Source organism: Mycolicibacterium peregrinum (genome assembly GCF_001665625.1).
GTDB classification, from domain to species: Bacteria; Actinomycetota; Actinomycetes; order Mycobacteriales; family Mycobacteriaceae; genus Mycobacterium; species Mycobacterium peregrinum_B.
Genome location: NZ_LZSY01000081.1, coordinates 1 through 48,010 on the forward strand (window position 1 = coordinate 1; position 48,010 = coordinate 48,010).

Genomic DNA, 48,010 nt, shown 5'->3' on the forward strand with positions numbered 1-48,010 from the left:
TGACAATGCGTGTGCGTCGGCCGAGTTGGCCGCCAACATTGTCACGCCAGCGTGGCCGTCGAACCCGACAGCCACTCTGGCGTGACAATGGCAGGCCAGGCGGCCCGGGCGGGCGTGCGAGACCGGGCCGGAGCTGGCCGGAGCTAACTGCCCGCCGTCACGGGCGGACGACGGTCGGCGGCCGTCTTGGGCGGCGTCTGGGCGTCGTTGTCCGTGAATTCCTTGGTCCAGCAAGCGAATTCCAGGGTGATGCCGTCCGGGTCGAGGAAGTAGAACGACCGGACGTAGACACCGGGGTGCACCGTGGCCGAAGCCTGCATGGGACTGTCGTCGTGGTTGAGCACCGGGCCGACGCGAACACCCTTGGCCTTGAGCTTCTGCCGGTACTCGTCGAACTTCTCGGCGGGCACATGCAGGGCGATGTGGTTCAGCGAGCCGGTGGCGCTGACGAATTCGCCGATGCCGGGAATGGCGGCCGGCGCCGAGATCCCCGGCACGCCGTCGGGGGCGTCCCGGAACCAGAAGAACGCGATGCAGTCACCGTTGCCGGCGTCGAAGAAGAAGTGCTGCCCCATGTCGCCGGGCAGGTCGAGCGACTTGATCAGCGGCATGCCGAGCACGTTGGTGTAGAAGTCCACCGTGCGCGCCATGTCCGCGCACACCAGGGCCACGTGGTTGATTCCGCCGAACTCGAACTCCGAGTTGGGATTGTTGGGCTTGATCACGTCGACATACCTCCGGGGCGAACGCGCCAAGGACTGGCGCTGCGGCGAATCTGAATCTAACATCAGATTCAGATGTGATCAATGATCGTGCAAGATTTCCCGGCCCGCCGGGAGACGACATTTCCCGGTGCCGCCGGGAGTGAGGAAATCCGTGACCGTCAGTCCCCGCACCCCGTTGCCGACCGCGCGCGGCCGCCAGACCCAGTCGGCGATCGACAATGCGGCCCGTGCGGTGATCGCCCGCAAGGGCATCCTGGCCACGACGATCTCCGACATCGCCTCGGAGGCAGGCCGGTCGGCCGCCTCGTTCTACAACTATTACGCCTCGAAAGAGGCCATGGTTCGCGAATGGGCTCTGCGATTCCGCAACGAGGCCCGCGAACGGGCCCTGCCCGCGACCGCGCCGAATCTGACCAACCGGGAACGCTGCCACCAGGCGGCTTCCGCACACTGGATGACCTACCGGCACCGCCTCGCCGAGATCATCAGCGTCTCCCAGATGGCCATGATCGACGACGACTTCGCCGAATACTGGGACGAGATCTGCCAGCTGCCGATCGCCATGATCACCGAGATGGTCAAACATGCTCAGCAGCAAGGGTTCTGCCCCGATGACGACGCCCACCTGACGGCCGTCGCGCTGGTATCGATGCTCAACCAGTTCTGCTACACACAACTGTCCGGCGGCCGCGACGCCGCCGCCGACGACACCGCCTGCATCACCACCCTGGCCAACGTGTTCTACCGGACCATCTACCACGAGGAGACCCCGCGTTCATGACTACAGCGTCACCGGAAGTGGTCCGCGAGTTCATCGGGCTGGAATCCCCGACCGCCCAGCGCGCCGGCGCCGGCGGATACCCATGCCAGGGCCTCTACTACCGCGGCGCGGGACACAAACCCAAGGTGGCCGTGATCGCCACGCACTATCAGATCGACTTCTCCGAGCACTACATCGCGGACCACCTGGCGCGCAGGGGCATCGGCTTCCTCGGCTGGAACACTCGTTTCCGCGGCTTCGAGAGCAGCTTCCTCTTGGACCACGCACTGGTCGACATCGGGGTGGGCGTGCGCTGGCTCCGTGAACAACAGAACATCGAAACCGTTGTCCTGCTCGGCAACTCAGGCGGCGGATCGCTGATGGCCGCCTACCAGTCCCAGGCCGTCGACCCGAACGTGCTGCCGCTGGAGGGCATGCGGCCGGCAACCGGCCTGACGGACCTCCTACCCGCGGACGGCTATGTGGCCAGTGCGGCCCACCCGGGGCGCCCAGATGTGCTGACTGCGTGGATGGATGCCTCCGTCGTCGACGAGAACGACGCCGTCGCCAGCGACCCCGAGCTGGACCTGTTCGACGAGCGCAACCCGGCGCCCTTCTCGGCCGAGTTCGTGGCGCGCTACCGCGCGGCCCAGGTGGCCCGCAACGAGAAGATCACCGACTGGGCCGAGGCGGAGCTCAAACAGATTCAGGCAGAAGGCTATTCGGACCGTCCGTTCACGGTGATGCGTACCTGGGCCGACCCTAGGATGGTCGATCCGGCCATCGAGCCGACCAACCGGCAAGCCAATCTCTGCTACGCGGGGACACCGATCAAGGCCAACCGGTCGGCTCGCGGCATCGCCGCGGCCACCACAGTGCGGAACTGGATCGGCATGTGGAGCCTTCGGCACGCCCAGACCCGAGCAGAGCCGCACCTGGCCCGGATCACCTGCCCGGCCGTGGTGATCAACGCCGACCAGGACACCGGGGTGTACCCGTCGGACGCCAAACGCATCTTCGACGCGCTGGCGAGCACGGACAAATCTCAGTTCTCGATCGACACAGATCATTACTTCACCACTGCCGGCGCACGCGACGAGCAGGCCGATACCATCGCCGGATGGATCGCGAAGCGGTGGCGGTGAACCCCGGCCGGATCAAGGTCCTGGCCCACTTCACTCCCGGTGACAAGGTGCTGGATTTCCTTGCACCTCATCAGGACTGGCTCGACGTGACGTTCTGCGCCGAGGACGACGACACCACGTTCTACCGGGAGCTGCCGTCCGCCGAGGTGCTCTGGCACGTGCTACGCCCGGTGTCCGGCGACGATCTCCAGCGTGGTCTGCGGCTGCGGCTGGTGCACAAGCTCGGCGCCGGGGTGAACACCATCGACGTCGACACCGCCAGTCGACTGGGCATCCTGGTGGCCAACATGCCCGGGGCCAATGCCCCTTCGGTGGCCGAGGGCACCGTGCTGCTGATGCTGGCCGCATTGCGTCGGTTGCCCGAGCTCGATCGCGCCACTCGGGATGGCAAGGGCTGGCCGTCGGATCACAGCCTGGGCGAGACCGTCCGCGACATCAGCGGGTGCACGGTGGGCCTGATCGGCTACGGCAACGTCGCGAAGCGGGTCGAGAAGATCGTCATCGCCATGGGTGCCGAGCCGGCACAGGTGCTGCACACCAGCACGCGCGATACCGGTCACCCGCGGTGGCGCAGTCTGCCAGACCTGTTGGCCGCCAGCGATATCGTCTCGCTGCATCTCCCGTTGACGGAGGCCACCCGGGGCCTGCTCGACAAGGCGGCCCTGGCGTCGATGAAACCCGGTGCCGTCGTCATCAACACCGCACGTGGGCCGATCATCAACGAGCCCGCCCTGGTGGAGGCGCTGGGTACCGGACAGCTGGCCGCAGCCGGCCTCGATGTGTTCGCCGAGGAGCCGGTACCGCTCGGCAACCCCCTGCTGGAGCTGCCGAATGTGGTGCTGACACCGCATGTCACCTGGTACACGGCGGACACCATGCGGCGGTATCTGACCATGGCGGTGGACAACTGCCGGCGCATTCATGACGGCGAGCCGTTGGCCCACGTAGTTAACGGGGTGAGATAGGCCGCCGGAGTGGCGCCGGTCACGCCGGGGTACCCTCGGCCCAACCGACCGGTTAATAGATGTACGCCCCGGATGGAGGAACCGCATGCCTATTGCGATCACGTCTGAGCACAGCGACCTGGCCGATTCGGTCCGGTCCCTGGTGGCGAGAGTGGCGCCCTCGGAGGTGCTTCACGAAGCGCTCGAGACCCCGATCCCCAATCCCCCGCCGTACTGGAAAGCCACGGCTGAGCAGGGGCTGTTGGGCGTTCACCTCTCGGAATCCGTTGGCGGACAAGGTTTCGGCATCCTCGAACTGGCCATCACACTGGCCGAGTTCGGCTACGGCGCGGTCCCCGGGCCCTTCGTGCCGTCGGCGATCGCCAGTGCACTGATCTCGGCCGGCGACCCCGAGGCGAAGGTCCTGAGCGGCCTGGCCTCGGGCGAGACCATCGCGGCCTACGCCATCGACTCCGGTCTGACCGCGACCCGCCACGGTGACGGCCTGGTGATCCGCGGCGAGGCCCGGGCGGTGCCCTCCGCAGCGCAGGCTTCGATCCTGGTGCTGCCCGTCGCGATCGAGTCCGGTGTCCAGTGGGTGGTGCTGGACGCCGCCCAGCTCGAGATCGAGCCGGTGCGCTGCGTCGACCCGTTGCGTCCGTTGGCCCACGTCCGGGCCAACGCCGTCGAGGTCGAGGCCGACCAGGCGTTGACCAGCCTGAGCACCGCCCACGCCCGCGCACTGATCACCACACTGCTGTCGGCCGAGGCGATCGGTGTCGCGCGCTGGGCCACCGACACCGCCACCGCATACGCGAAGATCCGCGAGCAGTTCGGCAGGCCGATCGGGCAGTTCCAGGCGATCAAGCACAAGTGCGCCGGGATGATCGCCGACACCGAGCGGGCCACCGCCGCCGTCTGGGATGCGGCCCGGGCGCTCGACGACGCGCAGGAAGACCCTTCTGCGGAAACTCATTACGAGTTCGCCGCCGCAGTGGCCGCCACGCTGGCGCCCGCTGCCGCACAGCACACCGCCCAGGACTGCATCCAGGTGCACGGCGGGATCGGATTCACCTGGGAACACGACACCAACGTCTACTACCGGCGTGCTCTCGTGCTGGCTGCCTGCTTCGGCCGGGCCTCGGACTACCCGCAACTGGTGGTCGACACGGCGACGGCGACCGGGATGCGGCCGGTCGACATCGACCTCGATCCGGACACCGAGAAGCTGCGTGACGAGATCCGCGCGGAAGTCGCTGGGCTGAAAGCTATTCCGAGTGGCGCCGAGCGAAATACCGCGATCGCCGAGGGCGGTTGGGTGCAGCCGCACCTACCCAAGCCGTGGGGCCGCGCGTCGGAGCCGATCGAGCAGATCATCATCGCCCAGGAATTCAGTACCGGCCGCGTGCGGCGGCCGAACATGGGCATCGCGTCCTGGATCATTCCGTCGATCGTGGCGTTCGGCACCGATGAGCAGCAGCAGCGGTTCCTGCCACCGACGTTCCGCGGCGAGATGATCTGGTGCCAGCTGTTTTCCGAGCCGGGTGCCGGTTCTGACCTGGCCAGCCTGACCACCAAGGCCACCAAGGTCGACGGCGGCTGGCGGATCACCGGACAGAAGATCTGGACGACGGGTGCGCAGTTCTCGGAGTGGGGCGCCCTGCTGGCGAGAACCGAACCAAGCGCGCCAAAACACAATGGCATCACGTACTTCCTGCTGGACATGAAGTCACCGGGCGTCGAGGTGAAACCGCTGCGCGAGCTGACCGGCAACGCGATGTTCAACACCGTGTTCATCGACGACGTGTTCGTACCCGACGACATGGTGCTCGGCGAGGTCAACCGTGGCTGGGAGGTCAGCCGCAACACGCTGACCAACGAGAGGGTGTCGATCGGCAGCAGCGAGCCGCCGTTCTTGGCCAACCTCGACCAGTTCGTGGCCTTCTTACGGGACGGGCAGTTCGACCAGATCGAGCAGAACCGCGCGGGCCAGCTGATCGCCGAAGGCCATGCCGCCAAGGTGCTGAACCTGCGATCCACGTTGCTGACACTGGCCGGCGGGGACCCCATGCCGGCGGCCGCGATCTCCAAATTGCTGTCGATGAAGACCGGCCAGGGCTACGCCGAGTTCGCGGTGGCCTCCTTCGGCACCGACGGCGCCGTCGGGGACCCTGAGCAGGAATTCGGCCGCTGGGCCGAGTATCTGTTGGCCAGCCGCGCCACCACGATCTACGGCGGCACCACCGAAGTTCAGCTCAACATCATCGCCGAACGCCTGCTGGGCCTGCCCCGCGATCCGTAACCCTGTTTGCGCGACCAGACGTAGAACTGCCTCTTTTCGCTGGAAAAGGGGCAGTTTTGCGTGTGCTCGGCCGGTGACTCGAGTGCTACCGTCGAAATAGACGGCTACCAGAAACGGTTGGCACTCAACGATGAGAACGTCAGTACAGCGCATCCTGCGCCCCGTGGCAGTGGGCGCAGCGGCAGTCGCGGTCGTCATCGCGCCGACGGCCGTATCGGGGCAGGTCTCCGCGGAACCTGCCGAGATTCAAGCTGAGCCATGTGTAAACGGGGTCATCCCGTGGAACCCGTACGTCGTGAACTGCAATCTGCAACCCCGACCGCCGCGGGTGCGCGGGTCGGCTCCCGATGCCGGCGCCATCATCGCGTGCCGCGGCCGGCCGGGTTGCCTGGCCTGGTACATCAACGGGCCGCCGTGACGAATGTGAGCCGAAGATATGGGCAGCGATGAAGACGATGTCGAAAAGCGTTGGCACAACCCGGAAATGTTCCGATCCGCGGTGGGCTACGTGGTCGCCGTCGTTGTCGTGGCAGGCTTGGCGCTGACGTTCTACGCCTTTGACCACTCCGTGCTCTCGGCCGCGCTGGTGCCCACGATCACCTTCGTCGGCGGGCTCGGGGCGTTTATCCGGACCTACCAGGTGTGGAAAGCCGAGGGCACCTGGCCGATCTGGCAGGGCGCAGGGTGGTTCCTGCTGGCGTTGTCGTTGGTATGCCTGGCCGTGCCCGGCACCGCGATGCTCTCCTAATGCCCCTTGTTGAGCTCTGCTTGCACCGCACGGCTTCGTTCGAGCGCCGTTTTCGCGAGGCGCAACGACAGCCGCGGTGACAGCCGCTCCAGATACCAGAACAACTTCCACCACGCGGGCACGATGATCATCGCGTCGCCCCGCATCACTGCCCGCACCACACGCTCGGCGAAAACGTCAGGATCCATGGGCCGCAACGGCTCCCACACCTTCTTGACGAAGTCTTCGTCGGTGACGCCGGGGCCCTTGAGCCGGCCGTACTTGCCACCGCTGAGAATCGGTGTCCGGACGACTCCGGGGCACAGCGCCGAAACCAGCACGTTGTGACGCTCGGCCTCGACGCGCAAGGTCCGCGAGATGGCCACGACGGCATGCTTGGTGGCGGAGTAGCTCGCCTGACCCGCACCGGTCATGAGCCCAGCCATGGATGCGGTGTTCACGATGTGGCCGCTGTGCTGCCGGATCATGATGGGATAGACCGCCTGGATGCCGTGCACGACACCACGCAGGTTCACGTCGAAGACTTCGTTCCAGTCGTCCAGCGTGTACGAGTCGATCTCGCCGCCGACCCCGATTCCCGCGTTGTTGAACAGGTAGTCGATGCGGCCCGACCGCTCCGCGATCGTGGCGATCGCGCGCTCGAACGAGGCAAAGTCGCGCACGTCGAGTTCGATGGCGTGCGCTGTTCCGCCACTGACACCAAGCTTGTCGGCGAGGTCCTGCGCCACATCCTTCTGCCGATCGGCTATCCACACCTCAGCGCCTTGGCCGGCCAGCCTGGCCGCGAGCGCCGCGCCGATACCCGATGCACCACCGGTGATCACGGCGACTTTTCCCGATACGCTCTGCGCCCCCATGGCCGCAGAATACGTTCGATCTCGCGGCCCCGCCGGAGGTTGAGTTTCTAGGGCAGGATCGAGTCGACGTATCCGCCGTCGACGCGTAGCGCTCCGCCGGTGGTCGCCGAGGCCAGGGGCGACGCGAGATAGGTCACCATGTTGGCGATCTCGTCCGGCTCGATCAGGCGCTGGATCAGCGACTGCGGCCGATGCTTGATCATGAACTCCCGCTGCGCCTCGTCCCACGGCAGCGACTTGTCGACGAGCTGGTAGACGAAATCCTCGACGCCCGCGGTATGGGTCGGCCCGGCGATCACCGAGTTCACGGTCACGCCGGTACCCGCAGCTTCCTTGGCGAAACCACGCGACACCGCGAGCAGCGCCGTCTTGGATACGCCGTAATGGATCATCTCCGCCGGGGTGACAATTGCGGAGTCACTGGCGATCTGGATCGCCCGGCCCCAGCCGCGCTCGGTCATGCCCGGTAGGTAGCTACGGATAAGCCGCACGGCTGCAAGCACATTCACGTCGAAGTAGGTGCGCCACTGCTCGTCGGTGATCTCCATCGGCGGAACCGCCCCGAAGATGCCGAGATTGTTCACCAGGATGTCGACGTCGGGCAACTGACGCAGCAGATCGGCAGTTCCCTCCTCTGTCGAGACGTCGGCGGCAACACCCAGGACGTCGAACTCGCCCAGTTTGGCGACGGCCTCATCGACGCGGGCCGACGTACGACCGTTGACGGCGACGCGGGCACCGCTACGTGCCAGTTGCTCGGCGATGGCCAGCCCGATGCCTTGCGTCGAGCCCGTGACGAGTGCGGTCTTTCCGGTCAGTTCGATGTTCACAAGGAGCTATTACCTCCGGTCGGACCGAACTATTCCTCGTTCGGCAAAGACAACACCGGCGAGCAGACGCTCCGGTGCCCGGAAACAGGCATTTCGGGGTACCGACACGTCTGCTCGCCAGGATTCATTCGAGGTCGCGGAGTTCCCGCTTGAGGATCTTGCCGGTCGGGTTGCGCGGCAACTCGTCGAGGAACACCACCTCACGCGGCACTTTGTAGCGCGCCAGATGCTCTTTGACGTAGGCCTTGACCGTGTCCTCGTCGAGGCTGGCTCCCTCGGCCTTGACCACGAAGGCCTTGAGCCGGGCACCCCATTCCTTGTCCTCGACACCCAGCGCGGTGGCCTCGATGACGTCGGGATGTCCGCTGATCAGATCCTCGACCTCGGCCGGGAACACGTTCTCGCCACCGGAGACGATCATCTCGTCGTCGCGACCGCTGACGTAGAGCAGGCCGTGCTCGTCGAAGTATCCGACGTCGCCCGACGACAGCATGCCGTCGATGATCTCCTTGCCCCCGCCACCGGTATATCCCTTGAACGGGAAGGTGTTTCGCACGAAGATGCGCCCCACCTGCCCCGTCGGCACCTCCTTGCCGTTGTCATCGATGATCTTGACGGTGATGCCCTTGACCACCGGTCCGACCGTCGACGGATTGATCGACAGATCCTTGGGGCGCGCGATGCTGGCGAAGGCGATCTCGGTCGATCCGTACAGGTTGTAGATGACCGGCCCGAGCTCTTTGAGGGCGCGGGATGCCAGTTCCGCGCCGAGTTGGGAGCCGGAGACGAACACGATCCGCAACGACGACAGATTGGGTTTGGGCTGCATCTGATCGAGATGGTCGAGCATGCGCGAGAGCATCACCGGCACCACCACCAAGCCGGTGACTCCGTGCTTCTCGACGTCTTCGAACACGGTGGCCGGCTTGAACCGGCGACGGAGTACCAGCGTGGAGCCCAGCATCATCGCGATGGTGGCGTGCAGGAACCCGAGCGCATGGAACATCGGCGCGGGCAGTGCGGTCACCTCACCGGCCTTGAACGGGACGTGGGACAGCACTCCCCCGATCGGCGCCAGTGACGGCGGAGCGGCCCGGTTGGCGCCCTTGGGAGTGCCGGTGGTGCCGCTGGTCAGGATGATGATCGCGGGATGTTTGGTGGCCTTGGGTGCGGGACGGCCGTTGCTGCGTGCGATGACGTCGGCCAGCGTTTCATCGGTGCTGCCTGACGGCATTTCCGAATCGGGGTTGACGCCCAGCGCCCGCAGTTTGCCCAGTGCCGGTTCGGCGTGTGCCACGGCAGCGGTGTACTCGTCGTCGTAGATGATCACCTTCGCGCCCTCGCGCGCGGAGACCTCTTTGATCTGCGGCCCCGAGAACTCGGAGTTCAGCATGATGATCCGGGCTCCGACCCTGGCTGCACCGTATTGGGAGATCAGGAACCAACGGTGATTGCGGGCCAGGATGGCCACTCCGTCCCCACCGCGCACGCCCATCGTCAGCAGCTCGTTGGCGACCGCGTGCGCGGCGGCATCGAGCTCTCCGAACGTCAACTCGCCCTCGTCGTCGATGACCGCGACACGGTTGGGGTGCCGACGCGCATTGAGGGCGGGGATCATGCCGATCTCGCCCCAGGTCCGGATGTCGTTGAGCATGGCCGCGATGTTCTGCGGGGGCTCCAGCCGCAGCGCCCCCGCCTCGAACATCTTGCGCGCGTAGTGCAATTCGGCCGCGCCACGCTCCGCGTACTGCTTGGCTTTCGCGGTCAGGTTCGCCGGCAGATCAGACAGACTTGGCATGTCGCCACAATAAGTGACGTCTGTCGCACCGCGGGCGGTAACTACCATGTGGTCATGGCCGGTGCAGAGTCGCTGGAGATCGACGGCCTCGAGGTGGCCGTCAGCAACCCCGACAAGGTGGTTTTCCCTGATGCGCATGTCACCAAGCTGGACCTGATCAACTACTACCGATCAGTCGCCGACGGTGCACTGCGTGGTGTCTACGAACGCCCGATGATCCTCAAACGGTTCGTCAAGGGAATCTCCACCGAAGCCATCTTCCAGAAGCGGGCGCCGGAGAAACGGCCGGACTATGTGGACGTCGCCGAGCTCAAGTACCGGTCCGGCACCTCGGCCAAGGAAGCGGTGCTGCGAAACACCGCGGGACTGGCCTGGGCGGTGAACCTCGGATGCGTCGATTTCAACCCCCACCCCGTGCGCGCCGACGATCTCGACCACCCCGACGAATTACGGGTCGACCTCGACCCGATGCCCGGGGTCGGCTGGTCGCAGATCGTCGATGTCGCGCAGGTGGCCCGCGAGGTGCTGGAGGAACACGGCCTGACCGCGTGGCCCAAGACGTCGGGCTCGCGCGGCTTCCACATTTATGCGCGCATCCACCCGCGGTGGCCGTTCACCAAGGTGCGGCTGGCTGCCGAGACGGTGGCTCGTGAGGTCGAGCGACGCGTCCCGGACATTGCGACGGCGCGCTGGTGGAAGGAAGAGCGGGGCTCCCGGGTCTTCGTCGACTTCAACCAGAACGCCAAAGACCGCACGGTGGCCTCCGCCTATTCCGTGCGGGCCACCCCCGATGCCCGGGTGTCCACCCCGCTGCGCTGGGACGAGGTCGACGGCTGCCGCCCCGAAGCCTTCACGGTCACCACCGTGCCGTCCCGGTTCGCCGAGATCGGCGACCCGTGGGAAGGCATGGATCTAGCGGTCGGCGAGCTGGACGCGCTGCTCGCGCTCGCCAAGGAACTCGGCCCGGCGGAGAAAGCCCCGAAGGGCACGTCTCACGATGGACGACGACAGTCGAGCATGCCGCTGATCGAGATCGCCAAGACCAAAACCAAAGACGAAGCCATGGCGGCACTGGACGTATGGCGCGAGCGCTATCCGGCGGTGGCGGCGCGGCTCGAACCCGTCGACGTCCTGCTCGACGGCATGCGCGGGCCGAGCTCGATCTGGTACCGGGTGCGGATCAACCTGCAGCACGTGCCCGAGGCCGAGCGCCCACCGCAGGAAGAGCTGCTTGCGGATTACAACCCGTGGGAGCACTACCGCGGTGCTCAGTGGCCGCCGGATCGACACCGCGACTGATCGGAAACCACCTGAATCAGCAATTCAGCAGTGCCTTCTGGTGATTCGACGTGGAAGTGGTGGCTGCCCAGATCCACGGGCACGATGTCGATCCGGTCGCGGTAGCGTTCGATTGCTTCCTGCCTGATGAGTGAGCGCACCGCAAACAGCGTCACCGGCTCTCGAACGTCACCGAGCGCGGCGTCCATGTCCCAGTCCACCAGGCCCTCGATAGCGCGCAGACCGGCCGGCTGGCGTACAGCCGCCATCTTCGTGAAATAGGCGTTCGTACGCGCCGGGTCGGTGCCCTCGGGCGATCCTCCCTCGACCATGCCCCGCGTCGCCGCATCGAAGTCGTTGTAGAAGGGCTGCAGCACCGCCCGTGCCTGCCGTTCGTCCTGGGCCGGATACAGCGACAGGTAGTGCAGGCCGTCCAGCGCAACGACGTGCGAAACCGCGGCGGGCAGCAACCGTGCGGATTCGACCGCTACCGCACCGCCGAGGGAATGTCCGACCACGACGACGCTGTGCGCAGCCTCGGCGGTCAGGACTGCCACCACGTCACGGCCGAACTCCTCGATCGTCCAGACCTCGCGCGCCGAGCGAGATTCGCCGTGCTCGGCGAGATCGATCGCGATGACGCGGTACCGGTCCGACAGGAAGCCGGTGACGGCGTCGTAATCGGTTCTGTCACAACCCCACCCGTGAATGAAGGCGAACGTCGGCCCGTCGGACTGGCCGGTGACCGTGTATCGGATCGTGGTGTCGTGTGGACGCTGAACCTCGCGGACCGCAGGTGCAGCCTCGCCCGTTGCCGACATGCTGGCCTTTCACTCTCCGACCGCGTTCCGCGGCCACGCCGAACAACAGCCGCCCGCGGTTACGGATTCCCGGCATATTGTGGATACGTCACGGTTTAGGAGTGTGCATGCGAATCGCCCTGTTCGCGACCTGCCTGGCGGATGCGATGTTCCCACCTGCGGCGATCGCCACGGTGCAGTTGCTCGAGCGCCTGGGTCACCAGGTGGTCTTCCCTGCCAGCCAAACCTGTTGCGGCCAAATGCATGTCAACACCGGCTATTTGCAGGAGGCCACCGCGCTGGTGCGCAATCACGTCGAGTCCTTCGAATCCGCGAATTGCGATGCCATCGTCGCGCCGTCGGGATCGTGTGTGGGGTCCGTCCGTCACCAACATGCGATGGTGGCCCGCCGCGCCGGCGACGAGAGCCTGGCCACCCGTGCCGACCGCCTGGCCGAAAAGACCTATGAGTTGTCCGAACTGCTGATCGACCTGCTCGGGGTCGACGACGTCGGCGCCTACTACCCGCACCGCGTCACCTATCACCCGACCTGTCACTCACTGCGCATGCTCGGGGTGGGCGACAAGCCTCTGCGCCTGCTACGCAACGTGCAGGGACTCACTCTTGTGGAGCTGCCGGAAGCCGAATCCTGTTGTGGATTCGGCGGAACATTCGCCATCAAGAACTCGGACACGTCCACGGCGATGCTGGCCGACAAGATGGCCCACATCCTGGCGACCGAGGCCGAGGTGTGCAGTGCCGGAGACTCCTCATGCCTGATGCACATCGGTGGCGGCCTCAGCCGGCTGCGCTCCGGGGTACGCACCGTGCACCTGGCCGAGATCTTGGCGGCCGAAGCATGACCACATTCCTGGGCACCCCCGGCGTCGGCAACCTCCGCGGCGACGAGTCCTTTCCGAAAGCCGCGCGCACCGCGCTGGCCGACTCCCAACTGCGTCGCAACATCGGCCACGCCACCCACACCATCCGGACCAAACGGTTGGCCGCCGTGGCCGAATGCGACGACTGGGAACAGTTGCGCGCCGCGGGCAGCGCCCTCAAGCAGGACGTGATGGCGCGGTTGCCCGAGTTGCTCGAGCAGCTCGAGTCCAACGTCACCCGCCGGGGCGGCGTGGTGCACTGGGCCCGCGACGGCGAGGAGGCCAACCGCATCGTCGCCGACCTCGTCCGCGCCGCCGGATCCGACGAGGTGGTCAAGGTCAAGTCCATGGCCACCCAGGAGATCGGCCTCAACGAGTACCTGGAAGCTCACGGCATCGCCGCTTTCGAAACCGACCTGGCCGAGCTGATCGTGCAGCTCGGCCACGACAAGCCCAGCCACATCCTGGTGCCGGCCATCCACCGCAACCGGGCCGAAATCCGCGAGATCTTCGACCGGGAGATGCCCGACGCGGGTGAGCTGACCGATGACCCGCGGGTGCTGGCCATGGCGGCCCGGGCCCATCTACGGCGCAAGTTCCTCACTGCGAAGGTCGCGGTCAGCGGGGCGAACTTCGGTATCGCCGAGACCGGCACGCTGGCCGTCGTGGAGTCCGAGGGCAACGGCCGGATGTGCCTGACGTTGCCGCAGACGCTGATCACGGTGATGGGCATCGAGAAGGTGGTGCCGTCGTTCACCGATCTCGAGGTCTTCATGCAGTTGCTGCCGCGCTCCTCGACCGCGGAACGCATGAACCCGTACACCTCGATGTGGACCGGCGTGCATCCCGGCGACGGCCCCCAGGAATTCCATCTGGTGCTGTTGGACAACGGCCGTACCCGGGTGCTGGCCGACGAGGTGGGGCGTCCCGCCTTGCACTGCATCCGGTGCAGCGCGTGCCTCAACGTCTGCCCGGTCTACGAACGAACGGGCGGGCACGCCTATGGCTCGGTGTATCCCGGACCGATCGGGGCGATCCTAAGCCCTCAGCTCACCGGCACCACCGGTCACAATGACCCCAACGCCAGCCTGCCGTTCGCCTCGTCGTTGTGCGGAGCGTGCTTCGAAGCCTGCCCGGTGCGCATCGACATCCCGACGATCCTGGTACACCTGCGCGCGCGCAGGTGGATCAGGAAAGAGGGGGCATTCCGTCCGGACAGGATCTGGCGATGAAGGCCGCAGGCTGGGCGATGGCCGGCGCGGGCCGGTTCGCATTGGCGGAGAAGGCGCTGGGCGCCGGACGGCTGATCGCCGGACGTGATCACCGCATCTCCGCGCTGCCTTGGCCCGCCTCGAAGTGGACGGCCAGCCGTGACATTCCCGAGCCGCCCGCCGAGACGTTCCGGCAGTGGTGGAACCGGACCCACGAGGGAGGCCGAGGGTGACGGGTCTGACGTCCGAGTCGGCCCGGGCGGCGGTGCTCGGTCGGATCCGCGGTGCCCTGGCCGCGGCACCGCCACCGTCGGTCGCGGTGCCGCGGGACTACCACCGTGAGCCCCTGACCGGCGCCGGTGACGTCGAGCGCTTCGCCGAGGCGGTCGCCGAGTACCGCGCGCGGGTCCATCGGATCGGGGTCGACGCGATCGCATCGACGGTCCTCGAGCTCGTAGGGCCCGACGCAACTGTGGTCATCCCGGCGGATCTGCCGCTCGAGTGGGCGACCGGGCTGACGACGGTCCCCGACGCGCCGACGCTGAGTGTGGAGCAACTCGATCGGGCCGATGCCGTACTGACCGGATGCACGCTGGGAATCGCCGCGACTGGCACGATCGTGCTAGATGCCGGTCCTGGGCAGGGGCGGCGGGCGCTGACCCTGGTGCCAGACCATCACCTCTGTGTGGTGCGGATTGATCAAATCGTCGACACCGTGCCGCAGGCATTCGCCGAGCTGACGGCGGCCCGGCCACTGACCTTCATCTCCGGCCCCAGCGCCACCAGCGACATTGAACTGCAGCGGGTAGAAGGCGTCCACGGGCCCCGAACTCTGGACGTACTGATCGTCGCCGACCTTACCGACGGGTAGGTCCCAAATGTTCTTAGCAAAGCATTAACGCTGGCTCCCAGCAGCCTTATTTTGCCCACTTAGCGTTATGAACAGGTTGACGCGACGGAGCTCAGCCAGAGCTCAGGAAAGACGGCGGGAGGCTGATCATGACATTCACGAACAACACCCCGGCATTGGATCGACACTTTCGGTACGGGAACTCGGCAGTCATCTGCGAGGGCGCATCGATGCGTGCGCAATGCCGCCAGCTGGCGACAGTAGTCACCGTAAAGGGAGACATCGACACCAACAACATCGATCAGATCGCGTCGTATGTGAATCGATTCATCCTTGCGGAGAAGCCATTGGCACTCGATCTGAGTGGCGTGAACAGCTTTTCTCCGCAGGCGATCTCACTGTTCTACGACATCGATGACCGGTGCGGCGCACTCGGTGTGGACTGGGCGGTAGTCGCCAGCCAGCCGGTCGCCGCCGAGATCCACCACCAGGAGGTGGGCGTCCCGCTCAGCTCGTCGGTGCCCGAAGCCCTGCATCACTTCGCCGAAGGCAATACGGCACGCCGCCGGTTGCTGCCCCTGCTTACCAAGAGCGCCTGAGAGAAAGGCCAACACTATGTTGATCGATGTCCGCTGGTTGACCCGCCTGCTTCGTCATCGCCACCGGGCGGTGCGCGTGTAGCTCATCGCTACACCCGATAAAACGAGATGGCTGCCAGACCTGGTCTGGCAGCCATCTCGTTTTTGTTGGCAGTTGCCTGGCAAATCCCTTGTCAGGGAGCCTTCTTCACCGCCGGTGGCTTCCACGAACCGTCGATGATCGACGGCGGGGTCTCCTTCGGCCAGTACAGGCGCAGCATCAGGTTGAACTTGCCGGCCGGTGCGGGCAGCCAGTTGGCTTCCTTTTGCGGACCCGGGTTGTCGCGCTGCAGATAGAGATCGACCGACCCATCCGGGTTGGTGACGAAGGGGTTCCGCTGGCTCAGGGTGTAGCGGTTGAGCGGATTGTCGACGAAGAAGAAACCCTCGTCGTACATCGTCAGTGACCAGAATCCGTTGACGGGCGGAAACTGGCCCTTGTCGAAGTGCAGCGTGTACTTGTTGGCGCCGTCGTAGGTCTGGCCGTCGGTATCGGCTTCCGAAGTCGGGTAGACCGCATCCTGGGGGCGGTTGGCACCGAGGCCGATGGCGGTGATCACCGCACGCTGCAGATAGTCGGTTCCGTACTGACCGGTCTTGGTGGTGAACCGCCAACCGTTGATGTCATCCCAGTTCTTGGCAGCGGCCATGATCTTGTCGACCCCGTCCTTGGGAACCGACTGCAGGGCGGCGGCGACATCGGAGCCGAGCTTGTTGATGTCGAACTTCTCTCCGGGGGCGATGCCGAGCTTGGCCATCTTGTCCACGATCGGCTTGTCGGCCTCGACGGGCGGGTTGTCCTTCATCAAGGTGGCCATCAGATTGAAGTAGTCCTCGGTGCTCAGGTTGTTCACCTGATCGCGAACCGGGGTCTTCATGTCGATGGCCGGATCGACCTTGCCGGCCGGCGGGGTATAGGGCTTGCCGTACGAGCTGAGCGGCACCAACGAGATCTCGTCCTGCAGCTTGTGTACGGCGGCGTAGTCCTCGGGCGTGCCATCGCAGTAGATGCGGCCCAACAGCCATACCGTCGAGGTGGGCGACTTGTACTCCTTGACGCCGGCGGGCAGCGTGCCCTTCCAACCGGGACCGGTGATGGCGTAGGTCTGTGGACCGGTGCCCGTGGTGCGCTTCCCGGGAACCTCGAATACGTTGGTGTAGCCGTCGAGCATCGGGAACAGGTAGTAGCGGTCGCTTGCCTCCGGGAGGCTCAGCACCCACGGCTGATCTTTCACGTCGACAAATCCGTTGACGTACAGCGTGTCCGCGTTGGGCGCCGTGACGTCGCGGAACTGGGCGTTCGGGTACTCACGCATCCGCATCAGCTGGCCCATCGGGGCGCGCGGGGATTCGATCTTCTCGACATTGGTCATGACGCGTCGTGTCATCTCGACGGTGACCAGGGAGTAGCCGTAGACATACGCATCCTGGGCGATGGCCTTGGCCTCATCGGGCGTGAGCTGCCCGGTTTCGGATTGACCGGAATGTTCCGGCGACGACGGCGAGCATGCCATCGTGGCCATCATCAACATCGCGGTGCCGAGCGCAACCAGCCATTTGGCCGCGCGCCAGTCTTTCTTCACGAAATGCCGTTCCTTTCTTGAGGTTTTCTGCCGGTCAGGTGTACGCGACGTGCACGCGGTGAATACGCCCCTCGAACGGGAACGGCGCACGCTCGCGGTAGTCGAGCGACACCGGTGAGCCGAGACAGGTGCCGATGTCGAGGCAGTCGTTGGCGGTGAACAGCAACGGTGCGCTGATCGGGACCTGGCCATCGGCGAGCGTCTCACCGTTGCGCGCAACGGTGATGTCGAGCGGGCCGGCCGGGCGCGGATCGGCGTACTGGGTGGTCACGGTGAGAGTGGCCCGCCCCGGCGGCACCTTGTTCTCCGAGCGGATCTTGGTGCGCGACAAGATGAACAGGTTGTACTCGTAGCAGAGGTAGCCGTCGTCCAGATAGAGCGTCAGCCCGCCGGCCGCCGCACCGAGGGCGTACAGCACCCCGTTCGCGTTGGCCGGGATGTCGACGTCGATGGTGACGACGTTGTTCTTGTTGCCGAGCGCCGGGGCACAGAACTCCGGCATCCGGATGGTGTCGCCCGAGAATTCCCACTCCTTGTATGGCGGGGCGATGCGCAGCTCCGGGTGATAGACCGGCACCCACAACCCACCGCCGATCGGCAACACTTCATTGCGCGCCGCTTCGACCATGAACATCTCTCGCATCTGGGCAAGCTTCTCGGGCTGTTCGGCGGCGAGATCGTGGGCCTGCGACCAGTCTTCGTCGAGGTGGTACAGCTCCCAGGTGTCATTGTCGGGGGTCCAGGTGGCGATCCCGGGCGGCTGGCCCGGTACCCACGGCAGCCGCGGTCCGCGCGCCGAGGCCATCCAGCCATCGTGGTAGATGCCGCGGCTGCCCATGATCTCGAAATATTGGGTCTTCTTGCCGCCGGGCGCATTTCGGTCTCCCAGCGTGCGGGCGAAACTCGCTCCCGCCAGCGGCATCTGAGGTTCACCGTTGACCGTGTGCGGCGGCACGATACCGACGATGTCGTAGATGGTCGGCACGATGTCGTTGCAGTGCAGGAACACGTCCCGCGGGGCGCTCTCGGCGGTGATCTTGGCGGGCCAGCGCACCGCCATCGGGTTGCGCGTGCCACCCAGATGCGACGCGAGCAGCTTCATCCCCTTGTACGGAGTGCTGCCGGCCCACGCCCATGCGGCGTGATACTGGTTGTCGACCAGCGGGGAGCCCAGAACGTCGAGGCCGCCCAGTTCGTCGAGAGCGTCGATGTGCTGACGCACGGTGGTGGGAATCCCGTTCTGCGCCAACAGTTCGGCGATGGTGCCGTTCTGTCCCTCGCCCGACGAGCCGTTGTCACCCCAGATGTAGAGGAACAGGGTGTTGTCGGCATAGCCCAGCGATTCGAGCTCGTCGGTGATGCGGCCGACCTGGACGTCCGCATGCTCGGCGTAGCCGGCGGCAACCTCCATCAGGCGGCGCTGGAACGGCTTCTCGTCCTCGGGGATGTCGTCCCAGGACGCCATCGCCTCGTCGCGTTCGGTGAGGGCACAGTCCTGCGGGATCCAGCCCTTGTCCTTGGCGCGTTCGAAAACCCGCTGCCGGTAGGCATCCCAGCCGTCGTCGAACTTGCCCGCGTACCGGTCAGCCCACTCTTTCATGATGTGGTGCGGGCCGTGCAGACAACCGCTGGCCCAGTACATGAAGAAGGGCTTGTCGGCGTTGAAAGCCTTGTGCCGGCGCAGCCACGAGATGGCGTCGTCGGCCAGATCCTCCGACAGGTGGTAGCCCTCCTCCGGAGTCCGGGGCGGCGGGACGATGGTGGTGTTGCGCACCAGGTTCGGTTCGTACTGAGAGGCTTCACCGGCGAGGAAGCCGTAGAAGTACTCGAAACCCAGACCGGTGGGCCAGTTCTCGAACGGCCCGGCCGCGGTGGTCTCCTCGGCGGGGGTGTTGTGCCACTTCCCGAAGGCCGATGTCGCGTAGCCGTACTGCTTGAGCACCTCGGCCACAGTGGCACTGGACCGCGGGATCTTGCCGGCGTACCCGTCCCAGTCGTTGGCCAGCTCGGCGATCTGGCCGTTGCCGATCTCGTGGTGGTTGCGGCCCGTGAGCAGCGATGCGCGGGTCGGCGAGCACATCGCCGTGGTGTGAAAACGGTTGTACGACACCCCTTCAGCACAGATTTTGTCGAGGGTCGCCGTCGTCACCTCACCACCGAACGTCGAGGGCAGGCCGGGCCCGGCGTCGTCGATGAGCACGATGACGATGTTCGGCGAGTCATCGTGTAGTCGCTTGGGAACTTCCCGCGGGTTGTACGTCGACTCCTGCAACGTGCGGCCCGCGATACTGCCCGATGGGATCGGCGGGAACGGCAAAACACCGCCGTCCGGTAGAGCTGCCGCAACCAACTGGTCACCCTGCACGTCAGACACCGCGCCCCTCTTCTCCATAAGAACTGGGCTGTGCAGCCGACCACTGGTGGGGCAAGCCGCGAAGCCGTTTCACCCCGACCCGGGCATCTACTGTGCAGCAAACTGACAGCTTCTGTCTTGACATTCCGGGACAAATCTTTGACATTGTGGGACATGGCCGTGATCCGGGGCACGGCCCTCACGAATTTTCACCAGCTGGTCACCGAACTCGGTGGGGATAGTCACGCTCTGGTCGATGCCGCCAACATTCCCTACGACGATGTCGGCCGCCATGACCGCTTCATCTCCCTGCCCAACGGGGCACAGATGCTCGAAGACACTGCCGCCACACTCGAAACCCCGGACTTCGGGCGGCGTTTGGCGCTCCGCCAAGGCATCGACATCCTCGGCCCGGTCGGGCTGGCGGGTCGTAACGCCGCCACCGTTGCCGAAGCCTTCCTGATCTTCGACAAGTTCATGGCGGCCTACAGCCCGTCGATCACCGCGCGGGTGACCACACATCTCGACCCGGATCTGCGCCGTTTCGAATTCGAGTACGCCCTGAACCCGGTACCACCGCAAGCCCAGGCCATCGAGCTGTCGCTGGGAGTCACGTTGCAGGTACTGCGGCTGTTCCTCGGCGCCGACTACCGGCCTGTCGCCGTGCACCTACCCCATTCCGCGCTGACGCCCAGCGACGACTATCAGAGCTACTTCGGCTGTCCGCCCAGCTTTTTCGAACCGGTCGCCGGCTTCACCCTGCGCACCACCGACCTGCAGCAGCCACTGCCCACCGATCGACTTGCCCACCAGACCGCGGTCGACTATCTGGCCCAGGTGATGGGTGAATCCAACCCGACCACCAGCCAGCTGGTCCGTAGCCTGGTGCGCCAACTCCTGCCCACCGGGGTGGTCGGCCTGACCGACATCGCCCGTCACATCGGTCTTCACCCGAAGGCCCTGCAACGGCGTCTGCTCGCCGAGAACGCCACGTTCGCCGACCTCGTCGACCAGACGCGGCGCGAGTCCGCTCAACGTCTGCTGCTCGACACCGACCTCAGCCTCGACCAACTCTGCCACCAACTCGGCTATGCCGAGCAAAGTGTCCTCACCCGCTCCTGTAAGCGCTGGTTCGGCACCACCCCGACGGCGTATCGCAATGGCCGCACCGTAGTACCGCCGCGGCCCTAAGGCCGACGCACCAAGACATGCCACGTTCTTGCCGAGCGAAAGATTCGTCGCACACACCCACTCCCACCTGCTAAAGTTCGGCCCGCCGGGCGATGCAATCGGCACCTGCCCACCTCGGGAAGGAGTCCCGCTGTGTCCCGCACACCGATCACCGTGCGCTACGGAATGGTGCCGGCGTTCGCCGCCGGTGCCGTCGGGGTTGTCGTCGGCCTGTCGAGTCCCGTGACAGCAGCCGCCGAGCCGCCACCGCCCAATTGCACGGCCGCCGATCTCGCCGGCATCGCCTCCGGAGTCGCCGCGGCAACCTCCACGTATTTGTGGACCCATCCGGACGTGAACGATTTCTACACAAATCTGCACGGCCGCCCACAGGAAGAAGTGCCGGGTGCCACCAAAGACTTCTTCGACGCCAACCCGCAGGCCCACGCCGACCTGGTCGGGATTCGTCAGCCGCTGACCGACTTCCGCGCCCGTTGCGGGATCAAGCCACCTGATCAGCCTCTAGGACAACGATGAACACCCCAACGTCTCGATCATCATGGCTCCGCGCGGCCACGGTCGCGCTCGCCTTCACCGCGCTGCCTGGCGCCATCGTCCTGGCCGCCCCGGCCGGGACCGCCAACGCCGACGTGTGTGCCAGCGCCGGGCGCCGGATTTCGGTCGGCGGCTGCGTCAACATCGCCGACGCCGTCGCCCCTTATGTTCCGCCGCCGGCCTACTACGCGCCGCTCCCGGAGGACGTGCCTCCGCCACCGCCCCCACCGGGTTCCAACGTCAGCGGCTGCATCGGCTACAACGGCCGGTGGGTCCACGCGGGCGGCTGCAACTAGCCTCAGGCGATCGCGCCCGAGTCTTTGAGCTCTTCGATTCGGTCCCAGTCGAGGCCGAGTTCCATCAGCACGATCTCGGTGTGCTCGGAAGCCTGAGGTGCCCGGGTGGTCTCGAGCGGTTCGTGGTTGAACTGCACGGGCCCGCGCACCACCTTGAACGGCTTGCCGCCGTCACTGGCGTCCACCTCGACGATCATGTCGTTGGCGACAGCCTGGTCGTCCGTGGCCAGGTCGACCAGGCTCTGGAACGGCGCCCACTGACCCTTCATGGTCTTGAGGTGCTGACGCCAGTACTCGAACGGCTTGCTGCCGATCGCCTTCGCGATGAGTTCGACACCTTCCGAGGCGTTCTCGATCAGCGGCAGCACATCGGAGAACCGCGGATCGTCGGCAAGCTCGGGTAGACCGAGATGTTCGAAGGCATCGCGGATGTAGCCGGTCGGGCTGACGATGCACAGGTTGATGGTGCCGCCGTCGGACGTCCGGTAGTTGGCCATGAACGGGTTCACCGAAGTGGCGTCGTCGGGCATCAGCGAGCGCATCGTCTCACCGGTCTCCATGCCCTGCGTGACGCTGGCGCCGGCCGCCCACCACGCCGTGCTCAGCAGTGAGACGTCGATCTCGGCCGTTTCCCCGGTCCGCTCGCGGTGGAACAACGCCGCCGAGATGCCGCCCGCGATGTTCATCCCGCCGATCGAATCACCGAACGCCGGAATGCCTTGGGAAAGTGCACCGTTGATCGCCTCCGGGGTGAGCGCGTGCCCGACACCGCTGCGGGTCCAGAAGGCGGTGCCGTCGAAGCCGCCGGTATCGCGCTCGGAACCTTTGTCGCCGTAGGCGCTGCCGCGGGCGTAGATGATGTCCGGGTTCACCGCCCTGATGTGCTCGACATCGAACTTGTTCTTCTGCCGCTGGGCGGGAAGGTAATTGGTCAGGAAGACATCTGCCGTCTTCGCGATCTCATACAGCACCTCCTGCCCGCCGGGGGTCGAGACGTCGATGCCCACGCTGCGCTTACCGCGGTTGGGGTGCTCGATGAGCGGATGCCGGTTCGGGTCGAGCTGGAACCCGCCCATGTTGATGAACCCACGCTGGGTGTCGCCGCGCACCGGGTGCTCGACCTTGATGACGTCGGCGCCCCAGTCGGCGAGGATGGCTCCCGCCGCCGGCACGAAGGTGAATTGCGCGACCTCGAGCACTCGCACGCCCTGCATGACCTTGATCAACGCGGCTCCTAACCGTCGGACTTACGGTAAGTGTACCGAGACCCGTGTCACAGCTGAATCTGCCCGCCGTCGACCGCGAGCTCCGCGCCGGTCATGAAGCTGCTCTGATCCGAGGCCAGGAACAGCACCGCAGAAGCGATCTCCTCCGGACGGCCGAGCCGCTTCATCGGCACCTGCGAGGCCATACCGTCGAGCAGATCCTGCTTCTGGCCCACCGGTGCCAGCCCAGTCAGCCCGGGAGTTTCGATCGGTCCGGGCACGACAGTGTTGACGCGGATCTTGCGGTCGGCCAGTTCGGCAGCCCACGTGCGGCCGAGCGAGCGAATGGCGGCCTTCGACGCCGCGTACAGGCCGAACGCGGCCACGCCCTCCGAGGCGGCAGTAGAACCGGCGAGGACGACCGAGGCGCCCTCGTTCAGCAATGGCAGCATCTTCTGCACGGTGAACACCGTGCCGGCCACGTTGCGATCGAAGTTGTCCCGGTAGTGCTCTGGGGTGACGTCGGCGAGGGTGGCGAAGTCCCCGCCGCCCGCGTTCGCAAAAACGACGTCGAGCCCCTTGCCGTGCCCACCGATCTCCTCGGCGAGGGCGTCGAGATCCTCGATCTTGCTGATGTCGCTCTGGATGCCGTGGGCGCCGATAGAGGCGGCCGCCGCGTCCAGGCGGTCGCGGTCGCGGCCGGTGATGAAAACGTAGGCGCCTTCGTCGGCGAGCCGCCGGGCGGTGGCCAGCCCGATCCCCGAGGTTCCCCCGGTGACGAGTGCCGTCTTGCCGTCGAGCTGTCCCATGATCGAACTCCGTTCGTATGCGGTTCGTGCGTTCCGTCCGCTACAATATAGGTGATACGTCACCTATTCCGGCGAGTTCAGCACCGTCCACATCCGGACGATTCGCTCGCCCGATATCTCCGCCACGTCAAAGCCCGACGCCACGGTGTCATCGTCCGCGGTGCGCACCTCCCAGGCCAGAAATCCCAGACCGCGCGTTTGCCGGACCGGGCCGACCTTCGCGAAATGCAATCCGGAAAGCTTTTCCTGCAGTTCAGCCGCCTTGGCATCAAGTTGGGCGTGACCGGTGGCAACCCCTTCGTCATCGATCCACTGCACATCATCCGCGTAGGTGGTCGCGATGGCCGCGGCCCGGAGTTGGGGGTCGCGCTGGTCGAACACAGCCAGAAGATTGGCCTCCATCAGACGGGTGATCACTTCACTCATTTCGACTCCTGACGTTTAAGTGATATTTCACCTAAATGCTAACTCGGCGCAGGAGGCAGCGAGCTGTTGTGGTCGAGGTTGACGTGGATGTGCTCCAGCGCCGCAGTGAACGGTGCGAGCAGGTTTTCGGGCAGGGGATCGAAGAACAGTCTGCGCACCAGATCGACATGACCAGGCGCGGCCTCCCCGATCGCCTGCCGACCATTCTCGGTGAGGATGACGTTGGTGGTGCGACCGTCCTCGACGCTGCCACGGCGTTCGGTCAGGCCACGTTCCTCCATACGACGCAACTGATGTGACAGCCGACTGCGTTCCCAGCCGATCTGCGCGGCGAGATCGCTGACGCGCATGCCGTCGTCACCCACGTTGCTCAACGCCACCAGCACGTCATAGTCGGCGAGCGACAACCCCGAATCGGCCTGCAGCTGGCGGTTCATTTCGTAGTTCATCCGCAATTGCACGCGCATGTAGGCGACCCAGGCACGCTGCTGCTTCGGTGTCAGCCAACCCTGTTTCGGTGATATGCCCCGCACTTTTCTCGGCGCCACTTCGTCAGTATGACGGTCCACACCGCAGTCGAACCCAGCCGCGCCCGGAGGTCCGGCGAAACCGGTGCGGGTCCCTATGCTGGCCGGGTGAGGCTCCTCGGCGCTGTGGCCGGCAGTCCGTATGTCTATCGGCTGATGCTCAAGTGGCACCGGCTGGTCCCTCCGGTCGAGCGCCTGGCGCGCCGGCTCAGCCGCGGTCGGTACGGCGTACTCGAACTCGCCGGGCTGCCGTCGCTGCAATTGACGGTCGCCGGACGCAGATCCAGCATCTTGCGGACGGTGACGGTTCAATACGTCTGCGACGGCGGTTCACTGTTGTTGGTGGGCTCCAATTGGGGCCTGCCGACCCATCCCGACTGGACCCACAATCTGCGGGCCACCGACCGCGCGCGGATCACTCGCGACGGCACCACCGAGAACGTCGCCGTCGAGCTGCTCACGGGTGCGGAACGTCAGCGCGCGTGGCGCACGATTCTCGACTTCTGGCCCAACTACGCGTTGGCCCAGGAGCGCGCCGGCAGCCGCTCTTTTCAGATATTCGCGTTACGGCCGACCAGCGACGGAGCGTGAGCAGGGCCGTTTGCGGGTATGCCACCAGCGAACGGACGTATGGAGGCCGGCGATGACCGCTACCGGAGAAGTCAACGAACGACAAGCCAGGCAGGTCGCCGAGGAGGCGCGGGAAGCGCGGTGGGACCAGCCCAGTTTCGGCAAAGAACTGTTTCTCGGCAGGCTGCGGTTGGACCTGGTCCACCCGCACCCGCGTGGTTCGGCCGAGACCACGGAGCGGGGCGAGGCGTTCCTGGCCGAACTTCGGGAGTTCTGCGAGACGCAGATTGACGCCGCGGTGATCGAACGCGATGCACAGATCCCGGACAAGGTCATCCAGGGTTTGAAGGGGCTCGGCGCGTTCGGCATGAAGATCGGCGTCGACTACGAAGGGCTCGGCCTGTCGCAGGTGTACTACAACAAGGCCCTCGCCCTGGTCGGCTCGGTTCACCCCGCTCTGGGCGCGTTGTTGTCCGCGCATCAGTCGATCGGCGTGCCGCAGCCGGTCTCGATGTTCGGGACCGCCGAGCAGAAGCAGACCTGGCTGCCGCGGTGCACGCGGGAGATCAGTGCCTTCCTGCTCACCGAACCCGACGTCGGCAGTGACCCGGCCAGGTTGCACGCCACCGCGACCCCCGACGGCGACGACTACCTGCTCAACGGCGTCAAACTGTGGACCACCAACGGGGTCATCGCCGATCTGCTGGTGGTGATGGCCCAGGTGCCGCCGGGCGAGGGACACAGAGGCGGCATCACCGCCTTCGTCGTCGAAGCGGACACCCCCGGCATCGTCGTCACCAACCGCAACGCATTCATGGGGCTACGCGGAATCGAGAACGGTCTGACCAAGCTGACCGACGTGCGGGTGCCCGCGGCGAACCGTATCGGCCGTGAGGGTGAAGGCCTCAAGATCGCGCTGACCACGCTCAACGTCGGACGGCTGTCGCTGCCGGCGGTGTGCACCGGAACGGCGAAGTGGTGCGTGAAGATCGCCAGGGAGTGGTCGAAGGAACGCGTGCAGTGGGGCCGACCGGTCGGTGAGCACGACGCGGTGGCCGGCAAGGTGGCATTCATCGCGGCCACTGCTTACGGAATCGAGTCGATGGTCGAGCTTGCCGGCGAGCTCGCCGACGCGGGCCGCACCGACATCCGGATCGAGGCCGCACTGGCCAAGCTCTACGGCTCGGAGATGACCTGGCTGATCGCCGACGAGCTGGTGCAGATCCGTGGCGGCCGCGGCTTCGAGACCGCCGAATCGCTGGCGGCCCGCGGCGAGCGCGGGGTGCCCGTCGAGCAGGTACTGCGCGACATGCGGATCAACCGCATCTTCGAGGGTTCCACCGAGATCATGCATCTGATGCTGGCCCGCGAGGCTGTCGACGCCCACCTTTCAGTGGCGGGCGACATCATCGACCCCGACGCCGACCTCAAACACAAGGCGAAGGCAGCCGCACAGGCCGGCAAGTTCTATGCGCGCTGGCTACCCACCCTGGTCACCGGGAAGGGCCAACTACCAACATCATTCACCGAGTTCGGACCACTCGGCGAACACCTGCGGTATGTCGAACGGGCCAGCCGCAAGCTCGCCCGCAGCACGTTCTATGCGATGTCCCGGTGGCAGGGCAAGTTGGAATACCGGCAGCGCTTCCTCGGCCGGATCGTCGACATCGGCGCGGAACTGTTCGCGATGACGGCGGCCTGCGTCCGGGCCCGCAGCGACACCCCCGACTCCGCGACGGAGCTCGCCGACGCGTTCTGTCGTCAAGCCCGAGCGCGGGCCGACCGGCTGTTCACCGAACTGTGGGACAACAGCGACGACTCTGACCGAACGTTGGCGCATGCTGTGCTCGACGGTCGGTACACGTGGCTGGAGGACGGGATCATCGACCCGTCGATCGACGGACCGTGGATCGCCCAGGAAGGCGGCGAGGTGACCGAGGACGTACACCGTGTCATCGGCTGAACAAAGTACTTGCGCACGTGAACAACTCACGCCCGCAGGCTTCCTGACAGCCCGCTACGCTCGTAGACTCGATAGGTTATGACGACCCCGTCGAACGCGCACGGCGGCTGGGCACAGCGGCCGCATTCGGTCGATGCCCTCGATCACCGTCTCACCCGCAGACAGGCGCGTCAGATGAGCCGGCGATTCGACCGCGTTGGGGTGGGCATAGCCGCAGCCCGCCTTCGGGAAATCTCCTCCGGGGCCCCTGCCGCCGATGCCGAGCTGGAACGGGTCCAATTCGCCTTCGTCGCAGACGAACTCATGCACGACGAGCGGATCGCGAAGCTGGCACGCGGCAAGCAGCGCTGCGCGTCGTGGTTCGTGGTCGTCATCATGGGGCTGATCATGTTCAGCTCACTGCTGTGCATGGTCGTGCTGATGTTGAGCCTGATGCAGCACTCGGCGCCGTTCTGAGCCGACCGGTCAGTCGAAGGCCACGCTGAAGTACTGCGTCTCCTGGAACTCCTCCAGGCCGACACGTGCGCCTTCGCGGCCGAGTCCGCTCTGCTTCATCCCGCCGAACGGGGTCGACGGATCGGACACGACACCCCGGTTGATACCGACCATGCCGGCGTCGAGGGATTCGGCGAGCCGCACCGCATCTTGCAGCCGGCCGGCGTAAACGTAGGCGGCCAAACCGTATTCGGTGTCGTTGGCCCAACGCAGCAGGTCTTCCTCGTTGTCCCACACCACCACCGGGGCGACCGGGCCGAAGATCTCGTCAGCGAGCACGGCGGCATCCGGGGCAACTCCGGTCAACAGTGTGGGCGCGACGAACCAGCCTTCGGACGGCGCCTCGGCCCGCGCGGCGATCACCGCGCCGTCGGCCACTGCGGCATCGATCGTGGCAGCCACCCGCTGCGCTGCGCGCTCGCTCACCAGGGGGCCGATCTGCGATGCCGGATCGGATGCCGGACCCACTCGCAGCGCGGCCACCTCGGCGCCGAGTCCGGCGACGAACTCCTCGACGACCGAGGCGTGCACATAGAACCGGTTGGCCGCTGTGCAGGCCTGCCCACCGCCACGGAACTTGGCCACCATCGCACCGGCGATCGCCGCCTCGACGTCGGCGTCGGCGGTGACGATGAACGGCGCGTTGCCGCCGAGTTCCATGCTGGCGTTGACGATCCGGTCCGCGGCCTGCTTGAGCAGCACCCGGCCGACGCCGGTGGAACCGGTGAACGACACCTTGCGGACCCGGTCATCGCTCAACCAGTCCTCGACCACGGCAGCGGCATCGGTGGTGGGCACCATGTTGACCACACCGTCGGGAACGCCTGCGGCCGACAGTATTCCGGCGATCGCCAGTGCTGTCAGGGGCGTCTCGGCGGCCGGCTTGAGGACCACGGTGCAACCCGCGGCCAGCGCGGGGGCGATCTTGCGGGTCGCCATCGCGGCCGGGAAGTTCCAGGGCGTCACCAGCGCAGCGACCCCGACCGGCTTGTGCGTGACCAGGGTCCGGGTGCCACCGGCGGGGCTCACACCGTAGGCACCGTCCGTCCGCACTGCTTCCTCGGAGAACCAGCGGAAGAACTCGGCGGCATAGCCCACCTCAGCCCGGGCGTCGGCCTGCGATTTGCCGTTCTCCGCGCAGATCAGGGCGGCCAGACGCTCGGAGTCGGCGACCATCAGGTCGAACACCCGGCGCAGGATGTCGCTGCGCTGCCTCGGGCTCGTCGCGGCCCAGCCGGCAAAGGCCCGGTGCGCGGCATCGACGGCCGAGCGGGCGTCGGCCACCGTGCCGTCGGCGACCTCGGCGATGGGCAGGCCGGTCGCCGGGTCGTGCACCTCGAACGTGGTGGCAGCACCGCGGTTCTGCCCGTCGATGAGGATGCCGTGCTTGGCGTCGAGTCCGGCGATCGCGTTCTGTGTGTTCACTCAAATCTCCAGGGATCGAGCCGACCAGCGCTCAGCGGGTCTCGGCGAAGATGGCGGCCAGGATGTCCAGCCCCTCCTTGAGCAGGTGGTCGGGCATCGACAGCGGCGGCAGGAAACGGAGCACGTTGCCGTAGGTTCCGCAGGTCAGCACCACCAGCCCCTGCGCGTGGGCGGCGGTCGAGACCTGCTTGGCCAGATCGGCGTCGGGTTCGGTCGTACCGGCCTTGACCAGTTCGACGGCGATCATCGCGCCGCGGCCGCGGACCTCGCCGATCCGGGAATCCTCGGCAGCGATTGCCTCTAGGCGGCCGGTCATCGCCTTCTCGATCTCCACCGCACGGGCCAGCAGTCCGTCGCGCTCGATGGTGTCGATCACCGCGAGTGCTGCCGCACACGCGATCGGGTTACCGCCGTAGGTACCGCCGAGGCCGCCGGCATGCGGCGCATCCATGATCTCGGCGCGACCGGTGACCGCCGACAGCGGCAGGCCACCTGCGATGCCCTTGGCGGTGACGATCAGATCCGGCACGACGCCGTCGTGCTCGACGGCGAACATCGCGCCGGTGCGGGCGAAGCCCGACTGCACCTCGTCGGCGACGAACACCGCGCCGGCCTCGGTACACCAGTCCTGCAGTGCGCGCAGGAATCCCGGTGCGGGAACGATGAATCCGCCTTCACCCTGAATGGGCTCGATCACCACGGCAGCGACGTTCTCGGCCCCGACCTGCTTGTCGATCAGGTCAAGGGCTCGGGCGGCCGCAGCGACACCGTCAGTCTCGCCGTCACGGAACGGGAAGGACGTCGGCACCCGGTACACCTCACCGGCGAACGGCCCGAAGCCGTTCTTGTACGGCTGGTTCTTGGCGGTCATCGCCATGGTCAGGTTGGTACGGCCGTGGTAGGCGTGGTCGAACACCACGACGGCCTGCCGACGGGTGTAGGCCCGCGCGATCTTGACGGCGTTCTCGACGGCTTCGGCGCCGGAGTTGAACAGCACGCTGCGCTTGTCGTGGTCGCCGGGGGTGAGCCGGTTGAGCTCCTCGGCCACCCGCACGTATCCCTCGTACGGGGTGACCATGAAGCAGGTGTGGGTGAACGCCGCGACCTGCTCGGTGACGGCCTCGACGACGGCCGGTGCGCTGTTGCCCACGGTGGTCACGGCGATGCCGGAGCCGAAGTCGATGAGCTGGTTGCCGTCGGCGTCGACGAGGATTCCGCCGCCCGCGGCGACCACGTACACGGGCAATGTGGTGCCGACCCCGCCCGCGACCGCAGCTGTCTTCCGTGCCTGCATCTGCTGCGAGACCGGGCCCGGAATGGCGGTGACGATCCGGCGTTCCTGGGTGACGGCCGCACCCGCGATCTCGGCGATGCTCACGTGTTCCTCCTGCTGCTGGCGGTTGTCTGCCCTCACGCTAGGCAACGGCCACCGCGCGCGGCAGGTCAGGAATGCACATTCCACCGCAGATGATTGTGCAAAACTGGCAAGATGGTCCTGGTCGGCGATCTCCTCGACGCACGCGCACTCGGACTGAGTGCCGTCCAGGTCGGTCGCCCGGAGGCAGCGGTCCGCTGGGTGGCCACGAGTGAGCTCGCCGACCCGGGGCCGTTCCTGGAAGGCGGCGAGATCCTGCTGACCACGGGCCTGGAGACCGGCGACTGGCACGGCCAGTGGGACGGCTACGTGCGCAGGCTTGCCGACGCCGGTGTGGCAGGCATCGGATTCGCCGTCGGACTCACCCACGCCGATACGCCCGCCGAACTCGCCGATGCCTGCCGCAGACACCACGTGAATCTGTTCGAGGTGCCGCGCCCGACCACGTTCGTCGCGATCAGCCGATACGTCGCGCATCTTCTGGAAGAACAGGAGTCCACCGCCACCCGCGAGTCACTCAAGACGCAGCGCAAGCTCATCTCGGCGGCGGCCAAACCGGAGCCTGCCGTTGCGGTCATCACAGCACTGGCCGCGGCGCTCGACGGCGCGACCTGCCTGCTGAATCCCGATGGCCGCGTCGTCACCGGCCCGGTCGGCGCCCGTCGCAGCGAGTTTCCGCTCGACGAGGTCGCCGACGACGTCATGCGGCTCCAGGCACACGGATTGCGTTCGGCTGCGGCACAGTCCAACCCGACCGCCTCGGTGTCGGTGCACCCCATCGGTTTGCGCGGGCGGGCGTCGGCCTATCTGGCCGCCTTGATGCCGGCCAGGGCATCGGAAGAACAACGTCAGGCCGTGACGACCGCCGTGGCACTGTTGGGCCTCATCGACGAACAGGATCGCAGCCGTGCCACCACCCGTCGGCATCTGCGCGAACGGGCAATCGAGCTCATCGCCGAAAGCGATTTCCGCACTGCCCAATTGGTGTTGGAGGTGGACCAGGCGGGGACCGTGCTGCCGAAGCGCATTCGCTTCTTGCGGGCCACCGGGGACGCGGCCGCCATCGAGACCGCGGCGGCCGCTCTGGAACGGCGCGGCATCCTTGCCGGGGTCTACGCCGGTGAGCTGTGCGCGATCACCGAACCGTCCCGGGCCGGGTCGACGGCGTCCCGGTTGACCGAGGACGCGCTGCTGGTCGGGGTGGGGAATTCGGTCGCGCCCAGCGACGGCGAGACCGGTTACCGTACCGCCGGATTGGCGCTGGGACAGGCCACCGACGGCTCCGGTCCGGTGGTCTGGGACCGGGTGATCGACAACGGCCCCCTCGGTCTGATCGATCCCGACAAGGCCGCCGCCTTCGCCGAATCCTGGTTGCACGGGCTGGATTCCGAACAGCTGGACACGTTACGGTGTTTCCTGCGCCATCACGGGTCCAGACTCAAGGTCGCCGAGGAACTCGGCCTGCATCGCAACACCGTGCGCAATCGTCTCGCGGCCATCGAGAAGGTACTGCCCGGCAAGCTCGACGATCCGCAGACCCGCGTGAGCGCCTGGATCGCCCTTCAGTCGGTCCCCGAGGACCTCAGGCCTTGAAGTACACGAACTGGTGGCTGGTGGCCAGCAACGTACCGCTTCGCCCGAACAGGCGTGCACTCTGATCGAAGTAGCCGCCGGAATACCGGTGCGCCCGTGCCGTTCCCAGCACGAAGTCGTCCCCCTGAGCCGCGAGCTGCTCGTCGTCGGCGTGGAAGTACACCGAGATCGATACCGTCCCGGCCGGAACGAAGTGGCCACGCCGCAGGAACACCCGCGGATAGAAGATATCGCTCACCGCGGTCAGGGCGGCGAAATCCATTGGCCTGGAGGGCTTGTTGCGGACCCACATGGTCGTGGTCGAACTCGCCGACTCGGTCGGTTCGGCAGAATCATTGCCTGCGTCCGGCATCGCGCCGTCGACGAACCGCATGTCGAAGTTGTCGAACCACACCACGCCGAACGGCGGCACCGACTGCTCGATGTCCTCGGGCGCCGGAGCCTGCGGCCACTCGACCTCGGTGTCCGACCAGCCCTCCCGGCGCAGCCCGAACACCGCGGTGGCCGTGGTCTTGACCTCATCGTCCTGGCCGAGTTCGACGATCCAGTGCTGATTGGACCGGTTGGTCTTGACCAGCCTTGTCACGACCTCGAACTCGCCGTCAGCGATCGGCGCCACATAGTTCACGGTCAGCGCGATCGGCTGGCCGTGCCGTTGTGGGTGGAGTTCCACCGCGCGCAGCAGGGTGGCTGCCGTGACACCACCGAACGGGCCCACCATGTTGGCCCACTCCGGCAGCGTCCGCCCGCGCCACCGGTCGTCACCTGCGGATTCGAGTTCAAGGGCATTGTCCAAGGGATGCACCCGGCCACAGTACCCAGGCCGCCTGCGCGGGTTCCCGGCGCGCCAGGGGCTTCACTGGCAGCCTCACGACCGGCCGCGCCTCACTTCGCGGGCGAGTAGTTCGGCCGCCCCAGCCCCAGCGCCTGCTGGGCGATCATGTTGCGGAACACCTCGAGAGTTCCACCGTAGATGCCGGTCGGACCGGCCAGCCGGAAGATGTACTCGGCCCCGCCGTCATCGACGGCCCCTGGCGTACCGACGGACAAAGCGCCGGCCGATCCCACGATATCCATCAGGTCCGGCGACACCTCCCGCATGGTCTGGGCGATCGCAACACGACCGTACATGCCGGGACTGCTCAGGGCGGCTTCCAACCGGGCGACGCCCCGACCCAACCGGTAACGCGACGCCGCGTCGTCCGGGGCCACGGCCGCGACGCGGTCCACCGCCTCTGCCATCAAGGTGATGTGCTCGGTCATGGTGGCGAGCTTCTGCAGGCCTCGCGTCTCGCGTTCGAAGGTGCCGTGTTCGAGTTCGAGCGCGCCGCGCAGCACCGTCCAGCCGCCGTTGACCTCGCCGACGCGGTACCGGTCGCTGACCCGGACATCGCTGTAATAGGTGATGTTGGTGCGATCCCCGTCGACGGTGCGGATCGGCTGGATCTCGACGCCCTCGGAATCAAGCGGCACCAGGAACATCGTGAGGCTCTTGTGTTTGGGCGCGGCGGGGTCGGTGTTGGTCAGCAGGAACACGTATTGGGCGTTGTGCGCATTCGAGGTGAACATCTTGGAGCCATTAATAATCCAGCTGTCGCCGTCGCTTACGGCGCGGGTCTTGCAGGTTGCGACGTCGGACCCGCCTTCGGGTTCGGTATAGCCCAGGCACAGCCGCAGCCGCCCGTCCAAGACACCGGGCAGGACCTCATCGAGAAGCTCGCGTGAGGCGAACTTCTCGATCGAATGCGCGACCATCGCGGTCGTACCCCAGTGGAACCAGGGGGTGTGCGCTCGGCCCACTTCCAGTTCCCAGATGCGGCGCCGGACCGCACTGAATCCGCCGTCGGCCTCGGCCTGGTAGTCACCGGCCAGGTACCCGGCCTTGCCCAGGGCCAGATGCACTGCCTCGTCGAAGTTCTCGCCGGTCTCGCGGTCACGCTGGATCACCTCGTCGGTGACCACTTCGGCCAGGAAGGCCCGCAGCTCATCCCGGAAGGTCCGGTCTTCCTCGGAGAGCTCGACGTGGGAGAAGTCCATCAGGACACCGTGACACTTTTGTCGCCATTTGTAAATATGACCGGTCGACGGCGCAGCAGTAGCAGAAGGGCGCCTCCGATGAAGGCGGCGACTCCCGCCAACACCAGGAACCCGTCGAAGCTGTTGGTGGTAACCAACATACGACTGAGCACCACGGCCCCCACTGCCGACGAGACGCCGATCACCGCGGACAGGATGCTGAGGACAGTGCTGTACACACCGAGGGTGAAGTGGCGTGCCACCAGGTACGCGATGACATCGCCTTCGGCTCCCCAGGCCGCACCGAGACAGCAGACGGCCACGGCGAGGACACCGATGCCGTCCCACGGCGAGGCGATGAGCAGACAGCCGAGGCCCGGCAGTGCCATCGCCACCGCGGCGACCACCTGTGCGGGCAGCCGGTCGAGCGCCACGCCGCACACGAAGCGACCGACGATGACAGAGGTCGCGAACACCGTGATGAGCACCGCGACGTCGGCGCCGGCCCCGGCGTCGCCGAGCATGATCCCGAGCTGGGTGGTGGTGACCGAGTGGTACAGATTGCACAACAGCACCCCGGTCAACAGAATCCAGAAGACCCTGCTGCGCCCGAGGGCGCGGTAGTCCTTGCCAGCCTTACGTTCTCCCGCGCCCGGCGACGGGTCGCCGTTGCGTCCGGGCACGAGCACCAGGGCGATGAGGCCGACGACGGCAATGGTGCCCGCAATGGCCAGACACCCGACACGCCAACCAAACGTGCGGTTGACGACATCGAGGGCCGGAACGCCGATGGCGCCCAGCAGCGGCGGACCGGAGATCGCGATTGCCAGGGCCAGGCCCCGGGCCGCCTGGAAACGCGTCGCGACCAGCCGGCTGTAGATCGCCGGCGTCGTGGTCACCCCGAGCGCGATGAGGGCGACGTTGATCGCGAAGTACTGCCAGATGGGGCCGGACATCATCGCGTACGCGATCCAGCACGCAGGCAGTCCGACGACACCGACGGCGGCAATCCGCCGCACCCCGAACAGGTCGGCGAGGCGGCCGTAGAACGGCAGGAACACGAACGTCAGCAACGTGATCGCACCGGTCAGGGCGAAATCCGAGCGACTCCACCCGAACGCCGCGAGGAACTGCGGCCCCATCGCGGCATTCGTGTAGGCACTCAGGCTCAGGCCGGCGCTGAGTCCGGCGGTCGCGGCGGCCAGCGGTTGCCAGTGGGTACGCAGCTCGCCGAAGTACGTCATGGTGCCCCTCCCTGCCGCCGAAATGGCATTCCAGCAGGCCCTTACTCGCACTTCTCCTGCCGGAATGCGGTTTCGGCGAATGCTAGGTGTTGGAGGCCGGGTCGACACTCACCAGGTGACCGGCAGCTCCACAACGCCGTAGATCTCCTTGTCGTTGTGGAATCTCAACTCCTCCGGCTCGACCGCCAATCGCAATCCGGGCAGTCTGCGCACCAGCGCGGTCAGGGCGATCTGCAGTTCGGCCCGAGCGAGGTTCTGACCGAGACACTGATGCACGCCGTACCCGAAGCCGAGATGCCCTCGGCTGTTGCGGTTTACGTCGAAGGCATCGGGCTGGTCGACGAATCCCGTGTCGAAGTTGCCCGCAGGCAGGTTCATGAGGACCGTGTCACCGGCCCTGACGAGCTGTCCACCGATGACCACATCCTCCAGAGCAACGCGGTCCACGAGGCTGTGCACTATCGACAGATAACGCATCAACTCCTCGACGATGCCGGCCACCACGGCTGGGTCATCGGTCTCCCGTAGGCGCGCGGCAGCGTCGGGACGCTGGATCAGGGCCAGCGCACCCAGAGCGATCATGCCCGCGGTGGTTTCGTGGCCGGCAGCCAACAACATCTGGCCGTTCATCGCGGCGGTTTCGCGGTTGAGTTCACCCGTGGCCACATGGTCGGTGATGAGCCGACTCATCAGATCGTCACCCGGTTCCCGTTCCTTGCGGGCCACCAGGTCGAACATGTAGGTGAACAATGCCAGCTGGGCCTGCAGGCGCTCTTCCTCGGATGCGTTGGCGTCGAGCCCGGCGGCACTCTGCTTCTGGAAGAACTCGTGATCCTCGTACGGCACTCCCAGCAGCAGACAGATGACCATCGACGGCACCGGCAGCGCGAACTTGCTCACGAGGTCCGCCGGCGGACCGGCCTCGATCATCTCGTCGAGGAAGCCGTCGACCAACTCCTGAATCTGCGGTCGCATCGCTTCTGTGCGACGGAAAGTGAAGTCCCTGGTCAACATTCGACGCAGCCGCTGATGCTCGGGATCATCCAGACGCGGAAAGATCAGGGCGATCTCGCCGCTCTCCGTCGGTACGCCGTACAACCCCCGTGTTGGCACTGAGCCGGTCGTCGACGAGGGCCGCCCGGATGTCCTCGTAGCGACTGATCATCCATACCGGCTTCCCCTTCCAGACTGCGGCCTGAAGTCCTTCGGTCTCCCGCCAGCGGGCGAAGGCCGGGGCCGGCGCCAACGGGCATCCGCCGGCGCGGGGAGCGGGGATCGTGGGAAGTTCGGCCTCCACCGACACGTCAGGACGAGGAATGGTCATCGGGCGGACCTCACAATCTCCGCAGTGTCAACTGGCAGTCGACTGCCAGTTGCTGCGAGGTTAGAACGAGCAGATCTGGCAGTCAACTGTCAGATAGGCTGACGTCATGGCCGAAGTCGCGTCGATGGCAGAACGCCCGCTACGCACCGATGCGGCGCGCAATGCCGACCGCATCCTGCGGGCGGCTCGTGAGGCGTTTGCCGAACTCGGCCCCGATGCACAGATCGATACGATCGCAGACCGCGCCGGAGTGGCTGAAAGAACTCTGTACCGCAGGTTCCCGACGAAGGCTGACCTCCTGCGCGCGGCACTCGACCAGAGCATCGACGAAAACCTGTCTCCGGCAATCGAAAAAGCGCTCGCTCGGAAGGATCCACTGCGCGGGCTGACCGAACTGATCGAGGCCGCCACGGCACTCGGGGCCGCCGAGCACAACATCCTTGCTGCAGCCAGGCGCGCGGACGCGCTGGCCAACATCGCGGATCGCCTCGAAGCCGCCATGCAGGAACTCACGACCCGCGCCCAGGATGAGGGCCTGGTTCGCGGCGACCTCGTCGCCGAGGATCTGCCGAGAATCGTTGCGATGCTCAACAGTGTGCTGTGGACGATGGAGCTCGGCAGCGACGGCTGGCGCCGCTATGTGGCCCTGGTCCTGGACGCCATCACCACCACACAGCCGCGACCACTGCCCGCCGCCGCACCCCTCAATAGTCCGAATTCTCTGGACAATTGGCCTATGTGACCGCGGCGTCGGCTAACCCGACGACACCGGGATAGCCGCAGTGTCCTCATCGTCGGCGCGGGGCGGACGCGGCGGCGCCGGCTTGCGGAAATGGTTGTCCCCGCGGGGATACACCACTTGCGGCCACCAGAACCACCTGCCCAGCAGGGTGGCGATCGACGGCATCAGCAGTGATCGCACGATGAAGGTGTCGATCAGCAGGCCGATCGCGATGGTCGAGCCCATCTGGGCCAGCACAATCAGATTGCTCGCCATCATGCCGGCCATCGTGGCCGCGAACACCAGCCCGGCCGAGGTGACCACGCCGCCGGTGCCGGCCATGGACCGGATGATGCCGGTCTTCAGGCCCGCGTGGATCTCGTCCTGGAACCGGGACACCAGCAGCAGGTTGTAGTCGGATCCGACCGCCAGCAGGATGATCACCGACATCAGCATGACCAGCCAGTGCACTGGCATCCCGAACAGGTCCTGCCACAACAACACCGAGATGCCGAACGACGCGGCGATCGAACTACCGGCCGTCAGCACGATGACCAACGCGGCCACCGCACTGCGGGTCAGAATGAGCATGATCATGAAAATCAGCGTCAAGGCCGACACCACCGCGATCATCAGGTCGTAGCGGGCGCCGTCGGACATGTCCTTGTAGGTTGCCGCCACACCGCCGAGATAGATCTTGGCGTCCGACAGCGACGACATCTTCAGCGCCTCCTGCGCGGCCTTGCGCTCGGATTCGACTCGTGCGATCCCGTCCACCGTCGCCGGATCGGTCTGGTGGGTGATGAACATGCGGGCGGACTTACCGTCCGGCGACAGGAACATCTTGAGGCCGCGCTCGAAATCGGGGTTCGTGAAGGCTTCCGGGGGCAGATAGAACAGGTCGTCGTTCTTGGCGTCGTCGAAGGCGGCACCCATTGACAGCGCGGTGTCGTTCATCGCCTGCATCTGGTCGATCAGTGCCTTCTGCGAGTTGTACGACGCCAGCGAGAGGTCCCGGCTGGTTTCCATCGACGCGATCGTCTGCGGAAGCAGCGCAGTCAATTTGGGCGCCAGATCCGCCAGTTGGTCGGTGTTGACCTGGACCGATGAGGTCTTGTCGGTCAGCTCGTCGATCCCGTCGAGGGCGTCGAAGACCGACCGCGCCGCGGAGCACATCGGAATGTCGAAGCAGTGCGGTTCCCAGTAGAAGTAGTTGCGCATGGGCCGGAACTGATCGTCGAAGTTCGCGATGTTGTCGCGCATCTTCTTGGTGACCTCAAGCAGCTCCTGCGACTTCGCCGCGGAGTCCTGGGTGAGGCGGGTCTGTTCGAGCGAGAGCTGGTATTGCCTCTTCATGATGTCGATCGACGTGTTGGTCGCGTCGATCATCCGAAGCTGGTCGTCGAGTTGCTTGCGCTGGAACGGCAGGTTCATATTGCTGGTCTGCCCCGAGATACTGGTCTGGAACGGAATCGAGCTGTGCTGGATGGGGATTCCCAGCGGCCGGGTGATGCTCTGCACCATCGCGATACCATCGGCGTGCATCACGTTGCTCGAAATCTTGTTCAGCACAAGCATGTCCGCGGGATTGCGCATGTCATGGGTGGACTCGACCATCAGGATGTCGGGGTTCATCCTGGCCTGGGAGAAGTGCCGGTCGGCAGCAGCGAAACCGACGTTCACCGGCGCGTCATCGGGCAGGTAGTACCGGTCGTTGTAGGCCGGCTTGTACCCGGGAATGGCCACCACCCCGATCAGCACGACGAACAGGCTGGTCACGAAAATCGGTGCAGGCCAACGCACCACCGCGGTGCCGACCTTGCGCCAGAACTTGCTCTGCGGGGGGCGCTTGGACTCGTACAGCCCGACACGGCTACCGAGGTAGAGCACCGCCGGGCCGAGCGTGACCGAGATGACCACGACCACGACCATGCCGATCGCGACGGGGGCACCCATGGTGGAGAAGTAGGGCAGTCGCGCAAAGCTGAGGCAGTAGGTCGCTCCGGCGATGGTCAGACCGGAACCCACGATGACGGGTGCCACCGATTTGAAGGTCGCGTAATAGGAGTCATCCCGGTCCAGGCCCATGCCGCGGTCTTCGCGATACCGGCCGAAGATGAAGATGCCGTAGTCCGTGGCAGCGGCGATCGCCAGCATGGTCAGGATGTTGCCCGCGAAGGTGGTCAACCCGAACACATCATGCATCGCCAGCACGGACACCACGCCGCGGGCGGTCAACAGCGCCAGGAACGTCAGGAACAACTGGATCAGCGTGGTCCTGATCGACCGATAGACCACCAGCAGCATGGCTGCGATGGCGACCAGGGTGATCAGGGTGATCTCGGCCAGGCTCGCGTTGCCGATGACATGCATGTCGTTGGTCAGTGCGGCAGGGCCGGCGACGTGCGCCTGCACCCCGGGCGGAGCCTTCGTCTCCTCGATGACCTTGCGGACGGCTTCGACGCCCTCGTTGGCGAGCGTCATGCCTTGCTCGCCGGCGAGGTTGATCATCACGTACGACGCTTTGCCGTCGGCGCTCTGCGCGCCGGCGGCGGTCAGCGTGTCACCCCAGAAGTCCTGGATGTGCTGGATGTGCTCGGGATCCTGCTGCAGCTTGTGGATGATCTCGTCGTAGTACCTGTGCGCGTCCGGGCCCAGTGGGTCCTGACCCTCGATGACGACCATGATCGTGCTGTTGGAGTTGAACTCCTTGAAGTTGGCGCCCATCAACTTCATCGCCTGCATCGACGGGGCGTCCTCGGGCGCCATCGGTGCGGCATGCAGTTCGCCGACGACCTCCAGCTGCGGCGCGATCACATTCACGACGACCGCGATCGCGATCCAGATCAGGATGATCGGCCACGCCAGAATGCGGAGCAGGTGCGGGAAGGCAGGCCGCTTCGGCGTGCCGGTGGATTCGGGCGAGGTGACGGATGTGGTCATGCGGACTTCACCAGGCAGTAGGTCTGGGCGTTGACGCCATTGGCGGATTGCTCCTCGCGGACAGTGCCGTTGACGGTGACACGGCACCCGATGTGGTCGCCGCTGCTTTCACTGTCGCTGCGCGCCATCAGGTTCGCGCTGACGGTCGGCAACGTGGTGGACAAGGTGACGGACCAGGGCAGCTGGGCGTTGACCGAGTGCACCTTGGCGTCCGGATCGAAATAGCTGATCTCGGCGGAAGTTCCGGGCGGTCCGTACACCTCGTACAAGACCACCTTGGGGTTGAACTGGACGATCTCGATCCCCGCGCCGGCATTCGCGTTGAGATCCTCCGAGCCGAACATCCGGTGTAGTCGTGAGACCACCAGGCCCGACACGGCCAGTACCACAATCAGAACCACTGGAATCCATGCGTGTTTCAACACACGACGAGCACCCCGACCAGGACTCACCCGTACCTCCAGACGATTACCCGAACCCGCCGACAGCGATGACGCTTCGGCGCTCGGCGAATTAGTTCGAATAACTATGTACAGCGCGGGGGACTTTACACCGCTGCGACCGCGGACGTAGTCGCGGCCTCAATGCTGGGAACTTGCTGTCGATTTCCTGAATGACGGGAGGCGGAGACGCTAGGCCGCCGTGCCGTCATGCGAAGGATGATCCAGATAGCCTCGGGCGGCGGCCATTTCAACCAGCCTCGAACGCAGCGCGCGGCGTCCGCGATGCAGCCTCGACATCACCGTTCCGACCGGAATCTGCAGAATCTCCGCGATCTCCCTGTACCGGAAACCCGCAACGTCCGCGTAGTACACGACGACGCCTTGCGATTCCGGCAATGCCCGCATCGCCCCGCGCACCTCGTCATCGCCCATCGACTCCAGGGCCGCCAATTCCGCCGAGACCACGCCGAGCGGGAATCGCTGCGCCACCTCCGCGAGCTGGGCGTCGGAGAGTTCGTCGGCGAAGACCTCCTGCGGTCGCCGCTGCGCGGTGCGGTATGAGTTGATCCACGTGTTGGTCAGGATCCGAAACAACCAGGCCCGGATATTCGTGCCGTCCTGGTAAGTGTGAAAACTGCTGTACGCCTTGACCATTGTCTCCTGCACTAGGTCTTCGGCGTCTGCCATGTTGCGCGTGTAACGGCGCGCGGCCGCGAAAAGCTGATCCACCAGCGGCAGCGCATCACGCTCGAATCGCTCCGCGCGACAATCGTCGTCGAAACTCACGTGCCTACCTGTGCTCATCGGCATGGCCCCCGCTCCTGCCACTGCTCATATCGCCGGCCTCAGATGCTCGCCACTCGAAGCTATCCGGCGACGCCGCCGATCCCCAGGGGGATTACCCCCAGGTTCGCGGTGGTTTTCCGCACCGCAGCGACCGCACCGAACTGTCATGCACGCAGCATGACACCTCAACCCAAGTTGAGGTCAAATGGTTTTTCCGGCGCCAATCTCTTTGCGGCTGTTGCGTTTGCACATCTCGCTGATGAATCCGCGGCAGACATCGACCATACGTCAGGAAACCGGGCCGCTCCCGCCTTAGGCTCATCGGTTATGAATCGACTCGATCGCTTCTTCGAGATCTCGGCTCGCGGCTCGACGGCCCTCTCCGAGATCCGCGGAGGCCTGGTCACCTTCATCGCGATGGCCTACATCATCGTGCTGAACCCGGTCGTGCTCTCCGGCTCCGCCGACGTCGCGGGCAACAAGCTGGAATTCGCCCAGGTCTCGGCCACCACCTGTCTGGCCGCGGGCGTGATGACGATCCTGTTCGGGATCATCGCGCGGCTGCCCTTCGCGTTCGCCGCGGGTCTGGGCATCAACTCGTTTCTGGCCACGACCGTGGTGGGCACGGTCACCTGGCCCGAGGCCATGGGCCTGGTCGTCATCGACGGCCTGATCATCGTGGCGCTGGCCGCCAGCGGGTTCCGCCGCATGGTGTTCGACGCGGTACCCATGCAGCTGAAACTGGCGATCACCGCGGGCATCGGTCTGTTCATCTTGTTCATCGGACTGGTCGACGCCGGATTCGTCGGCTCGACCGGCCTACCCTCTCCCCCGGTCGGGCTCGGCACCGGCGGCGTCGGCTCGATCAACACCGTGCCAACCGTCGTCTTCGTGTTCACCCTGCTGGTCACCGGAATCCTCGTGGCCCGGAAGGTCCGCGGCGGCATCCTGATCGGCCTCGTCACCGGCACCGTGGTCGCCGTGATCGTCGAGGCCATCTGGCACCTCGGTTCGGCGCAGGACAAACCGGGCGGATGGGGGCTGTCGGTACCGACCCTGTCCGGCTCACCGTTCGCGCTCCCCGACCTGTCGCTGGTCGGCGACGTCAGCCTGGGCGCCTTCAGCCGGATCGGGTACTTGGCGGCCATCATGCTGGTGTTCACGCTGGTGTTCGCCAACTTCTTCGACGCCATGGGCACGATGACCGGGCTGTCGCGGGAGGCCGGTCTTTCCGACTCCCACGGCAACTTTCCGCGGCTGAAGTCAGCGCTGATCGTCGAGGGCGCCGGTGCCGTCGTCGGCGGCTCCTCCTCGGCGTCGTCGAACACCGTGTTCATCGAATCCGGCGCGGGCATCGAGGAGGGCTCCCGAACCGGGTTCGCCAACCTCATCACCGGTGCGCTGTTCCTCGCGGCCATGTTCGTCGCCCCGCTGGCCTCGATCGTGCCCACCGAGGTCGCGGCCGCGGCCCTGGTGATCGTCGGCGCCATGATGGTGTCGCAGCTGCGCCACATCGACCTCTCCGAGTTCTCGGTGGCCCTGCCCGTGGTGCTCACTGTGGCCACCATGGCCTTCAGCTACTCGATCGCCAACGGCATCGGTGTCGGCTTCGTGGCGTGGGCGGTGTTGCGGTCGGCCGCTGGTAAGGCCCGTGAGGTCAGCCCGCTGCTGTGGGTCGTGGCCGCCGGCTTCATCCTGTACTTCGCCCGGGGCTGGATCGAGTCGCTCATCGGCATGTAGAGGCCGGTAGCCTTCTCGAACATGGGGACAACGGTATGAGCGCCGGCCTGTTCGGTTTGCTCGACGACATTGCCGCCCTGGCGCGGCTGGCGGCGGCTTCGATCGACGACATCGGTGCGGCCACCGGCAAGGCGACCGCCAAGGCAGCCGGCGTGGTGATCGACGACACCGCGGTCACACCGCAGTACGTGCACGGCATCACCGCCGACCGCGAGCTGCCGGTCATCAAGCGCATCGCGATCGGCTCGCTGCGTAACAAGATCCTGTTCATCCTGCCCGCGGCCTTGCTGCTCAGCCAGTTCGCACCGTGGTTGCTGACCCCGATCCTGATGCTGGGCGCCACCTACCTCTGTTTCGAGGGCGCCGAGAAGGTCTGGGGGCGGTTCACCGGCCACGGCGGACACGACACCCACGGCGAGCCCACCACGGCCGTCGGCGGGGATGCCGAGAAGTACATGATCACCGGGGCGATCCGGACCGACTTCATCCTGTCCGCCGAGATCATGGTGATCGCCCTCAACGAGGTGGCCAACCAGACTTTCTGGCCGCGGCTGATCATCCTGGTGATCGTCGCCCTGGTGATCACCGCAGCCGTCTACGGCGTGGTGGCCGGCATCGTCAAGATGGACGACATCGGCCTGCTGATGGCGCAGCGCTCATCCAAGGCGGCACAGAAAATCGGCCGTGGCCTGGTCGCCGGGATGCCCAAGCTGCTGTCGGCACTGTCGACCATCGGCACCGTCGCGATGTTGTGGGTCGGTGGGCACATCCTGCTGGCGGGCACCAACACGCTGGGCTGGCGCACCATCTACGACGTGGTCCACCATGCCGAGGAGGCGGTGCACCACGCGGTGGGCGACCCGTTCGGCGGAATGCTGGCCTGGCTGACCAACACGGCCGCATCGGCAGTCATCGGTCTGGTGGTCGGCACTGTGGTCGTGGGGATCGTGCATGTGCTGCCGTTCGGTAAGAAAGCGGATCACGACACCTCAGCCTGACCGTCGACCCAGTCGAAGCTATTCCACCGAACGGCATTTGGGCCTGCTCCGCAGGAAAACCGATTGCGGCAAAGGCAAATACTTTTAGGCGCGCCGCCCATCGACGTGTCATACTCTTCGAGGACGTTTTTGGTACGTCCAGTTTTACGATGAGAGAAGTAAAAATATGACACAGGGAACTGTGAAATGGTTCAACGGCGAAAAGGGCTTCGGCTTCATCGCTCCTGACGGCGGCGCCCCGGACGTCTTCGTCCACTACTCCGAGATCAGCGGTGGTGGATTCCGGTCGCTCGAAGAGAACCAGCGCGTCGAGTTCGAGATCACCCAGGGTGCCAAGGGCCCCCAGGCGGTGGGAGTCACTGCGATCTGATCGCCCCAATACCTGATGATGGGCTGGTACGGATGCTTCCGTACCAGCCCATTTCATGTCACACCGGCGTCTCGGCCTGCAGATGCCCCAGCCATCGCACGGACTCGACCCGGGCGACACCCAGCACCCGATCTGCGGTATCGAACATCGGGGTGCGTCGCGCCGCTTCCTCCACTGGCATGGCAGCGGCGCAGCGCATCACCAACCCGCCCAGAGTTACGGATGTCTTGCACGGGACGACAAGGAGTTTCACGCACGCGTCACGGCCCGCCACCATCATCAGACGGGGCCGACTCAGCTTCACCCCGTTGGGCACCCGAGTGCCGGTGACGATCGAGTCGAGGTCGAGCTGCCCCTCCGCGGCTGACCAATTGACGCGAATATCAACAACTTCCCCCAGTGATTGATGCAACGCCCCCACCAGTTCGGGCAGCTCGCTTGCCACCGAGGCGGTGTGAGGCCACCAGGCGCCGTCGATATCGGCGCCCAACTCCCGGGCGAGGGTGAGGCGGACGGGACTGGCGAGTCGCCGCGCCCCGTTGAGGCCGTTCACGACGACTGCGAATCTGCACGCGCCTGCGGCCTGGGCCGATCCGAGAAAACCAAATCTGGCGGCGGAGCATTCGAGCTCTCGACTGCCCGCACAGGTTCTTGCTGTTCGGGATGTGAAAACAGTTCGGACGATTCCATAAGAGTGTCCTTGAAAGGTGCGGGACTACCGCACGGGGTTTGGAGGCGAGCGATGGTTGATCACCGGGCCTATCCACAAACTTACACCCGATGGCCGCGACGGCGCGGCGCCGGGGGCACCACGGGCCACCACCGTCATCGGCCGCGGACGGCCGGCAGGATCAAGGTGTCGATGACATCGCGGACAAACTTCGAGTCGACGCTCTGGCCGTTGACCACTCGCATCAGGCCCATTCCGGTCAGCACATCGGCCACCAACGACCAGTCCCGGTCGGCAGCGACCTCGCCGCGGGCAACGGCCTGTGCCAGGATCGTCGTCATCACCCGCCGCCCCTTGAGCAGCATCAGATCTTCGAGCGCCGAGCCGAGGTGCGGATCGTGGGTGGCCTCGACCGCCACCCTCAGCACCAGGTCGTACGAGAAGAGGTCGTTGTCGCTGCGCGCGGTGCGCCGCACGATTTCATCGAAATCGCCTTCCAGACTGCCGGTGTCGGGCGCGTCGTCCTCCATCAGATCAGGCTTCCAGTACACGAGCGCATCGGTGATCAACGCGGCCTTCGACGACCAGCGACGGTAGATGGCCGCCTTACCGACACCGGCGCGCGCCGCGATGTCGTTCATATTGGTGTTGACGTAACCGTTTTCGGCCAACGCGGCCAACGCCGCATCGAGAATGGCCGGATCCCGCGATCGGTCGAGCCGGCCGACCGTACGCTGACGCAGTTTCGGCTCTGCGTCAGGCGTATCGGCCGGGTCGGTCATGATCGTCATACCGTCGTTGTCGGTATCGGCGCGGTATTGTCGTCGGTCTCACCGGCCGCCTTGCGGGCACGCTCTTCACGACCGCGCCGGGTGATCTCAAAAGTGTTGAGCGGCCACCAGAACCAGCGACCCAGCGCCGCCGCGATGGACGGTGTCATGAACGAGCGCACGATCAGCGTGTCCACTACCAGGCCGATGCCGATCGTCATACCGAGTTGGCCGACCACCCGCAGATCCGACACGATCATCGACATCATGGTGAAGGCGAACACCAGGCCGGCCGCGGTGACGACACGTCCGGTGGCCCCGATCCCGCGGATGATGCCCGTGTTGAGCCCGGCGTGTATCTCTTCCCTGAAGCGCGAGACCACCAACAGGTTGTAGTCCGAACCCACCGCCAGCAGGATCACCATCGACAGCGGGATCACGATCCACTGCACGCCCAGGCCCAGGATGTCCTGCCAGAGCAACACTGACAAGCCACACGCCGTTCCCAGAGAAGCGGCCACGGTGCCCACGATCACCATGGCGGCCACCACACTTCGGGTGATGATCAGCATGATGCTGAAAATGAGGATCATCGCCGCGATCACCACGATCATGAGATCGGTTACCACGCCATCCTGCATGTCGCTGTACATCGATGCCGTACCGGCGAGCGACACCTTCGCACTGGCCAGCGGGGTGCCCTTGAGCGCATCGGCGACAACACCTTTGAGGTCGCGGACATGCTCGATACCGTCCACCGAGGCCGGGTCGCCCTGGTGGGTGATGATCATTCGGACTGCCTTGCCATCGGGCGACATGAACATCTTGACCGCACGGTTGAAGTCAGGGTTCTCGAACACATCCGGAGGCAGGTAGAACATGTCGTCGTTCTTGGCCTGATCGAAGTACAGGCCGATCTCCGTCGCCCCCTTCGCCGCCTCCTGTTGCGCGGCCTGGGTACCGGCCATGGTGCTGTGCGTCGCGATCATGAAGTCTCGCATCCGCTTCATCGTCCCGATGGTGTCCTGCAACACCGGCAACATCTGCGGCATCAGCTGATCCATGCGGTCCATGTCGACTGTCAGGCCCTGCATTTCATCGGTCAGTTTGTCGATGCCGTCGAGAGTGTCGAAGATCGACCGCATCGACTGGCACATCGGGATGTCGAAGCAGTGCGGCTCCCAGTAGAGGTAGTTGCGCAGCGGCCGGAAGAAATCGTCGAAATTGGCCAGGTTGTCCCGCATCTCCTGGGTCGCTTCCACCATCTCGTGGGTCCGACCCACCATGCTGTGGGTGGTTTCGGTGAGCTCCTTGGTGATGGCGTACATGCGTTCCATGCTGGCGACGGTCTTGCTCATCTCGTCGGCCTGTTCGAGCATCTGCGCCGAGTTGTCGTTGTTGAACTTCGCCGACTGCAGCGTGCTGGCGTTCTGTGCACCGAGCAGGAACGGGATCGAGCTGTGCTCGATCGGGGCACCCAACGGGCGGGTGATGGTCTGCACCCGTTCGATTCCCCGCATGTGCATCACGTTCTTGGCGACCTTTTCGATCACCAGCATGTCCGACGGGGTGCGCAGGTCATGATCCGCTTCGAGCATCAGCAACTCGGGGTTCATCCGGGCTTGGGAGAAGTGCCGATCGGCGACGCCCATGGCCAGGTTCGCCGGCATGTCAGCGGGGGTGAACTGCTTGTCGTTGTATTGCGGCACATAGGTCATCAGGGCGGCGAAGCCGATGACGGCGATCAGGCTCGTGACGAAGACGATGGGGATCGGCCAGCGAACCACCGACGTGCCGACCTTGCGCCACCCCGGCGACGCGATCTTGTGCTTGGGATCGAGTAAGCCGAACTTCGACGCGATGGTCAGCACGG

General features: G+C 65.7%; 45 protein-coding genes and 1 pseudogene. 22 read left to right on the forward strand and 24 right to left on the reverse strand.

Annotated features, from left to right (window positions below; translation table 11 throughout):
- Window positions 1–143: 143 nt before the first annotated feature.
- Window positions 144–725 (reverse strand): VOC family protein, encoded by a 582-nt coding sequence (locus tag A5779_RS10555; RefSeq protein ID WP_064881562.1) that lies wholly within the window; start codon window positions 723–725, stop codon window positions 144–146.
- Between the two features lie 151 nt (window positions 726–876).
- Between A5779_RS10555 and A5779_RS10560 the strand changes: the two genes are divergently transcribed.
- The 6 genes from A5779_RS10560 (at window position 877) to A5779_RS10585 (ending at window position 6,624) form a co-directional block, all read left to right on the forward strand.
- Window positions 877–1,506 carry a TetR/AcrR family transcriptional regulator gene (locus A5779_RS10560; RefSeq protein WP_064881564.1) on the forward strand — a complete coding sequence of 210 codons (630 nt, stop codon included), beginning with the start codon at window positions 877–879 and terminating at the stop codon, window positions 1,504–1,506.
- A complete protein-coding gene (locus tag A5779_RS10565; RefSeq protein WP_064881566.1) occupies window positions 1,503–2,630 on the forward strand; it encodes an alpha/beta hydrolase family protein in 1,128 nt (375 codons plus the stop codon). The genes A5779_RS10560 and A5779_RS10565 overlap by 4 nt, the downstream gene beginning before the upstream one ends.
- Window positions 2,606–3,595, forward strand: coding sequence for a 2-hydroxyacid dehydrogenase (locus A5779_RS10570; RefSeq protein WP_082941633.1), 990 nt, complete (start codon window positions 2,606–2,608; stop codon window positions 3,593–3,595). Before A5779_RS10565 ends, A5779_RS10570 begins: the two co-directional genes overlap by 25 nt.
- Before the next feature lie 85 nt (window positions 3,596–3,680).
- Window positions 3,681–5,876: an acyl-CoA dehydrogenase family protein gene (locus tag A5779_RS10575; protein WP_064881568.1), complete on the forward strand. Its 2,196-nt coding sequence runs from the start codon at window positions 3,681–3,683 to the stop codon at window positions 5,874–5,876.
- Window positions 5,877–6,039: 163 nt separating this feature from the next.
- A complete protein-coding gene (locus A5779_RS10580; RefSeq protein WP_330220066.1) occupies window positions 6,040–6,294 on the forward strand; it encodes a hypothetical protein in 255 nt (84 codons plus the stop codon).
- 18 nt (window positions 6,295–6,312) lie between these two features.
- Window positions 6,313–6,624 (forward strand): hypothetical protein, encoded by a 312-nt coding sequence (locus tag A5779_RS10585; RefSeq protein WP_064881571.1) that lies wholly within the window; start codon window positions 6,313–6,315, stop codon window positions 6,622–6,624.
- On the opposite strand, the gene A5779_RS10590 is transcribed toward A5779_RS10585, so the two are convergent.
- The 3 genes from A5779_RS10590 to fadD2 all read right to left on the reverse strand — a co-directional run bounded on the left by A5779_RS10590 (window position 6,621) and on the right by fadD2 (window position 10,109).
- A complete protein-coding gene (locus A5779_RS10590; RefSeq protein ID WP_064881572.1) occupies window positions 6,621–7,481 on the reverse strand; it encodes an SDR family NAD(P)-dependent oxidoreductase in 861 nt (286 codons plus the stop codon). The genes A5779_RS10585 and A5779_RS10590 overlap by 4 nt on opposite strands.
- Window positions 7,482–7,528: 47 nt before the next feature.
- A complete protein-coding gene (locus A5779_RS10595; RefSeq protein WP_064881573.1) occupies window positions 7,529–8,311 on the reverse strand; it encodes an SDR family NAD(P)-dependent oxidoreductase in 783 nt (260 codons plus the stop codon).
- A gap of 124 nt (window positions 8,312–8,435) precedes the next feature.
- Complete coding sequence (fadD2, locus tag A5779_RS10600; protein WP_064881574.1) at window positions 8,436–10,109, reverse strand: long-chain-fatty-acid--CoA ligase FadD2; 1,674 nt, start codon at window positions 10,107–10,109, stop codon at window positions 8,436–8,438.
- A 54-nt stretch (window positions 10,110–10,163) separates the two neighbouring features.
- Between fadD2 and ligD the strand changes: the two genes are divergently transcribed.
- Window positions 10,164–11,408: a non-homologous end-joining DNA ligase gene (gene ligD, locus A5779_RS10605; RefSeq protein WP_064881623.1), complete on the forward strand. Its 1,245-nt coding sequence runs from the start codon at window positions 10,164–10,166 to the stop codon at window positions 11,406–11,408.
- Here ligD and A5779_RS10610 read toward each other — a convergent pair.
- On the reverse strand, window positions 11,378–12,208 hold the full coding sequence (locus tag A5779_RS10610; RefSeq protein WP_064881575.1) for an alpha/beta fold hydrolase: 831 nt from the start codon (window positions 12,206–12,208) through the stop codon (window positions 11,378–11,380). The genes ligD and A5779_RS10610 overlap by 31 nt on opposite strands.
- Before the next feature lie 107 nt (window positions 12,209–12,315).
- On the opposite strand from A5779_RS10610, the gene A5779_RS10615 reads away from it, so the two are divergent.
- The 4 genes and pseudogenes from A5779_RS10615 to A5779_RS10630 all read left to right on the forward strand — a co-directional run bounded on the left by A5779_RS10615 (window position 12,316) and on the right by A5779_RS10630 (window position 15,728).
- The gene (locus A5779_RS10615) at window positions 12,316–13,050 is read left to right on the forward strand and encodes a (Fe-S)-binding protein (protein WP_064881576.1); all 735 of its coding nucleotides are present in this window, start codon (window positions 12,316–12,318) and stop codon (window positions 13,048–13,050) included.
- Window positions 13,047–14,512: pseudogene (locus tag A5779_RS10620) on the forward strand (LutB/LldF family L-lactate oxidation iron-sulfur protein). Before A5779_RS10615 ends, A5779_RS10620 begins: the two are co-directional and overlap by 4 nt.
- Window positions 14,509–15,150, forward strand: a complete 642-nt coding sequence (locus A5779_RS10625; protein WP_236734723.1) for a LutC/YkgG family protein — start codon at window positions 14,509–14,511, stop codon at window positions 15,148–15,150. Before A5779_RS10620 ends, A5779_RS10625 begins: the two are co-directional and overlap by 4 nt.
- A 128-nt stretch (window positions 15,151–15,278) precedes the next feature.
- The gene (locus tag A5779_RS10630; protein ID WP_064881579.1) at window positions 15,279–15,728 is read left to right on the forward strand and encodes an STAS domain-containing protein; all 450 of its coding nucleotides are present in this window, start codon (window positions 15,279–15,281) and stop codon (window positions 15,726–15,728) included.
- A gap of 173 nt (window positions 15,729–15,901) precedes the next feature.
- On the opposite strand, the gene A5779_RS10635 is transcribed toward A5779_RS10630, so the two are convergent.
- Window positions 15,902–17,281, reverse strand: a complete 1,380-nt coding sequence (locus A5779_RS10635; protein ID WP_413784907.1) for a DUF1254 domain-containing protein — start codon at window positions 17,279–17,281, stop codon at window positions 15,902–15,904.
- 103 nt (window positions 17,282–17,384) lie between these two features.
- Window positions 17,385–19,724 (reverse strand): arylsulfatase, encoded by a 2,340-nt coding sequence (locus A5779_RS10640; protein ID WP_236734724.1) that lies wholly within the window; start codon window positions 19,722–19,724, stop codon window positions 17,385–17,387.
- A gap of 153 nt (window positions 19,725–19,877) precedes the next feature.
- Between A5779_RS10640 and A5779_RS10645 the strand changes: the two genes are divergently transcribed.
- From A5779_RS10645 to A5779_RS10655, 3 genes are all read left to right on the forward strand, one after another.
- Window positions 19,878–20,894, forward strand: coding sequence for an AraC family transcriptional regulator (locus A5779_RS10645; protein ID WP_064881583.1), 1,017 nt, complete (start codon window positions 19,878–19,880; stop codon window positions 20,892–20,894).
- Window positions 20,895–21,059: 165 nt separating this feature from the next.
- Window positions 21,060–21,410 (forward strand): heme-binding protein, encoded by a 351-nt coding sequence (locus tag A5779_RS10650; RefSeq protein ID WP_064881630.1) that lies wholly within the window; start codon window positions 21,060–21,062, stop codon window positions 21,408–21,410.
- Window positions 21,407–21,724, forward strand: coding sequence for a hypothetical protein (locus A5779_RS10655; RefSeq protein WP_064881585.1), 318 nt, complete (start codon window positions 21,407–21,409; stop codon window positions 21,722–21,724). Before A5779_RS10650 ends, A5779_RS10655 begins: the two co-directional genes overlap by 4 nt.
- 2 nt (window positions 21,725–21,726) lie before the next feature.
- Here the strand turns inward: A5779_RS10655 and A5779_RS10660 are convergent, their stop codons facing one another.
- The 4 genes from A5779_RS10660 to A5779_RS10675 all read right to left on the reverse strand — a co-directional run bounded on the left by A5779_RS10660 (window position 21,727) and on the right by A5779_RS10675 (window position 24,712).
- Complete coding sequence (locus A5779_RS10660) at window positions 21,727–22,938, reverse strand: CaiB/BaiF CoA transferase family protein (protein ID WP_064881631.1); 1,212 nt, start codon at window positions 22,936–22,938, stop codon at window positions 21,727–21,729.
- Window positions 22,939–22,997: 59 nt separating this feature from the next.
- A complete protein-coding gene (locus A5779_RS10665) occupies window positions 22,998–23,738 on the reverse strand; it encodes an SDR family oxidoreductase (protein ID WP_064881587.1) in 741 nt (246 codons plus the stop codon).
- Between the two features lie 63 nt (window positions 23,739–23,801).
- The gene (locus A5779_RS10670) at window positions 23,802–24,164 is read right to left on the reverse strand and encodes a nuclear transport factor 2 family protein (protein ID WP_064881589.1); all 363 of its coding nucleotides are present in this window, start codon (window positions 24,162–24,164) and stop codon (window positions 23,802–23,804) included.
- 38 nt (window positions 24,165–24,202) lie between these two features.
- On the reverse strand, window positions 24,203–24,712 hold the full coding sequence (locus A5779_RS10675) for a MarR family winged helix-turn-helix transcriptional regulator (RefSeq protein WP_064881632.1): 510 nt from the start codon (window positions 24,710–24,712) through the stop codon (window positions 24,203–24,205).
- A gap of 87 nt (window positions 24,713–24,799) precedes the next feature.
- On the opposite strand from A5779_RS10675, the gene A5779_RS10680 reads away from it, so the two are divergent.
- From A5779_RS10680 to A5779_RS10690, 3 genes are all read left to right on the forward strand, one after another.
- Window positions 24,800–25,282 carry a nitroreductase family deazaflavin-dependent oxidoreductase gene (locus A5779_RS10680; RefSeq protein ID WP_236734725.1) on the forward strand — a complete coding sequence of 161 codons (483 nt, stop codon included), beginning with the start codon at window positions 24,800–24,802 and terminating at the stop codon, window positions 25,280–25,282.
- 52 nt (window positions 25,283–25,334) lie between these two features.
- Window positions 25,335–27,224, forward strand: coding sequence for an acyl-CoA dehydrogenase family protein (locus A5779_RS10685; protein ID WP_064881591.1), 1,890 nt, complete (start codon window positions 25,335–25,337; stop codon window positions 27,222–27,224).
- 78 nt (window positions 27,225–27,302) lie between these two features.
- Window positions 27,303–27,680, forward strand: a complete 378-nt coding sequence (locus tag A5779_RS10690) for a hypothetical protein (RefSeq protein ID WP_064881593.1) — start codon at window positions 27,303–27,305, stop codon at window positions 27,678–27,680.
- 9 nt (window positions 27,681–27,689) lie between these two features.
- Here A5779_RS10690 and A5779_RS10695 read toward each other — a convergent pair whose 3' ends face one another.
- Both A5779_RS10695 and gabT read right to left on the reverse strand, forming a co-directional pair.
- A complete protein-coding gene (locus A5779_RS10695; RefSeq protein ID WP_064881595.1) occupies window positions 27,690–29,144 on the reverse strand; it encodes an NAD-dependent succinate-semialdehyde dehydrogenase in 1,455 nt (484 codons plus the stop codon).
- 31 nt (window positions 29,145–29,175) lie between these two features.
- On the reverse strand, window positions 29,176–30,522 hold the full coding sequence (gabT, locus tag A5779_RS10700) for a 4-aminobutyrate--2-oxoglutarate transaminase (protein ID WP_064881635.1): 1,347 nt from the start codon (window positions 30,520–30,522) through the stop codon (window positions 29,176–29,178).
- Window positions 30,523–30,633: 111 nt separating this feature from the next.
- On the opposite strand from gabT, the gene A5779_RS10705 reads away from it, so the two are divergent.
- Window positions 30,634–32,112, forward strand: a complete 1,479-nt coding sequence (locus A5779_RS10705) for a PucR family transcriptional regulator (RefSeq protein ID WP_064881597.1) — start codon at window positions 30,634–30,636, stop codon at window positions 32,110–32,112.
- Here A5779_RS10705 and A5779_RS10710 read toward each other — a convergent pair.
- The 5 genes from A5779_RS10710 to A5779_RS34965 form a co-directional block, all read right to left on the reverse strand.
- The gene (locus A5779_RS10710) at window positions 32,102–32,917 is read right to left on the reverse strand and encodes an acyl-CoA thioesterase (RefSeq protein WP_064881599.1); all 816 of its coding nucleotides are present in this window, start codon (window positions 32,915–32,917) and stop codon (window positions 32,102–32,104) included. The genes A5779_RS10705 and A5779_RS10710 overlap by 11 nt on opposite strands.
- A gap of 80 nt (window positions 32,918–32,997) precedes the next feature.
- Entirely contained in the window at window positions 32,998–34,149 is a 1,152-nt protein-coding gene (locus A5779_RS10715; protein ID WP_064881601.1) for an acyl-CoA dehydrogenase family protein, read from the reverse strand.
- On the reverse strand, window positions 34,149–35,372 hold the full coding sequence (locus tag A5779_RS10720) for an MFS transporter (RefSeq protein WP_064881603.1): 1,224 nt from the start codon (window positions 35,370–35,372) through the stop codon (window positions 34,149–34,151). The genes A5779_RS10715 and A5779_RS10720 overlap by 1 nt, the downstream gene beginning before the upstream one ends.
- 108 nt (window positions 35,373–35,480) lie before the next feature.
- Window positions 35,481–36,347, reverse strand: coding sequence for a cytochrome P450 (locus A5779_RS10725; RefSeq protein ID WP_236734726.1), 867 nt, complete (start codon window positions 36,345–36,347; stop codon window positions 35,481–35,483).
- A 64-nt stretch (window positions 36,348–36,411) separates the two neighbouring features.
- Window positions 36,412–36,696, reverse strand: coding sequence for a hypothetical protein (locus A5779_RS34965; protein WP_236734727.1), 285 nt, complete (start codon window positions 36,694–36,696; stop codon window positions 36,412–36,414).
- Window positions 36,697–36,802: 106 nt separating this feature from the next.
- On the opposite strand from A5779_RS34965, the gene A5779_RS10730 reads away from it, so the two are divergent.
- Window positions 36,803–37,438, forward strand: coding sequence for a TetR/AcrR family transcriptional regulator (locus A5779_RS10730; RefSeq protein WP_064881607.1), 636 nt, complete (start codon window positions 36,803–36,805; stop codon window positions 37,436–37,438).
- A 12-nt stretch (window positions 37,439–37,450) separates the two neighbouring features.
- Here the strand turns inward: A5779_RS10730 and A5779_RS10735 are convergent, their stop codons facing one another.
- From A5779_RS10735 to A5779_RS10745, 3 genes are all read right to left on the reverse strand, one after another.
- Entirely contained in the window at window positions 37,451–40,360 is a 2,910-nt protein-coding gene (locus tag A5779_RS10735; RefSeq protein ID WP_064881609.1) for an MMPL/RND family transporter, read from the reverse strand.
- Window positions 40,357–40,785 carry an MmpS family transport accessory protein gene (locus A5779_RS10740; RefSeq protein ID WP_064881610.1) on the reverse strand — a complete coding sequence of 143 codons (429 nt, stop codon included), beginning with the start codon at window positions 40,783–40,785 and terminating at the stop codon, window positions 40,357–40,359. Before A5779_RS10740 ends, A5779_RS10735 begins: the two co-directional genes overlap by 4 nt.
- Before the next feature lie 207 nt (window positions 40,786–40,992).
- Window positions 40,993–41,589, reverse strand: coding sequence for a sigma-70 family RNA polymerase sigma factor (locus A5779_RS10745; RefSeq protein WP_236734728.1), 597 nt, complete (start codon window positions 41,587–41,589; stop codon window positions 40,993–40,995).
- A 327-nt stretch (window positions 41,590–41,916) separates the two neighbouring features.
- On the opposite strand from A5779_RS10745, the gene A5779_RS10750 reads away from it, so the two are divergent.
- The 3 genes from A5779_RS10750 (at window position 41,917) to A5779_RS10760 (ending at window position 44,697) form a co-directional block, all read left to right on the forward strand.
- A complete protein-coding gene (locus tag A5779_RS10750; protein WP_064881612.1) occupies window positions 41,917–43,329 on the forward strand; it encodes an NCS2 family permease in 1,413 nt (470 codons plus the stop codon).
- A gap of 35 nt (window positions 43,330–43,364) precedes the next feature.
- Entirely contained in the window at window positions 43,365–44,327 is a 963-nt protein-coding gene (locus tag A5779_RS10755) for a DUF808 domain-containing protein (RefSeq protein ID WP_064881613.1), read from the forward strand.
- A gap of 166 nt (window positions 44,328–44,493) precedes the next feature.
- Window positions 44,494–44,697, forward strand: a complete 204-nt coding sequence (locus A5779_RS10760) for a cold-shock protein (protein WP_055110820.1) — start codon at window positions 44,494–44,496, stop codon at window positions 44,695–44,697.
- Between the two features lie 58 nt (window positions 44,698–44,755).
- Here the strand turns inward: A5779_RS10760 and A5779_RS10765 are convergent, their stop codons facing one another.
- The 3 genes from A5779_RS10765 to A5779_RS10775 form a co-directional block, all read right to left on the reverse strand.
- Window positions 44,756–45,250, reverse strand: a complete 495-nt coding sequence (locus tag A5779_RS10765; protein ID WP_064881614.1) for a DUF5994 family protein — start codon at window positions 45,248–45,250, stop codon at window positions 44,756–44,758.
- Window positions 45,251–45,522: 272 nt separating this feature from the next.
- A complete protein-coding gene (locus tag A5779_RS10770) occupies window positions 45,523–46,158 on the reverse strand; it encodes a TetR/AcrR family transcriptional regulator (RefSeq protein WP_064881615.1) in 636 nt (211 codons plus the stop codon).
- Window positions 46,155–48,010, reverse strand: a 1,856-nt coding sequence (locus A5779_RS10775; RefSeq protein WP_131811630.1) for an MMPL family transporter, incomplete at its 5' end; no start/stop codon positions are given. The genes A5779_RS10775 and A5779_RS10770, both read right to left, overlap by 4 nt.

Bases quoted from the DNA above. Each gene is read 5' to 3' on its own strand.
- A5779_RS10565 (WP_064881566.1), top strand. From the start codon at position 1,503: ATGACTACAGCGTCACCGGAAGTGGTCCGCGAGTTCATCGGGCTGGAA.
- A5779_RS10570 (WP_082941633.1), top strand. From the start codon at position 2,606: ATGGATCGCGAAGCGGTGGCGGTGAACCCCGGCCGGATCAAGGTCCTG.
- A5779_RS10575 (WP_064881568.1), top strand. From the start codon at position 3,681: ATGCCTATTGCGATCACGTCTGAGCACAGCGACCTGGCCGATTCGGTC.
- A5779_RS10585 (WP_064881571.1), top strand. From the start codon at position 6,313: ATGGGCAGCGATGAAGACGATGTCGAAAAGCGTTGGCACAACCCGGAA.
- A5779_RS10590 (WP_064881572.1), bottom strand. From the start codon at position 7,481: ATGGGGGCGCAGAGCGTATCGGGAAAAGTCGCCGTGATCACCGGTGGT.
- fadD2 (WP_064881574.1), bottom strand. From the start codon at position 10,109: ATGCCAAGTCTGTCTGATCTGCCGGCGAACCTGACCGCGAAAGCCAAG.
- ligD (WP_064881623.1), top strand. From the start codon at position 10,164: ATGGCCGGTGCAGAGTCGCTGGAGATCGACGGCCTCGAGGTGGCCGTC.
- A5779_RS10610 (WP_064881575.1), bottom strand. From the start codon at position 12,208: ATGTCGGCAACGGGCGAGGCTGCACCTGCGGTCCGCGAGGTTCAGCGT.
- A5779_RS10615 (WP_064881576.1), top strand. From the start codon at position 12,316: ATGCGAATCGCCCTGTTCGCGACCTGCCTGGCGGATGCGATGTTCCCA.
- A5779_RS10630 (WP_064881579.1), top strand. From the start codon at position 15,279: ATGACATTCACGAACAACACCCCGGCATTGGATCGACACTTTCGGTAC.
- A5779_RS10635 (WP_413784907.1), bottom strand. From the start codon at position 17,281: ATGGCATGCTCGCCGTCGTCGCCGGAACATTCCGGTCAATCCGAAACC.
- A5779_RS10645 (WP_064881583.1), top strand. From the start codon at position 19,878: ATGGCCGTGATCCGGGGCACGGCCCTCACGAATTTTCACCAGCTGGTC.
- A5779_RS10650 (WP_064881630.1), top strand. From the start codon at position 21,060: ATGGTGCCGGCGTTCGCCGCCGGTGCCGTCGGGGTTGTCGTCGGCCTG.
- A5779_RS10655 (WP_064881585.1), top strand. From the start codon at position 21,407: ATGAACACCCCAACGTCTCGATCATCATGGCTCCGCGCGGCCACGGTC.
- A5779_RS10660 (WP_064881631.1), bottom strand. From the start codon at position 22,938: ATGCAGGGCGTGCGAGTGCTCGAGGTCGCGCAATTCACCTTCGTGCCG.
- A5779_RS10665 (WP_064881587.1), bottom strand. From the start codon at position 23,738: ATGGGACAGCTCGACGGCAAGACGGCACTCGTCACCGGGGGAACCTCG.
- A5779_RS10670 (WP_064881589.1), bottom strand. From the start codon at position 24,164: ATGAGTGAAGTGATCACCCGTCTGATGGAGGCCAATCTTCTGGCTGTG.
- A5779_RS10685 (WP_064881591.1), top strand. From the start codon at position 25,335: ATGACCGCTACCGGAGAAGTCAACGAACGACAAGCCAGGCAGGTCGCC.
- A5779_RS10690 (WP_064881593.1), top strand. From the start codon at position 27,303: ATGACGACCCCGTCGAACGCGCACGGCGGCTGGGCACAGCGGCCGCAT.
- A5779_RS10705 (WP_064881597.1), top strand. From the start codon at position 30,634: ATGGTCCTGGTCGGCGATCTCCTCGACGCACGCGCACTCGGACTGAGT.
- A5779_RS10715 (WP_064881601.1), bottom strand. From the start codon at position 34,149: ATGGACTTCTCCCACGTCGAGCTCTCCGAGGAAGACCGGACCTTCCGG.
- A5779_RS10720 (WP_064881603.1), bottom strand. From the start codon at position 35,372: ATGACGTACTTCGGCGAGCTGCGTACCCACTGGCAACCGCTGGCCGCC.
- A5779_RS10725 (WP_236734726.1), bottom strand. From the start codon at position 36,347: ATGCGACCGCAGATTCAGGAGTTGGTCGACGGCTTCCTCGACGAGATG.
- A5779_RS34965 (WP_236734727.1), bottom strand. From the start codon at position 36,696: ATGACCATTCCTCGTCCTGACGTGTCGGTGGAGGCCGAACTTCCCACG.
- A5779_RS10730 (WP_064881607.1), top strand. From the start codon at position 36,803: ATGGCCGAAGTCGCGTCGATGGCAGAACGCCCGCTACGCACCGATGCG.
- A5779_RS10735 (WP_064881609.1), bottom strand. From the start codon at position 40,360: ATGACCACATCCGTCACCTCGCCCGAATCCACCGGCACGCCGAAGCGG.
- A5779_RS10750 (WP_064881612.1), top strand. From the start codon at position 41,917: ATGAATCGACTCGATCGCTTCTTCGAGATCTCGGCTCGCGGCTCGACG.
- A5779_RS10755 (WP_064881613.1), top strand. From the start codon at position 43,365: ATGAGCGCCGGCCTGTTCGGTTTGCTCGACGACATTGCCGCCCTGGCG.
- A5779_RS10760 (WP_055110820.1), top strand. From the start codon at position 44,494: ATGACACAGGGAACTGTGAAATGGTTCAACGGCGAAAAGGGCTTCGGC.
- A5779_RS10770 (WP_064881615.1), bottom strand. From the start codon at position 46,158: ATGACGATCATGACCGACCCGGCCGATACGCCTGACGCAGAGCCGAAA.